The following is a 56,380-nucleotide window of genomic DNA, read 5'->3' on the forward strand; positions in this document are numbered from 1 at the left end:
CGCGCCAAGGTCGAAGCCGGCGAGCAACTGGTGTTCAAGTCCTTCTGGTTCCCGCTGACCAATTGGATCTGCCTGGCTTTCATGGCGATGATTCTGTTGATCTTGCTGCTGACCCCGGGCGCCGCGGTATCGGTCTATGTGTTGCCGATATGGCTGGGGCTGCTGTGGGTGGGCTATCGCGCCAAAGCCAAGGGCGCGCCGGCGGCGGAGCCCGTGCGCCAGACCTCCTGAGTGTTTTCACGACGCTCGCGCAGCGAGCGTATCGGCAGGGCCGCCTTATCCGGGCGGCCCTGCTTTTTGCCCCGCGCGGTCCGCCGCCTCGATTCGCATTTAATTAGACTTATTGTCTAATTTGCTTGGTGTTGATGATGGTCTTATGAATCATCACCAGATGTTTTGAAAAAGGTTTTTGACCTTTTGTCGTATTTTGTTTAGTCTGAACGTGGTTTGTTTGAAGTTGATGTATGTAATAAGGATGTCTTGCTTGCTTTTTGGACTTTTTGTCTGATTGACGGGTGGTGAGGGCCTTGCTGCATTGATGAAGCAATACCGTCCCATTCACAAGAGAGCCTGCTTACGATGGCGCGAGCTGGGGCGAGACAAGGTTTTGCGGCTGAGAAAGCGGAATGCGCCAATGGCGCACGAGCAATGCCAAGCCGGATTCAAAGCCGTATCGCCGCACGCCGCTGATCGTAAACAGCTTTCCATCAGCAGGAGGCGCCAAGGTGAGCGTTACCCCCACTTCCACCGGTTTGAAGCGCGAGCTGAAAAACCGCCATATCCAATTGATCGCGCTGGGCGGCGCGATCGGCACCGGTCTGTTCCTGGGTTCGGCCAGCGTGTTGAAAGCGGCCGGACCGGCGATGATTCTCGGCTACGCCGTCGCCGGCTTCATCATTTTCCTGATCATGCGCCAATTGGGCGAGATGCTGGCCGAAGAGCCGGTGGCCGGCTCGCTCAGCCATTTCGCCGGCCGTTACTGGGGCAAGTTTCCGGCCTTCCTGTCCGGTTGGAATTACTGGGCGCTGTATGTGCTGGCCGGCATGGCCGAACTGACGGCCGCAGGCGAGTACGTGCGCTATTGGTGGCCGGATGTGCCCACCTGGGTCACCGCGCTGGTCTTCTTCACGGCGATCACCGGCGTCAATCTGAGCAGCGTCAAATACTATGGCGAGACGGAGTTCTGGTTCGCGCTGATCAAGGTGGGCGCGGTGATCGCGATGATCGTGTTCGGCGGCTATCTGCTCTTGTCCGGCAAGGGCGGCCCGCAGGCTTCGGTGAGCAATCTGTGGAGCGACGGCGGCTTCTTTCCGCATGGCGTAGGCGGCCTGTTCATGACGATGGCGGTGATCATGTTCTCCTTCGGCGGCTTGGAGCTGATCGGCATGGCGGCGGCGGAGACCCAGGACCCGCAGAAAACCATTCCCAGAGCGGTGAATCAGGTGATCTACCGCGTGCTGATTTTCTACATCGGCTCGCTGCTGGTGCTGCTGTCTCTGTATCCGTGGAGCAAGGTGGCCGCCGGCGGCAGCCCCTTCGTGATGATTTTCGAGCAGATCGGCGCCGGCTTCGCCGCTCACGGGCTTAATTTCGTGGTGTTGACCGCGGCCTTGTCGGTGTACAACGGCGGCGTCTATGCCACCAGCCGCATGCTGTTCAGTCTGGCTCAGCAGGGCAATGCGCCCAAGAGCATGGCCAGGCTGGACAAGCGCGGGGTGCCGGTCAACGCCACCTTGCTGTCGGCGTTGGCGACCTTCGCCGGCGTGGTGCTCAATTACCTGCTGCCCAGCGGCGCGCTGGCCTTATTGATGTCGCTGGTGGTCACCGCCCTGGTGATCAATTGGGCGCTGATCAGCCTGACTCACCTGAAGTTCCGCCGCGCCCAGGGCGGTCGCAAGCTGGTGTTCGCCTCGCTGTGGCATCCGTTCTCCAATTGGCTGTGCCTGGCCTTCATGTTGATGATCCTGGGAGTGATGCTATTCACGCCGGGGGTGGCAGTGTCGGTGTACGTATTGCCGGCCTGGCTGCTGGTCCTGTGGCTGGGTTTCCGGCTGAAGCGGCCGGGGGCGGACGCGGCCGGTCTGGCCGTCGACAAGGCGTGAATCCGCATGCCGGGCTTGACGTACTAGGGCGTAAACCGGCATGCTTCCACGCTTATGAAGCAAACGATCCCATTCCAGACCAAAACGTGGTGGTGGCGCAGCTAATCGGCGCGCCAGGGATGTTCGCATCTATTTTCCGGGCCGCCGTCATGGGCGGCCTTGTTGTATCCAGCGTTACCCCGTGCGGCGGCAAATTGTTCTGACTCAGGAGTTGTCATGTCTCGCACACAATGGGGTTCCCGTCTCGGTTTCATTCTGGCTTCGGCCGGCGCCACGGTCGGCCTGGGCTCCATCTGGAAGTTTCCCTACGTCACCGCGATGAACGGCGGCGGCGCGTTTCTGCTGATCTATCTATTGCTGACCTTCACGCTGGGCATCGCCTTGCTGCTGGCCGAGATCGCCATCGGCCGCGCGGCGGCCTGCGGCGCGGTGAGCGCCTTCGCGCGGCTGGGTTCGCGCCGCTGGAAGCTGGTGGGCTACGCCGGCGTGCTGTGCGGTTTCCTGGTGTTTTCCTTCTACAGCGTGGTGGGTGGCTGGACGCTGGGCTATCTGCTGCGCGCGGTGGACGGCCGGGTGATGAGCAACGACCCGGCGGCGCTGGCGCGCTTGTTCGGCGATTACGTGTCCGATCCCTTCGAATCCCTGCTGACTCACGCCCTGTTCACCGGCCTGACGTTGCTGGTGGTGATGTGCGGGGTGCAGAAGGGGATTGAGCGCGCCGGCAAGGTGTTGATGCCGCTGCTGTTCCTGCTGATGCTGGGCCTGATCGCCCGCTCGCTGACCTTGCCGGGCGCAGGGGCCGGCGTGGCGGCCTTGCTGACGCCGGATTTCACCAAGGTGACGCCGGGCATGCTGGTGGAAGCGCTGGGCCTGGCCTTCTTTTCCTTGTCGGTGGGCGCCGGTTGCATGATCGCCTACGGTTCCTATCTGGGCCGGGACGCGAAACTGGCGGGCGCCGCGCTGTGGGTGACCGGCCTGACCACGCTGACCTCGGTCTTGGCCGGCCTGATGATCTTTCCTGCGATCTACGCCTTTGGGCTGGACCCTCAGGCCGGACCGGGCCTGACCTATATGACCATGCCGGTGGTGTTCAACCACCTGCCTTTCGGCCAAGCCCTGGCGGCGGCCTTCTTTCTGCTGCTGCTGATGGCGGCGTTGACCTCCTCGGTGTCCCTGCTGGAACTGGTGGCGGTGTTTCCCATCGACGAGTGGGGCGTAGGCCGGCGCAAGGCGACGCTGCTGATCTGCCTGCTGGTGTTTTGCGCCGGCATTCCGGCGGCGTTGTCCTTCGGGCCCTTGGCGGACTGGAAGCTGTTCGGCCGCAATGTGTTCGAGCTGATGGACTACACCGCGTCCAACATCCTGCTGCCGCTGGGCGGCATCGGCACCGCCTGCTTTGCCGGCTGGGTGATCTGGCCGACCATGCGCGCCGAGCTGCAATTGCCCGCGGCGCTGAGCGCCGGCGTGCGCTTCATCTATTGCTGGGCGGCGCCCATTCTGATCAGCCTGGTGCTGGTATACAATGTCTGATTCGCTTTGCCGTTGGCATGGGCAAGAAAGGGGGCGGCCATGATTAAAACCGAGTCCGACATCCAGGGCATGATCTTGGCCGGCGCCCTGACCGCGCAAGTGCTGCAGGCGGTGGAGGAGAAGATCCGGCCCGGGGTCAGCACGCTGGAGATCGACGCCTTTTGCGAGCGTTATATCGTCGAGCGATTGGGCGCGCGGCCGGGCAGCAAGGGGCAGTACGGCTTCCCGTTCAGCGTCAACACCTCGGTCAATCAGGTGGTGTGCCACGGCTGGCCGTCCGAGCGGCAGCGCCTGAAGCGCGGCGACATCGTCAACGTCGACGTCACGGTGCTGAAGGACGGCTATTACGGCGACAGCAGCAAGACCTTCGCCGTCGGCGAGATCAGCCCGTACGCGCAGCGCCTGGTGGACGTCACCCAGCGTTGCCTGTATCTGGCCATCGCCAAGGTCCGCCCGGGCGCGACGCTGGGCGACATCGGCCACGCAATCCAGCAGCACGCCGAGGCGCAGGGCTATAGCGTGGTGCGCGAGTATTGCGGCCACGGCATCGGCGCAGCCATGCACGAGGAGCCGCAAGTGCTGCATTACGGCCGGCCCGGCCAAGGGCTCAAGCTGGAGGCCGGCATGACCTTCACCATCGAGCCGATGATCAATCAGGGCGGCAAGGACGTGAAGGTGTTGCCGGACGGCTGGACGGTGGTGACGCGGGACCGCAGCCTGTCGGCTCAGTTCGAGCACACCCTCCTGGTCACCGCCGACGGCTGCCGCATCCTGACCTTGCGCGAAGAGGAAAAAGCGGGCTTGGCGGCGCTGGGTCTGCTGGCGGCTTAGACCCGCCAAGCAAACTCCTGATCCTGCTTGCGCCTCCTGGCCGCACTCTTTGTACGGCCTGCGCCGGCGCGCCTTGGCTCGGCTTCTCCGCGAGGCGTTGCGAGCGGCTCTTAAGCCCGTTCCGTCCATCTCGCCGACGCGCAGCAGATCGTAAACAGATTCTTAGAGCCAGCGCAGCAAGCCGTAGACGATAAAGCTGACCACAATGGCGAGCAGGGTCTTGCCGTTCTTCCACGCCACCGCGATGGCGACCAGGGTGCCGATCAGATAGGCGTTGCCCAGCGACAGATCAATGCGCCCGGCCGGGGCCAGCGCCATCGGCACCACCAGCGCCGACAGCACCGCCGCCGGCACATAGTGCAGCGCGCGGTTCAGCCAGTCCGGGAAGGCCAGCCGCTGGCCGAACACCAGAAAGCTGGCGCGGATCAGCAAAGTGGCCGCCAGCATGCCGAAAATCATCGACCAATGGTTCATGCCGCCTCCTTGCGCTTGCCTTCCAGCAAGAGTCCGGCGCCGACGCCGAGCAGCGCCGCCAGCATCAGGTCCAGTTTGTAGGGCAGGCCGCGCGCCAGCAGCGCGGTCAGGCCGGCCACCGCCGCAGCCGCCAGCGTGGGCCGTTTTTTCAATTGCGGCGCGACGATGGCGGCGAAAGTGGCCACCATGGCGAAGTCCAGGCCCAGCTGCGCCAGCCCCGGCACCGAGCGCCCCAGCAGCACGCCGGCCAGCGTCCACGCCTGCCAATTGCCGTACATCGCCAGCGAGGAGCCCAGCCAATACCACTGGCCGCCGGCAGCGGCCTGGGTGCGGAAACGGTGTTCGACCACGGCGAAGGTTTCGTCGGTGAGCCAGAACGCCAGCGGCCAGCGCCAGGCCAGCGGCCATTGCCGCGCATAGGGCAGCAGGGTGGCGCTGTACAGCGCGTGGCGCAGATTGACCACGAAAGTGGTCAGCCAGATCACCGGCAGCGCGGCGCCGGCGGCCACCAGGCTGACGGCGATGAATTGCGAGGAGCCGGCGAACACCAGCAAGGACATGGCTTGGGTGCTCAGCGGGCTGAGCCCGGCGGCGATGGCCAAGGTGCCGAAAATCACGCCGAAGGGCGCGGCGCCTATCAGCATGGGCAGGCTGTCGCGCGCGCCTTGTAAGGCCCAGGCGGCGGGGGTGGGGCGGGTCATCGGGGCGTATCCTTGCGGCAATGAGATGGATTCATCATGCCGCCGAAACCGGCCGCCGTCTTGAACGATTTTGCGGGGGATGGCCGCGTGGCTTTGAGCTGCTTCTCAGGGCCTGTTCAAAGTCTCGCGAGCAAGGGCGAGACAAGGCGAAAACGAGCGAAAAAGCGGAATGTACAGCTGGTACATGAGCATTTTGAGCTTGTTTTTAACGCCGTATCGCTGAAGCGCAGCAGACTTTGAACAGGTTCTCAGCGGCGCAGGCCCAGCGCGCGTTGATAGGCGGCCGGCGCCAGACCCACGGTGTGGCGGAAGGCGCGGGTCAGATGGGCCTGGTCGGCGAAGCCCAGGCTGAGCGCCACCGCGCCGGGCGTTTGTCCCTGCGCCAGCAATTGGCGCGCGCGATTGACGCGCAGCTGATTGCGCCAAGCCACAGGCGGCAGGCCGAAGTGCTGGCGAAACTGGCGGCACAGCTGCCAGGGCGAGAGCTGGGCCGCTTCCGCCAGCGTCTGCAGCGACAGATTGTCGCTGACGGCGTCGGCCAGCATCTGCCGCGCCAGCTCCACCGCGCGCGGGGCGGCCGCCTGCGTCTGGCCGCGCACCTGCATATGGCGTTGCAGCACCGCGCCGAACATGCGCTGCAACGCAGATTCGCGCAGCAGCCGGTCCCGGCTGTCGCGCAGCAGGCGATGCAGTTGGTCCATGCCGGCGGCCAGCGGCGCGTCCAGCACCACGGTGTCGCGAAAGTAAGGCCGGGCGTGGGCGTCGCCGCTGATGTCGGCGGCCAGCTTTTGGAGGAAGTCTGCGGATGGATAGAAGCCGCGATAGGCCCAGCCGCGCGCGTCGGCAGTTTCGCCGGTATGCACTTCGCCGGGATTGATCAGCACCAGCGCGCCGACGCCGGCGCGGTGGGTGCCGCCGCGGTGGCGGTAGGACTGTGCGCCCAGGGTCAGCGCGTTGACCACGTATTCTTCATGAAAATGCGGCGGAAACACCCTTTGGGCGTAGCTGGCGTCCAGGCATTCCAAGGCGCCGATGTCGTCGGCGCGGAAGAAATCGGAACGATCGGACGCCGGGCGGGACATGGCGGGGCGTCGCGGCCGGCCTTAGGAGCCGGCCATGAAGGTGCGGATGCCGGAACCGACGAACTGCACGCCGATGCAGATCAGCAAAAAGCCCATCAGCCGCGTCATCACTTCGCGGCCGCCGCGGCCCAGACGCTGGGCGATCAGCTGCGAGGATTTCAGCGTCAGCCACATGCCGAAGCAGGTGCCGCCGATGGCGGCGAAGGTCATCGCGAAGGCCAGCGCCTTGGCCGGCAGCGTGGTCAGTTCGGCGATCTCGGTGGAAATGCCGATGACCACGGCGATGGTGCCGGGACCGCTGATGCCGGGCATGGCCAGCGGGAAGAAGGCGTAGTCCTCGCGTTCGCCGGTCTTGGGCGCGTTGCCCGGGTCCTGAGACAGGAACAGCATGCGGTAGCCGAGCACGGCGACGACGAAGCCGCCGGAAATGCGCAGCGCGCCGTAGGAAATGCCGAAGGCGGACATGATCACGTTGCCGGCCAGCAGGCTGACCACCATGATGGCGGCTGCGAACACGCAGGCGCGGCGCGCCTGATTGTCGCGCGCAGAGTCGCTCATCTCGCGGGTCAGGGTGATGAACAGCGGAATCTTGGATAGCGGGTTGGTGATGGTGATCAGGCTGAGCAGCCCGCCGAACAGGAATTGGAGCGACAACGTCTTGAGCATGGCACTACGCTGATGAAGCGAACATTACATGGAATGGACGCAGTCTGCCTGAGGCCGCGGGCAAGTGACAAGGGAAATTCTGCGGCCGGCGGCGCGAAGCGCGCGCGGCATGACATTGGCTGTGGCATTATGCCGCACAGCTGCCTGCGGCGGCTGTGCTAGAGTGCGGAAAACCCGAGGAATCCATTATGCAAAAGACATTGAGCGCCCTGTTGGGCCTGTGCCTGCTGAGCGCTGGCGCGATGGCGCACGAATTCAAGCTGGGCGATATGAAGATCGGCCATCCATGGAGCCGGGCAATGCCGGAAAGCAGCCCCACCGGCGGCGTTTACCTGTCGCTGAGCAATCGCGGCAAGGCCGCGGACAAACTGTTGTCCGCCAGCACGCCGCGCGCGGACAAGGCCGAACTGCACACCCACATCAACGACAAGGGCGTGATGCGCATGCGCGAAGTGGCCGGCGGCGTGGCCGTGGCCGCAGGCCAGGAAGTCAAGTTCGCGCCCGGCAGCTATCACGTGATGCTGATGGGCCTGAAGCAGCCGCTGCGCGTGGGCGACCGCTTTCCGCTGACATTGCGATTCGAGAAAGCGGGCAGCGTGACCGTGGAAGTGGTGGTGGAAGACGGCGTGGCCGCCGCCGCGCCGGCCGAGCACGCGCATTGAACGGCAAGGCGCGATGCTACCGGTAACGTTGCGCCGAAGTTACATCGTGCAGTGCAGCAATCGGCGCGGGCTGGAGTAAATGCTTTACCCCGCGCCGGCGACTGGGCAGACTTGGCTTCGGGAATGTGTTGAGAACAAGACGTCATTGCCACTGCCGGCGCCCTGAACAAGGTCAAAACGCCAAGTCTGCACAAAGAGAGAAACGATGGAGGAGCGAGCGCTTGCGCCCGCACACAACAAAATCCAGGGACGCCGGCAGTTCCTTTCCCCTCCCATGATGTATGCTGTCAGCCATCTTCTTGCCGACCGCGTTTTCCCGCATGACACCCTCTATCCCCCCCGCCAAATCTCCGCGCCTGAGCATTGAATACTGCACCGGCTGCCGCTGGCTGCTGCGCGCCGCCTGGATGGCGCAGGAGCTGCTGACCACCTTCGAGAAGGAATTGGCGGAAGTGGCCTTGCAGCCCGGCAGCGGCGGCGTGTTCCGCGTCGAACTGGACGGCGAGCTGCTGTGGGACCGCAAGGCCGACGGCGGTTTCCCCGACATCAAGCTGCTGAAGCAGCGGGTGCGAGACCGGGTGGCGCCGCAGCGTTCGCTGGGCCATAGCGACGGCGCCGTTTCCTAATCCAGCCGTCGCCATGAGCGAGCCGCTGCGCAAAATCATCCACGTCGATTGCGATTGTTTCTACGCCGCCATCGAGATGCGCGACGATCCCGCCTTGCGGCCCTTGCCGCTGGCGGTGGGCGGGCGGCCGGAAAGCCGCGGCGTGATCGCCACCTGCAATTACATCGCGCGCCGCTACGGCGTGCGCTCGGCGATGTCGTCGGCGCGCGCGCTGCGCCTGTGCCCCGATTTGTTGATCCTGCCGCCGGACATGGCGCGCTACCGCGAAGCCAGCCAGAAGATCATGCGCATCTACGAGCGCTACACGCCCTTGATCGAGCCCTTGTCGCTGGACGAGGCCTATCTGGATGTGACGGGTCAGCCGCATGAGCAGGGCAGCGCCACACGGATGGCGGAGGCGATACGCCGCCAGATCCGCGAGGAGGTGGGCATCACCGCCTCGGCCGGCATCGCGCCCAACAAATTTCTGGCCAAGGTGGCCAGCGACTGGAACAAGCCGGACGGGCAATTCCTGATCCGGCCTCAAGACGTGGCCGGCTTCGTCGCCGCGCTGCCGGTGGAGAAGATACACGGCGTGGGCCGGGTCACCGCGCAGCGGCTGAACGAGCTGGGAATACGGCGCTGCGGCGATATGCTGGCCTGGGAGCTGGCCGATCTGCTGCGCCATTTCGGCCGTTTCGGCGAGCGTCTCCACGAGCTGGCGCGCGGCGTGGATCCGCGGCCGGTGTCCACCGACCGCAGCCGCAAATCGATCAGCGTCGAGGAGACTTATGCGGTGGACCTGCCCGACGTCGCCGCCTGTCTGTCCAAGCTGCCGGAGCTGATAGACCGCTTGAGCGCGCGCATCGCGCGCAGCGGCAATCCCGCGTTCAAGGGCTTGTCGGTCAAGCTCAAGTTCGACGATTTCAACCAGACCACGGTGGAACACGCCGGCGGACAACTGTCGTCGGCGCGTTTCGGGGAACTGCTGCGAGTGGGATTCGAGCGCGGACGGCGGCCGGTGCGTCTGGTCGGCGTCGGCGTCAAGCTGGCGGACGAGCACGACCTGCCGCGTCAGTTGCGTCTGTTCGGCCGGGACGGCCGGCCCTTGCCGGACCTGCCGGCGGCGGACGCCGCCGCGGGCGAGGCGGAGCCGCCAGCGCGAGACGCCGACCCGCCCCCGAACGGCTGAGGCGGGTCGGCGCAAGGCCGGATCAGGGGGTTTTGAAGTCGCCGGCGTAGACCTGGAACAATTGGGCCGGGTCTATATGCTTGCGCAGCGCGGCGTTGACCTGCTCCACCGTCAGCGCGGCGATGGCGGCGTCCACCTTGGCGTTGAAGTCCATGCCGCGGCCGATCTGCAATTGGCCGTCCAGAGCGTCGCTCAGCGCGCCGTCCTGAGCGCGGGCGATTTCCCTTTCCTGCTGCAGCGCTTTCTTGGCGTCGGCCAGTTCGGTGGCGTTGACGCCGTCGCGGATGAAGTGGGCCAATTCCTCGGCCACCCCCTGTTTCAGCTTGTCCAGATTCTGCGGCGCGTAAATGGCCACCAGGCTCAGGCTGGCCACCGGCTCGAAGCTGCCGGCCTTGAACTGGCTGCCGGCGTAGTAGCTGATGCCGTCTTTCTGGCGCAGGCGGTCCAACAGCCGCGATTTGACGCCGCCGCCCAGAATCTTGTTGGCGACCAGCATCGCCGGGTAGTCCGCGTCGCTGTCACGCATCGCCAGCGGCGCGGTGGCCAGGTAGAAGGCGTTGGCCTTGTCCTTGGCCAGCAGTTGCCGCTGGCCCGGTTTGGCCGGCGGCAGCTGGCTGGGCGCGCGGCTGTACGCCACGGGGCTGTTCCAGCCGCCGAACAGTTTTTGCAGCTGGCTTTGCGCCGCCTTGGCGTCGAAGTCGCCGACCAGGGCGAAGCGGGCGTGGTTGGCGCCGTAGAACTGGCGGTGGAAGCGCTTCAGATCGTCCAGCTTGGCGGCTTTCAATTCGGCGGCGGCCTCGTCCAGCGTCGGACGGTAGCGCAGATCGCCCTTGCGATAGATATTGAGCGCCTGGCCCACGGCCTGGGTGGCCATGGCCTGAGGCTCGTTGCGCTGGGCGTCGATGGCGGTCAGCTCCTCCTTGCGCAGCAGTTCGAACTCCCGTTCCGGGAAGCTGGGCTGCTTGAGCAGGCCGGCGATCAGGTCCAGCAAGGCCGGCAGATGCGTGCGGATGGTTTCAAAGTCCACGCTGACTTCTTGGCCGGAGCCGGAGATGCTGAGCTTGGCTTTCAATTGGTCCAGGCGATTGCTGATTTCGGCGCGGCTGAGTTTGCCGCTGCCGCGCTCCAGCATGTCGGCGGCGAGGCCGGGAACGGCGCCGCGGCCGAACAGGCTTTTCTCGTCGCCGAAGGCGAGGCTGAAGCTGCCGTTGACGGTTTCGCCGCGGGTCTTCTTGGCCAGCAAGGCCAGCTTGGCGCCGTTGGCGAGCGTGGTTTTCTCGGTGCGGGCGTCGATATTGGCCGGGCTGGGGTCGAAGGCTTCGCCCTGGCTGATCGCGGCGCGGCCCTTGTAGCCGTCCACCAGCTTGGCCACGTCCGGCGTGGCCGGGATCACGCTGCGTTCCGGTTTGGCGGTGGGCACGAACTGGCCGTAGGTGCGGTTGGACGGCTTGAAGTAGTTCTCGGCCGCCCGTTCCACGTCCTTGACGCTCAGCGCCTCGATGCGGTCGCGGGTCAGGAAGAACAATCGCCAGTCGCCCTTGGCGATGGCTTCGGACATTTCCACCGCCAACTGCTGCGGATCGTTCAAGGTCTTGTCGATCTCATTGAGCAGGCTGGCCTTGGCGCGCTTGAGTTCGGCCTCGGTCACCGGCTTGCTCTTGAAGCCTTCGATGGCGGCGAGCAGGGCCTGGCGCGCGTCGGCCAGCTTCTGTCCCTTGTTCAATTCCGCCCAGAAAATGATGTAGCCGGGTTCGGCCAGCGCAAAGGGCCAGGCCTCGACGCCTACGGCTTTCTTGCCGCCCACCAGCGCCTGGTACAGCCGGCCGTTGGGCGTGCTGGCCAGGATGTCGGCCAGCGCGAGGACGGCGGCCGCGTCCGGGTGGCTGCCGGCGGAGATCGGATAGAGCACCGCAGCCAGCTGGGTGTCGCCGACGCGCTCCACGGTCAGCTCGCGCGCGCCGTCGCGCTGCGGTTCTTCGGTCCAGGTCGGCGTCAGCTGGCGCTGCGGCTTGGCGATCTTGCCGAAGGCCTGCCGGACGATGTCCAGCGTCGCCGCCGGGTCGAACTTGCCGCTGATCATCAGCACCGCGTTGTCCGGCTGGTAGTACTTGCGGTAGAAGGCCTGCAGATTGTCGATGCGGACCTTTTCCACGTCCGAGCGCGCGCCTATGGTGTTGTGGCCGTAGTTGTGCCAGTCGTAACTGACCGCGGTCATCTGCTTCCACAGCACGCGGCGGGGATTGTTCTCCCCCATCTCCATTTCATTGCGCACCACCGAGAACTCGGTGTCCAGATCGCTCCTGGCGATCTTGCTGTTGACCATGCGGTCCGCTTCCATCTCCAGCGCCCAGCGCAGATTGGCGTCGCTGGCGGGGAAGGTTTCGTAGTAGTTGGTGCGGTCCAGGAAGGTGGTGCCGTTGAACTGCATGCCGCGCTTGCCCAGCTCCTGCATCAGATTGCCGCTGCTGGGCGTGCCCTTGAACAGCATGTGCTCCAGCAAGTGGGCCATGCCGGTTTCGCCATAGCTTTCGTGGCGGCTGCCCACCAGATAGGTGATGTTGACGGTGGTGGTGGGCTTGGAGGCGTCCGGCGCCAGCAGGACGCGCAGGCCGTTGGGCAGCCGGTATTCGGTGACGCCTTCCACGCTGGTGTAGGCTTGCAGCTGGCTTTGGCTGGCGGCGGCGGGTTCGGCGGCGATGGCCGGCAGGGCGTGGCCCAGGGACAGGGCGAGCAGCAGGCTCAGGGTCTTGATGCGCATGCGGTGGCGTTTCCTCTGGCATGAATGCGGGATGGCGGCGTGCGATGGAGCCGGAATGCTATAGGCTTGCGATTTTGCTTGCCTTCGTCAAGTCGGAAGCATTTCTGGCATGACGTCCGTCGTGTGCAGACAGAATAGGCCGGCGCGGCGGGGAATTGGTTCCCGCCGCGGAATCTGGAAGGTGAAGGTGCTCAGCGTTTCAGATTGCTGATGCTCATCAGCATGCCCATGCCGACGAACAGGGTGACGGTGGCGGTGCCGCCGTAGGACATGAAGGGCAGCGGCACGCCCACCACCGGCAGGATGCCGGACACCATGCCCATATTGACGAAGGCGTAGACGAAGAAGGACAGGGTGATGGAGCCGGCCATCAGCCGGCCGTACAGCGTTTGCGCGCTGGCGGTGATCATCATCGCGCGGCTGAGCACCAGCAGGTAGAGCGTCAGCAGCAGCACATTGCCGGCCAGGCCGAATTCCTCTGAATACACGGCGAAGATGAAGTCGGTGGTGCGTTCCGGGATGTAATCGAGGTGGGTCTGGGTGCCGTTGAGCCAGCCCTTGCCCCAGGGGCCGCCGGAGCCGATGGCGATCATGGACTGGATGATGTGGTAGCCGTCGCCCAGCGGGTCGGTGGTGGGGTCTATCATGGTCAGCACCCGGCGGCGCTGGTAGTCGTGCAGCAGGTTCCAGACGATGGGCAGGCTGGCCGCGCCCAGGCCGATGCCGGCGAAGATCACTTTCCACGGCAGGCCGGCGAAGAACAGCACGAAGAGGCCGGCGGCGGCGATCAGCAGGGTGGTGCCCAGGTCCGGCTGCTTCAGCACCAGCGCGCTGGGCACGGCCATCAGCAAGGCGGCCACCAGATAGTGCCACCAGCGCATCGACAGCTCGTATTTCTGGAAGAACCAGGCCAGCATCATCGGCAGCGCGATCTTCATGATCTCGGACGGCTGGATGCGGGTAATGCCCAGTTCCAGCCAGCGGGTGGAGCCGTTGACGGTGACGCCCTTGAAGTGGACGGCCAGCAGCAGGAGCACGCCCAGGCCGTAGATGGGCGGCGCGAAGTTCATGATGCTTTGCGGCCGCATGCGGGCGATGATCCACATGATGATCAGCGACAGGCTGGTGTAGATCAGCTTATTGTCTATCTTGTCGAAGGACTGGTTGTTGGCCGAGTACAGCAGCACCATGCTGACTACGAAGATCATGCCCAGAAATAGCATCAGCCAGCCGTCCAGCGGCTCTTTGACCTGTTCCCAGACGCGTTTAATTAGAGAGGTCTGCATTGTCGTTGGCGGTGTCGGTGGGCATGGTCTTCAGCGTGCCTTCGATGTCTTTCGGCACTTTGCCCAGCAAGTAGTAATCGAACAGCGCGCGCACGATGGGCGCGGCGGCGGCGGCGCCGAAGCCGGCGTTCTCCACGATCACCGCCACGGCGATGCGAGGCTTGTCCACCGGGGCGAAGGCGATGAACCAACTGTGGTCGCGGTATTGCTCGGCCAGCGCGGAGGCGTTGTACTTGGCGCCCTGTTTGATCTGCACCACTTGGGCGGTGCCGGTTTTGCCCGCCATCGAGTACTGCAGGCCCACGCCCAGCCGCGCGCCGGTGCCGCGCGTCATCACGCCTTCCATGCCGCGCTTCACGTATTCGAAGTTTTCCGGTTTGAACGGGATCTGGCGGGTGGGCATCGGTTCAATGATGCGCGCCTTGCCGCTGCGGGTGTCCACCACTTGCTGGACCAGGTGCGGTTTGAACACTTGGCCGTCGTTGGCCATGATGGCGGTGGCGTTGGCCATTTGCAGCGGGGTGTAGGCGTTGAAGCCCTGTCCGATGCCGATGCTGACCACGTCGGCCGGATACCAGCGGCGGAACTCTTCCTTGTAGCGGGAAAAGCGGCGGGCCTTCCACTCCTTGGACGGCAGCACGCCGATGGATTCGCCGTCCAGGTCGATGCCGCTCTTGCTGCCCAGGCCGAACTGCGCCAGCGCCGGGTGGATCTTGTCTATGCCCATGTCCCAGGCCAGCTTGTAGAAGAAAGTGTCGCTGGAGACTTCGATCGCGCGCTGCAGATTGATCATGCCGTTGCCGGCCTTCTTGCTGTCGCGGAACTGGTGGCTGGAGCCGGGCAGGGTGAAGTAGCCGGGCGCCGGGCGGATGTCGCGCATGCCGATGGCGTGGTTTTCCAAAGCGGCCATCGCCATGAAGGGCTTGAAGGTGGAGCCGGGCGGGTAGGTGCCGCGCAGCGCGCGGTTGATCATCGGCTTCTGCCAGTCGCTGTTCAGATTGGTCCAGGTCTGGGTGTCGATGCCGTCGATGAAGAGATTGGGGTCGAAGCCCGGCTTGGACAGGAAGGCGAGCACGCCGCCGGTGGACGGTTCTATCGCCACCAGCGCGCCGCGGCGGCTGCCGAACAGTTTGTCCGCCATTTCCTGCAGCCGGATGTCCAGCGCCAGCTTCAAGGTGTTGCCGTTGACCGGCGGCGTGCGTCGCAGCGAGCGCACCGCGCGGCCGCCGGAGTCGGTTTCCACTTCCTCGAAGCCGACCTTGCCGTGCAGATCGTCCTCGTACACCGCCTCCAGGCCGGTCTTGCCTATGTAGTTGGAGCCCTTGTAATTGGCGGTTTTCTCTTCTTCTTCCAGCCTTTCCTTGTCGCGCTGGTTGATGCGGCCGATATAGCCGAGCACATGGCTGGTCATTTCCTTGAACGGATAGTCGCGGAACAGCCGCGCCTTGACCTCTACGCCGGGAAAGCGCCAGGACTGGGCGGCGACGCGCGCGGCCTCTTCCTCGCTGAGCTTGGTTTTCAGCGGGATGGATTCGAAGTTCTTGCTCTCGATCAGCAGGCGCTTGAACTGGCGCTCGTCGCGCGGGGTGATGTCCACCAGCTTGCGCAGTTCGGCCTCGGTGGCGGCCAGGTCCGCGATCTTGCTGGGCGTCAGCTCCAGCGTGTAGGCGGAGTAGTTTTGCGCCAGCACCACGCCGTTGCGGTCCAGGATCAGGCCGCGGTTGGGCAGGATGGGCACCAGCGAGATGCGGTTGTTCTGGGCCAGCGTGGAAAAGTGTTCGTGCTGCAGCACTTGCAGCCAGATGAAGCGCGTGAGCAGCACCAGGAACATCAGCACGATCAGCGCGTAAGCGACGATCAGGCGCAGCTGGAACTGGCTGTCTTCGGCCTGCGGGTTCTTGAAGCGGGTGGGTTGAGGCATGGACGGTCCGCGGCGCTAGACCGCGTTATGGCGGTAGGGCATCAGCATCAGCTTGGTCAGCAGCGGCCATAGCAGGGCGCCGATCAAGGGCGGCAGGAAATAGCCCCAGCCGACGAAGGCGGAGCCGGTGAGCATGCGCACCACCACCATGATCAGCTGGTTGGTCAGCAGCAGGCCCAGCACCACCAGCGTCTGCTGGCCCAGGTTGAACATCACCACCTGGCGCTGGCGTGCCAAGGCCAGATAGGCGGTGATCGAATAGGCCAGCGCGTGCTGGCCGAACAATCCCGCGGTGGAGATGTCGGCCACCAGGCCCAGCAAGAAGGCGGTGCCGATATTGACCCGGCGCGGCTGGTTGATCACCCAGTACAGGATCAGCATGCCGATGAAATCCGGCAGCCAGCGCGTGCTGCCGTGCGGCAGCGGGATCAGTTCGATCAGGACGGCGAAGATGAAGGTGAACAGGATGAAGCGGCGCTTCACCGGTTTGAGCAGTTCCTTGGGGCGCTCGAACGTCATCGGGGCTTACTCCTCGGCGGCGGCTTTCTTGCCGCCCCTGCTCTTTTTGACGATGGGGGCCGGTTCCGGCGGACGCGGCGGCGCCTGCTTGTCGCCCAGCACCAGCATGTAGCGGGTTTGCTGCACGCCGGCCAAGGGCGCGGTGGCGATGCGGGCGAAGGTGGCGCCCTGGTTGCGCTCCACCCGGGTTACGCGGGCCACGGGGATGCCGGCCGGATAAACGCCGTCCACGCCGGAGGTGACGATGTGGTCGCCGTCCTTGATGTCCGCGCTTTGCGGCAAGTAGCGGATTTCCACGCCGCCGCCGTAGCCGTACAGGATGGCGCGTTGGCCGGTGCGGGCCACCATCACCGGCACCATCTGGTTCTTGTCTATGACCAGGGTCACTTCCGCGGTCAGCGGCTGCACCCGGGTGACCTGGCCCAAGAGGCCGCTGGCGTCCACCACCGGCTGGCCGGCTTTCAGATTGGCGTCGCTGCCCTTGTCGATGATGATTTTGTAGGAAAACGGATCGCGGCCGGTGTACAGGGTTTCCGCCATCTGCGCCTGCTGGTGGTAGCTGGACTTGATGCCGTTGAGCTTGCGCACTTCGTCCAGCTCGCGCTGCAGGGTTTGCAGCCGCGACAGCTGCGCCGACATTTCCAACTGGCGCACGCGCAAGGCGGTGTTTTCCTGCTTCAGTTCGGTTTGGGAGCTGAGAAAATCGCTGACGTGGCGCATCGCCTGCGCCGGCATGTTCACCGCGCGCTGCACCGGGTACAGCGCCAGCGAGGTGGCTTCGCGCGCCTGTTCCATCAGGCCGAAATAGCTGTCGCCGACCAGGAGCGCCACCGAGGCGGCCACGGCCATGGCCAAGCGCGCGCCGGGCGGCGGCCCGGAGCGGAAAAAGCTGGGGGTGTTGGCAAAGTCCATCGGCTCAGACCTCGCCCCTTGACGCGGGGCGCTGTGCTTCAAAAACGGGCGCGCTTGTCGCGCGCCCGCCATCATCGCTTGCTTTACGAGCGGCCGCCGCCGCCGGAGCCGGGCTCAGGCGGTCGTCGGTCGTTCCGGTTTAGGGGACGTTGGTGAAAATGGTGCCAATCTTGTCCATCTTCTCCAGCGCCTTGCCGGAGCCGCGCACCACGCAGGTCAGCGGTTCTTCGGCCACGAACACCGGCAGGCCGGTTTCTTCGGCCAGCAGGCGGTCGATGTCTTTCAGCAGCGCGCCGCCGCCGGTCAGCACCATGCCCTTGTCGGCGATGTCGGCGCCCAGTTCCGGCGGGGTCTGTTCCAGCGCGATCTTCACCGCGGACACGATTTGGTTCAAGGGCTCGGTCAGTGCTTCCAGGATTTCGTTGGAGGACACGGTGAAGGCGCGCGGAATGCCTTCGGCCAAATTGCGGCCCTTGACTTCCATTTCACGCACTTCGGCGCCCGGGAAGGCGGAGCCTATGGTCTTCTTGATTTCCTCGGCGGTGGTTTCGCCGATCAGCATGCCGTAGTTGCGGCGGATGTAGTTGATGATGGCTTCGTCGAACTTGTCGCCGCCGACGCGGACGGAGTTGGAGTATACCACGCCGCCCAGCGAGATCACGCCGACTTCGGTGGTGCCGCCGCCGATGTCCACCACCATGGAGCCGGTGGGCTCCTCAACCGGCAGGCCGGCGCCGATGGCGGCCGCCATCGGCTCTTCGATCAGTTCCACGCGGCGCGCGCCGGCGGCCAGCGCCGAATCGCGGATCGCCTTGCGTTCCACCTGGGTGGAGCCGCAGGGCACGCAGATCACGATGCGCGGGCTGGCGGCGAAGAAGCGGTTGGGGTTCACCTTCTTGATGAACTGCTTGAGCATCTGTTCGGTGACGGTGAAGTCGGCGATCACGCCGTCCTTCATCGGGCGGATCGCCTGGATGCTGCCCGGGGTGCGGCCCAGCATGCGCTTGGCTTCCAGGCCCACGGCCAGGATGGATTTCTTGTTGGTGGGCGCGTCGCTGTGAATGGCGACGACCGAGGGCTCGTCCAGCACGATGCCTTTGGCGCGCATGTAGATGAGGGTGTTGGCTGTGCCAAGGTCAATGGCGAGGTCGTTGGAGAAGTATCCGGTCAGCGAACGAAACATTGGGCGATCCTGGTCAGTTTTCGTCATGTGGCGGACGCGCCGTCGCGTCCGCGCTTAATCTGTTGTTTGTTGTCTACTCGTACGACCCGAGTCTAACCGCCGCGTGGCAAAACGACGCTTGGCGCCCACTGGGCGACGCCGGCTAAGCGGCTTCGCCCGCTGGCCTTGCGCATCATTTTCCGACGCCGTGTCGGTTCGATAAGGCCTGCACGATCCGGCCCCGGCGCGGCGGCTTGCCGCCTGTCGGCCGCGCGGTGAAAGCGTTGCCGAAATTACGCCGTGGCGTGATGTCGATCTTGGGAGAATCAAGCGGGCTATGATACCCTATAACGCTTGAAATATTAAAGGTTTTGAACGAGGACACCATGTCGCTGACGCATCAGGATGTCGCACGAATTGCCAAGCTTGCCCGCATCAATGTCAATGAAGCGGAAATTGCCGCGACAAGCAAGCAACTCAATAATATTTTCGGCCTGATCGAACAGATGCAGGCGGTGAACACCGACGGCATCGAGCCGATGGCCCATCCGCAGGATGTCTCTTTGCGTTTGCGCGAAGATATCGTTACCGAAACCAATCAGCGCGAAGCTTTCCAGGCCGTGGCCCCGCAAGTGGAAAAGGGCTTGTTCCTGGTCCCCAAGGTCATCGAGTGATGCTCTGATTGCCTGCGCCGGTTTAGGTTCCCGCCCGAGCGGGAGGCCGGCGCCGGTCGCTGTCTGAAAGGACGGCGACGCCATTCCCGGATAGCTAAAGATTCCATTTGAAATGACACAGTCTACTTTAAAGCAACTGTCGCGGCAGCTGGCGGCCAAGGAAGTCTCCAGCCTTGAGCTGGCCACCCAATATCTGGACCGCATCGAGGCGCTGAACCCGGCGCTCAACGCGCTGGTCACCGTCGACCGCGCCAAGACCCTGGCCGAAGCAGCGGCCGCCGACGCGCGCATCGCCGCCGGCAACGCCCATGCGCTGACCGGCGTGCCCATCATCCACAAGGATCTGTTCTGCCAGCAGGGCTGGAAAACCAGCTGCGGCTCCAAAATGCTGGACAACTTCGTGTCGCCGTACAGCGCCCACGTGGTGGAGCAGTGCCAGGCCGCCGGCATGGTGACGCTGGGCCGCGCCAATATGGACGAGTTCGCGATGGGTTCGTCCAATGAGAACTCCTTCTACGGCGCGGTGAAAAATCCCTGGGATCAGAACGCGGTGCCGGGCGGCAGCTCCGGCGGCTCCGCCGCCGCCGTGGCCGCGCGGCTGACGCCGGTGGCCACCGCCACCGACACCGGCGGTTCCATCCGCCAGCCTGCGTCCCACTGCGGCGTTACCGGCATCAAGCCGACCTACGGCGTGGTGTCGCGCTACGGCATGGTGGCCTTTGCCTCCTCGCTGGATCAGGGCGGCCCGATCGCGCAGACCGCCGAGGACTGCGCGCTGATGCTGAACGTGATGGCCGGCTTCGATCAGCGCGACTCCACCTGCTTGGAGCGCGCCCGCGAAGATTACGCCCGCGACCTGAATCAGCCGTTGGCCGGCCTCAAGGTGGGCCTGCCGCGCGAATACTTCGCCGCCGGCCTGAGCGCCGACGTGGCGCGCGCGGTGGACGAGGCGGTGGCGGTGCTGAAACAGCAGGGCGCGCAGGTGGTGGACATCAGCCTGCCCAATACCGAGTTGTCCATCCCGGCCTACTACGTGATTGCGCCGGCCGAGGCCTCCACCAATCTGTCGCGTTACGACGGCGTGCGCTACGGCCATCGCGCCGCCGAGTACAAGGATTTGGTGGACATGTACGAGAAGACCCGCGCCGAAGGCTTCGGCAGCGAGGTCAAGCGCCGCATCCTGGTGGGCAGCTATGTGCTGTCGCACGGCTATTACGACGCCTATTACCTGAAGGCCCAGAAAATCCGCCGCCTGATCGCCAACGATTTCAAAGCCGCTTTCGAGCAGTGCGACGTGATCCTGGGGCCGGTGGCGCCGACCGCGGCTTTCGACATCGGCGCGATGAACGACGATCCGGTGCAGATGTATCTGTCCGACATCTACACGTTGTCGGTGAACCTGGCCGGCTTGCCGGGCATGAGCGTGCCGGCCGGCTTTAGCGCGAATGGCCGCCCTATCGGCTTGCAGATCATCGGCAACTACTTCGGCGAAGCCAAGATGCTGAACGTCGCGCATCAGTTCCAACTTGCGACTGATTGGCACAGCCGCGCGCCGGTGCTGTAAAGCCAGCCGCTGCGCGACGCGAATACGGCGTTGGGCGCGCTTGCCGTACTGAATGTACTGTCTGCGCGCGCCCGCCTTGTCTTCAAGCGCCGCTCGCAGGCCGGCTAAGTTTACGTTTACGAGGGCGGCGTTTTAGCTCCGTCCTGGCATGAAAAAGGATTTTCCGACCATGAAATGGGAAGTCGTCATCGGTATCGAGGTGCATGTGCAGCTCAATACCGTCTCCAAGATTTTCTCCGGCGCCAGCACCGCCTTCGGCGCCGAGCCGAACACCCAGGCCTCCGCGGTGGAGCTGGCCTTTCCCGGCGTGCTGCCGGTATTGAACAAGGCGGTGGTGGACAAGGCCATCCGCCTGGGACTGGCGCTGGACGCCAAGATCAACCAGAAGAATGTGTTCGCGCGCAAGAACTACTTCTATCCCGATCTCCCCAAGGGCTACCAGATCAGTCAGATGGATCTGCCCATCGTCGAAGGCGGTCAGCTGAAGATCCTGGTGGGCGAGCAGGATAAGGTCATCGGCGTGACCCGCGCCCATATGGAAGAGGACGCCGGCAAGAGCCTGCATGAAGACTTCCACGGCCTGTCCGGCATCGACCTCAACCGCGCCGGCACGCCCTTGCTGGAAGTGGTGTCCGAACCGGACATGCGCTCGGTGGACGAGGCGCTGGCCTATGTGAAGGCCTTGTACGCGCTGGTGACCTGGCTGGGCATCTGCGACGGCAATATGCAGGAAGGCAGCTTCCGCATGGACGTCAACGTGTCGGTGCGCCCGGAAGGTCAGCAGGCCTTCGGCACCCGCCGCGAGATCAAGAACCTCAACTCCTTCCGCTTCCTGGAGCAGGCCGCCAAGTACGAAATCCAGTGGCAGATCGACACCCTGGAGGATGGCGGCAAGGTGCAGCAGGCCACCGTGTTGTTCGACCCGGACACCGGTGAGACAGAGGTGATGCGCAGCAAGGAAGACGCGCACGACTATCGCTATTTCCCGGATCCGGACCTGCTGCCGGTGCGCATTTCCGATGAGCAGATCGCCCGCATCCGCGGCGAGATGCCGGAGCTGCCGGCGGCGATGCAAGTCCGTCTGGTGGAGGCTTACGGCGTGTCCGCCTACGACGCGGCGTTGCTGACCTCCAGCCTGGCGCAGGCGCAGTACTTCGAGGCCGCGGCCAAGGCCTCCGGCCAGGGCAAATTGGCCGCCAACTGGATCAACGGCGAGATCGCCGCGCGACTGAATCGCGACGGCAAGGAGATCGCCGATTGCCCGATCTCGGCCGAGCGCCTGTCTGGCCTGATCGCGCGCATCGCCGACGGCACGCTGTCCAGCAAGCTGGCCAAGCAGGTGTTCGACGCCTTGTGGGACAGCGAACTGTCCGCCGACGACATCATCGAGCGCGACGGCCTGAAGCAAGTGTCCGACGTCGGCGCCATCGAGAAAATGGTGGAGGAAGCGATCGCCGCCAATCCCAAGGCGGTGGAAGAATTCCGCGCCGGCAAGGAGAAGGCGCTCAACGCCTTGGCCGGCCAGGTGATGAAAGCCTCCAAAGGCAAGGCGAATCCGGCTCAGGTGCAGGATATTCTGCGTCAAAAGCTGGCCTAATCCGGCGGAACTTCAGGGCGGCGGCGCCGGTCGTGGCGCCGCCGCCCTGTTTTTGTGTTGCGGCGCGACAAGTGGTCTTGCTCTGGACTGTCCTTGGAAATATTCCCAGGCCCGGGGTGTGGTGTTTCGGAAATGGTTCGAGTGTTAACAGCTCACTTTGACTGATGTTTTTAAGCCTCTGATTTGACAAGGAATCCGCTTTTTGCCTGGTCCGCTAAGTCATTGTCTCAAAAGGTGAATTAGAACTTCTCGATGTTGACCGTGGGGAAGTTCTTTCTTATAGTGGCGGAAAGTGGGGCGAAGTGGGTGAAAGTGGGGCATTTGTCCCAGGGGGCGACGGCCCCTTAGGTTTATTCGGTCAGCGGGCTCGAAATCATGATTGGTGGCGTCAGCATCTTGTCTCTCGATAGCAAGGGGCGTTTGGCTATTCCGGCTAAACACCGCGAGACACTGCTGTCCGCTTTCGGGCACAAACTGATCGTCACCCTCGAGTCCCAAGACCACTTGCTGATCTACCCCGAACCCAACTGGCGTCCGGTCGAAGCCCGCCTGCTAGCCCTTCCCACCGGCAATCCCACTCTGAAACGTTATCAGCGCCTCGTGCTCGGCCACGCGGAAACGCTGGAAATGGACAGCGCCGGACGCATTCTGCTGCCCGCGCGCCTGCGCGATCTCACCGGACTCGACAAAGACGTCGCGCTGGTGGGCATGGGCAACCGCTTCGAGCTGTGGAATGCCGAGGAATGGGACAACCAGACCGCTGACGCCCTGGCCATCGATCAAACCGATCTGGCCCAACACCTTGGAGACTTTACGCTGTGAGCACCACCCCTTTCGTGCACCTGACGGTGCTCTTGACCGAAGCGGTCGACGCGCTCGCCATCCGGCCGGATGGCGTCTACGTCGATTGCACTTTCGGTCGAGGTGGCCACAGCCGCTTGATCCTGTCGCGACTGGGGCCGCAAGGCCGCCTGATCGCTTTCGACAAGGATCCCGAAGCCATCGCCGTGGCCACGCGGCTGGCGGAGGAAGACCCGCGCTTTCAGATCGTGCACAACGGTTTTGAAACGCTGGGGCAGGAATTGGACCGCCTGGGCGTGCCCCAGGTGGACGGCGTGTTGATGGATCTGGGCGTGTCCTCGCCGCAGATCGACGACGGACGGCGCGGTTTCAGCTTCCGTTTCGACGCGCCCTTGGACATGCGTATGGATACCACCCGCGGCATCACCGCGGCCGAATGGTTGGCGACGGCAGACGAGGCCGATATCAGAGAGGTCATCAAGACTTATGGTGAAGAGCGGTTTGCTCGCAAGATCGCAGCAGCCATTGTTGCGCAAAGGGCTGACGCCCCCCTCCAGACCACGCGTGAGCTCGCCGTGCTCGTTGGGCAAAACGTCCGTACTCGGGAACCGGGTCAGGACCCCGCAACGCGTACCTTCCAAGCGATACGGATCTTTGTGAACCGCGAGCTGGACGAACTCAAGGCGGTGCTGCCGCAGGCGGCGCGCCGCCTGGCGGAAAACGGCCGCCTGGCGGTGATCAGCTTTCATTCGCTGGAAGACCGCATCGTCAAGCAATACCTGCGCGACGCCAGCAGCGAGGAAAAGCTGCCGGCGTGGGCGATGGTGCGCGCGTCCGATATGGCCCAGCCGCCGCTGTCCACCGTGGGCAAGCCGGTGCGCGCCGGCGATGAGGAGGTGCGCGCCAACGCGCGCTCCCGCAGCGCCATCATGCGCGTGGCCGAGCGCACCGCCGCGCCGTGGCGGGAGATCGACGCATGAACAAGCTCAACGCGATACTGCTGGTCATCGTGGTGCTGTCCGCCTGGTCGGTGGTCACCTCGACCCATGTGTCGCGCAAGCTCTACAGCGATTTGCAGAAGGAACGCAAATCCGCCCAGCAGCTGGAGATCGAGTTTGGCCAGCTGCAGCTGGAGCAGAGCACCTGGGGCGCGCACGCGGTGATTGAGAAAGCCGCGTCCAGCCGCCTCGACATGCATATCCCGGACCCGCGCCAGACCCAGGTGATCTCGCCTGGGAAGGGGATGTGATGCGCACTTACTCCCCTCGCCACCAGCAACGCATCCCGGACGCCAGCCCCGCGCTGCGCATGAAGCCGGGCCGCGTGCGCTTTGTGCTGCTGATGCTGGCGCTGCTGTTCCTGGCCTTGATCGGCCGCGCAGTCTATCTGCAAGTGGTGCAGCAGGACTTCCTGCAAAACCAGGGCGAGGCGCGTTTCCGCCGCGCGCTGACGCTGGAGGCCAACCGCGGCGTGATCACGGACCGCAATGGGGAACCGCTGGCGATCAGCTCGCCGGTGCAGACCATCTGGGCCAGCCCGGCGGACATGGAGCCGGTGCCGCCGGCCAAGCTGCGCGAACTGGCGGCGATGCTGGATCTGTCGCCGGAGGAGCTGTCGGCCAAACTGTCCGACCGCAAGAAGGAATTCGTCTACGTCAAACGCCAGATCAGCCCTGAGCTGGCCGACAAGGTGATGGCGCTGGGCGTGCCCGGCATCGCCAAACAGCAGGAATTCCGCCGCTTCTACCCGGCCGGGGAAATCGTGTCCCACATCATCGGTTTCACCGGCGTGGACGGCAAGGGCCAGGAAGGCGTGGAGCTGGCGCGCGAGAAAATGCTGGCAGGCAAGGACGGCCGTCGCGTGGTGCTGAAGGACCGCCGCGGCCACATCATCGAAGACGTCGCCGCCATCGAGCCGCCGCGCGACGGCCAAAAACTGGCGCTGGCGGTGGATCACCGCATCCAATACCTGGCTTACCGCGAGCTCAAGGCCGCAGTGGAGCTGAACAAGGCCAAGGCCGGCAGCGTGGTGGTGGTGGACGCCCACACCGGCGAGTTGCTGGCGCTGGCCAATTACCCCTCGTTCAACCCCAACAACCGCAGCGGCGTGACGCCGGAAATGATGCGCAACCGCGGGGTGATCGATCTGTTCGAGCCGGGCTCGACGATGAAGCCGTTGTCCATCTCGCTGGCGTTGGAAAACGGCAAGGCCGGACTCAACACGGTGCTGGACACCCACACTTACATGATAGGCCCGGCCACCATCCGCGACGTGGCGCCGCGCCCCAGCCTGGACATCCTCGGCATCATCCAGAAATCGTCCAACGTCGGCACCAGCAAGCTGGCGCTGATGAGCTCGCCGGAGCAATCGTGGAAGCATTACGACGCGCTGGGCTTTGGCCGCGCGCCGGAAACCGGCTTCCCCGGCGAAGCCGGCGGCCGGCTGCGCGACTGGCACAACTGGCGGCCCATCGAGCAGGCGACGATGTCCTTCGGCTACGGCATCTCGGTCAGCCTGATTCAGATGGCGCGCGCCTACACCGTGTTCGCCAACGACGGCGTGATGCTGCCGATCTCGCTGTACAAGACCGCCACCCCGATGCCGGGCAAGCGGGTGCTGAGCGAAAAGACCGCGCACGAGATGCGCGATCTGCTGATCGCCAACAGCCAGCCGGGAGGCGGCGCCGTCGGCGGCCGCATCATCGGCTACAGCGTGGGCGGCAAGAGCGGCACCGCGCGCAAGCTGGAAGGCCGCGCCTATGTGGCCAACAAGCACCGCGCGCTGTTCATGGGCTTCGCGCCGGGCAAAGCGCCGCGCGTGATCGTGTCGGTGATGATAGACGAGCCCTCCGCGGGCAAATATTACGGCGGCGCGGTGGCTGCGCCGGTGTTCTCGCAGATCGCCGGCGGCGCGCTGCGGGTGCTGAACGTGCAGCCGGACGAGCCCTCCAACAACACTTTATTGCCGGAATCCACCCCGGTGCCGGTGGATTTTTGATCAGATCATGAAAAGCCGTTTGACCCCCATGCCGGACTGGAATCCGGCCGACATCAAACAATTGGGACTGCCCGTCAAACGGGTGGAGACCGACAGCCGCCGCGTGCTGCCCGGCGACGTGTTCCTGGCGTGCCCTGGCCTGCATTCCGACGGCCGCGACTACATCCAGGCCGCGCTGGCGAAAGGCGCGGCCGCGGTGTTGTGGGACGACGCCGGCGGCTTCGCCTGGAACCCGCTGTGGCAGGCGCCCAATCTGCCGGTGCCGCATCTGCGCGACCGCATCGGCATGCTGGCGGCCGAGGTCTACGGCTATCCCAGCCGCGCGCTGCGCGTGATCGGCATCACCGGGACCAACGGCAAGACCTCGATTTCCCACTGGCTGGCGCAGGCTTTCTCGCTGCTGGGCCAGAAGGCGGCGCTGATCGGCACCGTCGGCAACGGCTTTTACGGCGAACTGACCGAAACCACCCACACCACGCCGGACCCGGTGACCATCCAGCAAAAGCTGGCCGAATACCGCCGCCAGGGCGCGCATGTGGTGACCATGGAGGTGTCCAGCCACAGCCTGGATCAAAGCCGCGTCAACGGCGTGGACTTCGCCACCGCGGTGCTGACCAACCTGACTCGCGACCACCTGGACTACCACGGTTCGATGGAAGCCTACGGCGAATCCAAGAAGAAACTGTTCTTCTGGGAAGGCCTGAAGCACGCGGTGATCAACGCCGACGATGAATTCGGCCGCCAGCTGGCCGCCGAAATCGAACCGTCTGAGACCCAGGTGGTGACTTACGGCCTGGAGCAGGGCGATGTGCGTCCGCTGGCGCTGGCCGCCACGCTGGACGGCCTGCAACTGACGGTGACCACGCCCTGGGGCGTCGCCGATGTGCGCACCGGCCTGGTGGGCCGCTTCAACGCCGCCAATCTGCTGGCCTGTCTGGCCACGCTGTGCGTCAACGGCGTCAGCCTGCGCGACGCCGCCGCGGTGATGGCGCGCATCCAGCCGGCGCGCGGCCGCATGCAGAGCGTGGGCGGCGCGCACGAGCCGCTAGTGGTGATCGACTACGCCCACACGCCGGACGCGCTGGAAAAAGCCTTGTCCACGCTGGCCGAGATCCGCCCGGAAGGCGGCCGCCTGTTCTGCGTGTTCGGCTGCGGCGGCGACCGCGATCCGGGCAAGCGCCCGATGATGGGCGCCATCGCCGAGAACATCGCCGACGTGGCGGTGCTGACCAGCGACAATCCGCGCACCGAAGACCCGCAAGCCATTCTGCGCGACGTGCTCGCCGGCATGGACGCCGCGCGCACCCACGTCGAGGCGGACCGCGAAGCCGCCATCCACTGGGCGGTGAGCCAGGCGCGCGCCGGCGACGTGGTGCTGGTGGCCGGCAAGGGGCATGAGGAATACCAGGACATCGCCGGCGTCAAGCGGCCGTTCTCCGACTTCCGCGTGGCGGAAGAAGCGCTGACCGCCTGGGGAGAGCGCGCATGATGACGCTGCTGCAGGCCGCCGAACTGGCCCGGGGCGCTTTGAGCGGCCCGGACGGCGACATCCTGCGCGTGGTGACCGACAGCCGCGAGGCCGGCCCCGGCGATCTATTCGTCGCGCTGAAGGGCGAACGCTTCGACGCCCACGATTTCGTCGCCGAGGTGACGGCCAAGGGCGCGGCCGCGCTGGTGCGCGCGGATTTCGAGCTGTCCGGCGCCAGCCTGATCCGTGTGGACGACACCCTCCTGGCCCTCGGTCGGCTGGCCTCCGGCTGGGCGCAACGCCAGCCGGCGCTGCGCATCGGCGTCACCGGCTCCAACGGCAAGACCACGGTCAAGGAAATGCTGGCCGCCATTCTGCGCCAATATGCAGGCGCGGACGCGGTGCTGGCCACCGCCGGCAACTTCAACAACGATATCGGTCTGCCGCTGACCCTGCTGCGGCTGACGCCGGCGCATCGCTACGCGGTGCTGGAGATGGGCATGAACCATCACGGCGAGCTCCGCTACCTGACCGGCCTGGCCCGGCCGTGCATCGCGCTGGTCAATAACGCGATGCGTGCCCACTTCGGTTATTTCGGCTCCACCGAGGAAGTGGCGCGCGCCAAGGCGGAAATCTTCGAAGGCCTGGACGCCGACGGCGCGGCGGTGCTGAACGCCGACGACGCCAATCTGGCCTTGTTCCGCCGCGCGGCGGACGGCCGTCGCCAGATCGCCTTCGGCCTGGGCGCCGAAGCCGACGTCCGCGCCGTCGACATCGAACTGAGCGCCTTGAGCAGCCGCTTCACGCTGCGTTGCGCCGACGGCGAACGGCGGATCGAATTGCCGGCGCCGGGCGAACACAATGTGCGCAACGCGCTGGCCGCGGCCAGCCTGGCCTTGGCCGCCGGCGTGTCGCTGGACGACATTGCCGCCGGCCTGGCGGCCTTCGGCGGTGCCAAGGGCCGTTTGCAGCTCAAGCAAAGCCCGCGCGGTCTGAGCGTGATCGACGACAGCTACAACGCCAACCCGGATTCGATGAAGGCCGGGATCGACGTGCTGGTTCGCCTGCCGGCGCCGCGCTGCTTCGTGATGGGCGACATCGGCGAACTGGGCGAAGCCGCCGACGCGCTGCACGCGGAAGTGGGCGAGTACGCGCGGACGCGCGACGTGGACCTGCTGCTGACCTTGGGCGAGGTTTCGCGCCACGCCGCCGCCGCCTGCGGCGCGCGCGGCAAACATTTTGATTCGATTGACGAGTTGTACGAGTTTCTCGACCGGCAGTTGCCGTCGGGTGCCTCCGTTCTGGTCAAGGGGTCGCGCTTCATGCGCATGGAACGGGTGGTGGAACACCTGATGCAACAATTTAGAGAGGAACAATAACGTGCTGCTCTGGCTGGCTGAACTGCTGGGCTCCCACATCCGGGCCTTCAACGTCTTCAACTACATCACGCTGCGCGCGGTGATGGCGGCGCTGACCGCGCTGGCGATCTCCCTGCTGCTGGGGCCGTGGGTGATCCGCAAGCTGACCGAGCTCAAAGTGGGCCAGGCGGTGCGCAACGACGGCCCGCAAACCCATCTGGTCAAGGCCGGCACGCCGACCATGGGCGGCTCGCTGATCCTGCTGGCCATCGGCCTGACCACGCTGCTGTGGGCGGACTTGTCCAATAAATACGTGTGGCTGCTGCTGGCGGTGATGTTCGGCACCGGCGCGCTGGGCTTTTACGACGACTGGCGCAAGGTGGTGTACAAGGACCCGAAAGGCGTGTCCGCCAAGTTCAAGATGGCCTGGCAGTCCGCCATCGCCATCGGCGCCGGCGTGTTCCTGATCGCCACCGCCAAGCTGCCGGCGTCCACCGAGCTGATCGTGCCCTTCGTCAAGACCATCTCCTATCCGCTGGGCGCGATCGGTTTTTGCATCCTGACCTATTTCGTCATCGTCGGCACCTCCAACGCGGTGAACCTGACCGACGGCCTGGACGGCCTGGCGGCCCTGCCCACCGTGATGGTGGCGGCCGGCCTGTCCATCTTCGCCTATGTCGCCGGCCACGCGGTGTTTTCCAAATATCTGGGCTTGCCCTTCATTCCCGGCGCGCACGAGGTGGTGGTGTTCTGCGCGGCGATGTGCGGCGCTTGCTTGGGATTTTTATGGTTCAACGCCTATCCGGCCCAGGTGTTCATGGGCGACGTCGGCGCGCTGGCGCTGGGCGCGGCGCTGGGCACCGTGGCGGTGATCGTGCGTCAGGAAATCGTGCTCTTGATCATGGGCGGCCTGTTCGTGGTGGAAGCGCTGTCGGTGATGATTCAGGTGGCTTCGTTCAAGCTCACCGGCAAGCGGGTGTTCCGCATGGCGCCGCTGCATCACCACTATGAGTTGAAGGGCTGGAAGGAAACGCAAGTGGTGGTGCGTTTCTGGATCATCACCATGATGCTGGTGTTGGCCGGCCTGTCCACCATCAAGCTGCGTTGAGGAAGACTATGGACTACGCGAATCGTCACGTCGTGGTGGTGGGCTTGGGAGGCTCGGGCCTGGCGGCCGCGCGCTACCTGGCCGCGCACGGCGCGCGCGTGAGCGTGGCCGACGCCAAGCCGTCGGCCGAGCGCGTGGCCGAGCTGCGCGCCTTCCTGCCGCAGGCGGAAGTGCGCGCCGGCGATTTCAGCGCCCAGACCTTCGCCGACGCCGACTTGCTGGTGCTGAGCCCGGGCGTGCCGCTGAAACACCCGGCCGTCGCCGCCTACCGCCAAGCCGGCGGCGAGGTGATCGGCGATATCGAAGTGCTGGCGCGCGCGATCCGCGGCGACGGCAGCAAGGTGATCGCCATTACCGGTTCCAACGGCAAGAGCACGGTCACCAGCCTGGCGGGCCATCTGTGCGCCGCCGCCGGCCTGGACGCAGTGGTGGCCGGCAATATCGGCCTGGCGGTGCTGGAAGCGCAGCTGGAACGCGAGCAAAGCGGCAAGCGCCCGGACGTGTGGGTGCTGGAGCTGTCCAGTTTTCAACTGGAATCCACATTTACGCTGGAGGCCGACGCCGCCACGGTGCTGAATATTTCCGAGGACCACCTGGACCGTTACGACGATCTGCTGGACTACGCCCACACCAAGACCCGGGTGTTCCACGGCGCCGGCGTCCAGGTGCTGAACCGCGACGACGCGCTGGTGCGCGCGATGGTTCGCCCCGGCCGCGCGGTCAAATGGTTCTCGCTGACAGAGGATGCCGGATACGCGTTGCGGCAGGATGACGGCCGCTACTGGCTGAGCCTGGACGGCGAGCGGGCCTTCGATTGCGCCGAGATGCGTTTGCAAGGCCTGCACAACGCCGCCAACGCGCTGGCCGCGCTGGCCTTGTGCGAAGCCGTGGGCGCGCCGCGCGCCGCGCTGCTGCAAGGACTGAAAACCTTCCACGGTTTGGAACATCGCGTCGAGCTGGTAGACGAAATCGCCTCGGTTGCGTTTATCGATGATTCCAAGGGCACCAATGTCGGCGCCACCGAGGCGGCGCTGAACGGCATGACCCGTCCGGTGGTGTTGATCGCCGGCGGCGACGGCAAGGGCCAGGACTTCGCGCCGCTGGCGCCGGCCTGCCGCCGCATCGCCCGCGCCGTGCTGTTGATCGGCCGCGACGCCGGCAAGATCCGCGCCGCGCTGTCCGCCACCGGCTTGCCCTTGCACGACTGCGAGACGCTGGAAGAAGCCACCCGCCGCGCGGCGGAACTGGCGCAGCCGGGCGACGTGGTGTTGCTGTCGCCGGCCTGCGCCAGTCTGGACATGTTCCGCAACTACGCGCATCGCGCCCAGGTGTTCATCGACGCCGTGCGCGCGTGGAAGGCGCGGCAAGCGGAGGCGACGCGGCCATGATCGTGCACGGAGCCCGGCGTTACGCCGCCATCAAGCCGTTCGACGAGGCGCTGTCCTGGGCGCTGGCCCTGCTGTTGTCGATCAGCCTGGTGATGGTGTACTCGGCGTCCATCGCCTACGCCGAGGCCGACGCGGCCACGCATAACCGCTACTTCTACCTGATCCGTCACATGATCTTCATGACGATAGGGCTGAGCGCGGCCTATATCGCCTTCCAGATTCCAACGGCGTTCTGGCAGAAGTACTCCGGCAAGATTTTCCTGATCGGACTGGTCTTGCTGGTGCTGGTGCTGATTCCCGGCATCGGCAAGATGGTCAACGGCTCGCGGCGCTGGATCAATCTGATCGTGCTGAACCTGCAGCCGTCGGAGGTGATGAAGTTCGCCACCGTGCTGTACGCGGCGGATTACACCGTGCGCAAGAGCCATTTGCTGCACAGCTTGAAGGAAGGCTTCGCGCCGATGTTCGCCGCCATGGTGGTGGTGGCCTTCCTGCTGCTGCGCGAGCCGGACTTCGGCGCGCTGATGGTGGTGATGAGCATCGCGATGGGCGTGCTCTTCCTCGGCGGCATCAATATGCGCATCTTCAGCGGGCTGGCGGTGATGGCGGTGGGCGCCATCGTGGTGTTGATCATTTCCTCGCCGTACCGGCTGAAGCGGGTGCTGGGCTTCATGGACCCGTGGGACGACCCGTACGGCAAGGGCTACCAGCTGTCGCACTCCTTGATCGCCATCGGTCGCGGCGAGTGGTTCGGCGTCGGTCTGGGCGGCAGCATAGAGAAATTGTTTTACCTGCCGGAGGCGCACACCGACTTCATCATGGCGGTGATTTCGGAAGAGTTCGGCTTTGCCGGCATCTGCGTGGTGGTCGGTCTGTACGCCTGGATCGTGCGCCGCGCCTTCCACATCGGCGTGGAATCGAAAAAGCTGGAGCGTTACTACCAGTCGCTGGTGGCGCAGGGTCTGGGTATCTGGCTCGGCATCCAGGTGTTTTTCAACATCGGGGTGAATATGGGCCTGCTGCCGACCAAGGGTTTGACCTTGCCGCTGATGTCTTTCGGCGGCTCGGCGATGTTGATGAATTTGATCGCGGTGGCGGTGCTGCTGCGAGTTGATTATGAAAACCGCCGCATCATGCGCGGCTACAAAGTGTAGCCGCGTATGAGCAGCGCTGTCAGGCGCCTTAGGGCGTAAGCCCGTAGGCGGCGGTTTCTGCGAGCCCGAAGGGCGAAGCAAAAACCGGCGCATGATGCGCGGCAACGAGAGTTAACGGAACGGATAGAGATGGCGAATCGCACGGTCATGGTGATGGCGGCTGGCACGGGTGGACACATCGTCCCCGGCCTCGCCGTGGCCAAGGAATTGCAAAGCCGGGGCTGGAAGGTGGTGTGGCTGGGCACCCGGCGCGGCATGGAGAACAAGCTGGTGCCACCGACCGGCATTCCGCTGGAGCGGCTGAATTTCCATGGCGTGCGCGGCAAGGGCCTGCTGGGCTCGCTCAAGGGCGCGCTGCAGCTGGCTGGCGCTTTCTTCAGCAGCGCGGCGCAGATTTTCCGCCACCGCCCGGACGTGGTGCTGGGCATGGGCGGCTACGTCTGCCTGCCCGGCGGCGTGATGGCGGGCCTGCTGTGGAAACCGCTGGTCCTGGTCAACGCCGATGCCGGCCTGTTGTTGAGCAATAAGGCCTTGCTGCCCTTCGCCAAGAAACTGGCTTGCGGTTTCGACGGCGACGCGGCGCGCAACGGCAAGGCGCTGGTCACCGGCAATCCGGTGCGTGGCGAGATCGAGGGCATCGCCGCGCCGGCGGAGCGCTTCGCTGGCCGCAGCGGTCCGCTGAAGGTGCTGGTGGTGGGCGGCAGCCTGGGCGCCAAGGTATTGAACGAAACGCTGCCGCAGGCGATGGCGAAGCTGCCGGCCGACAAGCGGCCGCGACTGACGCATCAGACCGGCGAGGCGAACTTCGCCGCGGTCGAGGCCGCGTATCAGGCCGCGGGCCTGCGGGAGCAAGTGGAACTGCTGCCCTTCGTCGACGATATGCCGCAGCGTCTGGCCGAATGCGATCTGGTGATCTGCCGCGCCGGCGCGATCACGGTCAGCGAATTGTGCGCGGCCGGCGTGCCCAGCGTGCTGGTGCCGCTGGTGGTGTCCACCACCGGCCATCAGCGCGACAACGCCGAGTGGATGGCGCAGGCCGGCGCGGCCTGGCATCTGCCGCAGAAAGAATTGAACGCCGACGGGCTTGCGGGCCTGCTGGCGGGTTTGGATAGAGAGCAGTTGCTGGACAAGGCCGAACGCGCGCGCGCGCTGGCGCGTTCCGGCGCAGCCGGCCGGGTGGCCGACCTGTGCCAGCAGCTGGCCCGGGAATGACAGAGCGTCATACGAGCGCTCAAGCAGAGACACAGACATGAAACACAGGGTCAAACACATACATTTCGTCGGCATCGGCGGCGTGGGCATGTGCGGCATCGCCGAGGTGCTGCACGGCCTGGGCTTTACCGTGTCCGGCTCCGACATGGCGGAAAGCGCCACCAGCAAGCGGCTGATCGATCAGGGCATCCGCGTGTTTTACGGCCACGACGCCACCTATATGCACGGCGCCGACGTGGTGGTGACCTCCACCGCGGTCAAGGCCGACAATCCGGAAGTGCTGGAAGCGCGCGCCAACAAGATCCCGGTGATCCCGCGCGCGCTGATGCTGGCGGAACTGATGCGCTTCAAGCAGGGCATCGCCATCGCCGGCACCCACGGCAAGACCACCACCACCAGCCTGACCGCTTCGGTGCTGGGCGCGGCCGGCCTGGACCCCACCTTCGTTATCGGCGGCAAGCTGACCGCGGCCGGCACCAACGCGCGCCTGGGCTCCGGCGAGTTCCTGGTGGCCGAGGCCGACGAATCGGACGCCTCCTTCCTGCATCTGACTCCGGTGATGGCGGTGGTGACCAATATCGACGCCGACCACATGGACACCTACGACCACAGCTTCGACAAGCTCAAGCAGGCTTTCGTCGACTTCCTGCAGCGGCTGCCGTTCTACGGCCGCGCGGTGCTGTGCGTGGACGATCCCCATGTGCGCGAGATCCGCGGCCGCATCACCAAGCCGGTGACCACCTACGGCCTGGACGATTCCGCCGACATCTACGCCGAGAACGTCCGCGCCGCGGCCGGGCAGATGCATTTCGACGTGGTGGTGAAGAACGGCAAGGAAGTGCGTTTCCCGGTGGTGCTGAACATGCCGGGCCGCCACAACGTGCTCAACGCGCTGTCCGCCATCGCCATCGGCCTGGAGTGCGGCGCCAGCGTGGAAGCGATCCAGCAAGGCCTGGCCGAGTTCGCCGGCGTCGGCCGCCGCTTCCAGCGTTACGGCGAAGTGCCGGCCAAGGACGGCGGCAGCTTCACCCTGGTGGACGATTACGGCCATCACCCGGTGGAAATGGCCGCCACGCTGGCCGCGGTGCGCGGCGCCTTCCCGGACAAGCGTCTGGTGCTGGCCTTCCAGCCGCACCGCTACACCCGCACTCGGGACCTGTTTGAAGACTTCGTCAAAGTGCTGTCCAGCGTGGACGCCTTGCTGCTGTCCGAAGTCTACGCCGCTGGCGAAGCGCCCATCGTGGCCGCCGACGGCCGCGCCTTGGCGCGCGCGGTGCGCGTGCAGGGCAAGGTGGAGCCGGTGTTCGTCGAGGACATCGCCGAGATGCAGCAGACCATTTTCGATCAGGCCCGTGACGGCGACGTGGTGGTGACCATGGGCGCGGGCTCCATCGGCGCGGTGCCGGCCAAAGTGGCGGCGGGCGCGTGATGATGAATGACAAGGACAAGGCAATGAAGCAGTACGGCAAGGTGGCGGTGATGATGGGCGGCAGTTCCTCCGAGCGCGAAGTGTCGCTGATGAGCGGCGCCGGCGTGCTCAAAGCCCTGCAATCCCGTGGCGTGGACGCTCACAAGTTCGATCCGTCGGAACAGCCGCTGAGCGCGCTGAAGGACGAGGGTTTCGACCGCGTGTTCAACATCCTGCATGGGCCCTTCGGCGAAGATGGCACCCTGCAGGGCGTGCTGGAAAGCATGGGCCTGCCGTATACCGGTTGCGGCGTGATGGCGTCGGCGATCTGCATGGACAAATGGCGCACCAAGCTGCTGTGGCAGGGCGCCGGCCTGCCGATCCCGGCCTTCGAACTGCTGGACGAGAACAGCGACTTCGCCGCGGTGGAAGCCAAGCTGGGCCTGCCCATCTTCGTCAAGCCGGCCACCGAGGGCTCCAGCATCGGCGTGACCAAGGTCAAGCAGCCGGGCGAACTGAAGGCGGCGTTTGAAGAGGCGCGAAAATACGACAGCATCGTGATCGCCGAGCGTTTCATCGGCGGCGGCGAATACACCTGCGCGGTGATCGGCGACACGGCGTATCCGACCATCAAGATCGAACCGGCGACCGAGTTTTACGACTACGACGCCAAGTATTTCCGCGACGACACCGTCTACCGCTGCCCGTCCGGCCTGAGCGAAGACGTGGAGACGCGCGCGCGCGAACTGTCGCTGGCGGCTTTCCGCGTGTTGGGCGGCCGCGGCTGGGGCCGGGTGGATTTCCTGATGGACGAAGTCGGCGGCATTTACCTGCTGGAAGCCAACACCAATCCGGGCATGACCAGCCACAGCCTGGTGCCGATGGCGGCGCGGGCGATGGGCATCAGTTACGAGGATTTGTGCCTCAAGGTGCTGGATATGGTGCATGTGGGATAACCATCGGCTGCTTAGAGGCCTGGCCAATCTGATGCTGGCCGCCGCAGCGCTGATGTTGCTGTATGCAGGAGGGTTCTGGTTGACGCACGCTCCGGTGTTTCCGGTGAAGAAGATCCAGATTCGCGGCGACATGAAACGCGTGACGCCGGAACAGCTGAAGTTCATTGCCGAGCATGAGCTGTCCGGCACCTTCTTCACGCTGGACATCGACAAGACGCGGGCGGCCTTCGGCAAATTGCCGTGGGTGCGGGATGCCCAGGTGCGGCGGCGCTGGCCGGACGCGCTGGACATTTCGGTGGAAGAGCATGTGGCGCTTGCGCGCTGGGGAGAGAACGGCCTGGTCAATACCCGAGGAGAGCGGTTCGACGCCGCCAGCGACCAGGACCTGCCGGTGTTTTACGGGCCGGCGGGGGCAGAGAAGGACATGAGCGAAATGCTGGGAGGGCTGCGGCAGGATCTGGCCCCGGCGGGCGTCAAGCCGGCGGCGCTGTGGCTGTCCAGCCGCCGCGCCTGGAAAGTGGGGCTGGACAACCAGGTGCAGCTGGAGCTGGGACGCAACGACGTGAGTCCGCGCGCCCGCCGCTTCGCCCAGTACTGGAAGAGCAAATTGGCGGCGTTGCCGTATCACGTGGAATACGTGGATATGCGCTACCCGAATGGATTCGCCGTGCGGATGCCCGATTACAAGGCGCCGCCGGCCAAGGGAAACAAGTAATTAGCAGTTGGAGCGACAGGTGAGCAAACCAAAGGAAAGCAAGAACATGCTGGTTGGCCTCGACATCGGCACATCCAAGATCGTGGCGATCGTCGCAGAAGTCCTGGAGGACGGCCAACTTAATATCGTCGGCATGGGCCACACCCCGTCGCGCGGTTTGAAGCGCGGCATGGTGGTGAACATCGAATCCACGGTGCAGGCCATCCAGCGCGCGCTGGAAGAGGCGGAACTGATGGCCGACTGCAAGATTCACGAAGTGTTCGCCGGCATCGCCGGCAGCCACATCAAGAGCGTGAACTCGCACGGCATGGTGGCGATCAAGGATCGCGAAGTCACCAAGATGGACATCGACCGCGTGATTGAAACCGCGCGCGCGGTGACCATCCCGCCGGACCATCAGGTGCTGCACATCCTGACCCAGGAATACAGCATCGACGGTCAGGAAGGCGTGCGCGAACCGCTGGGCATGAGCGGCGTGCGGCTGGAAGCCAAGGTGCACATCGTCACCGGCGCGGTGTCCGCCGCCCAGAACGTGACCAAGTGCGTGCGCCGCTGCGGTCTGGAAGTGTCCGACCTGGTGCTGCAGCCGATGGCCTCCGCCATCGCGGTGCTGTCGGAAGACGAAAAAGATCTGGGCGTGTGCCTGATCGACATCGGCGGCGGCACCACCGATATCGCGGTCTACGCCAACGGCGCGATCCGCCACACCGCGGTGATTCCGATCGCAGGCGATCAGATCACGAACGACATCGCCATGGCCTTGCGCACCCCGACCAAGGAAGCCGAGGACATCAAGATCCAGCACGCGGTGGCGCTGGTGGCGATGGCGGACCCGAGCCAGATGATAGAAGTGCCGGGCGTGGGCGAGCGCGGGCCGCGGCAGATGTCGCGCGCCACGCTGGCCGAAGTGGTGGAGCCGCGGGTGGAAGAGTTGTTCCAACTGGTGCAGCAGGAACTGCGCCGCAGCGGCTTCGAGGATTTGCTGTCCTCCGGCATCGTGCTGACCGGCGGCGCCAGCCTGATGCCGGGCATGGTGGAGCTGGCGGAGGAAGTGTTCCACATGCCGGTGCGCGTCGGCGTGCCTAAGTATGTGGGCGGCCTGGCGGAAGTGGTGAAGACCCCGCGCTTCTCCACCGGCGTCGGCCTGCTGTTGTACGGCAAGGATCAGATTCAAACGCATGCCGGCCCCAAGGTGGAGACGGCGGGTGTGGGCCAGATGTTCACGCGCATGAAGGCGTGGTTCGCTGGCAATTTCTAAGCGCTACGCGGCCGGCGCACTCGCTGGCCACGATAGCGATCGGGCAGATGTATATGAAGTCGGTAGCTCATCTTTATTGAGGAGAGGAAAATGAGCGGAATGGTCTTTGAAGTTATGCAAGAAACCGCCAATGTGGCGATCATCAAAGTCATCGGCGTCGGCGGCGGCGGTTGCAACGCCATCGACAATATGATCGACGGCAATGTGCACGGCGTGGAGTTCATCTGCGCCAACACCGACGCTCAGTCGCTGCTGCGCAACAAGTCGCCGCAGAAGCTGCAGTTGGGCAACAATCTGACCCGCGGCCTGGGCGCGGGCGCCAATCCGGAAGTGGGCCGCAGCGCGGCGCTGGAAGACCGCGAACGCATCGCCGAGATGCTGCGCGGCTCCAATATGGTGTTCGTCACCGCCGGCATGGGCGGCGGCACCGGCACCGGCGCGGCGCCCGTGGTGGCCGAAGTGGCCAAGGAAATGGGCATCCTGACCGTGGGCGTGGTCACCCGGCCGTTCGAGCACGAAGGCAAGCGCATGAAAGTGGCGCAGAACGGCATCGAGGATCTGAAAAAGCACGTCGATTCGCTGATCGTGATCCCCAATGAAAAACTGATGGAAGTGCTGGGCGACGACGTGACCATGCGCGAAGCCTTCCGCGCCGCCGACGACGTGCTCAAGGGCGCGGTGGCCGGCATCGCGGAAGTGATCACTTGCCCGGGCCTGATCAACGTCGACTTCGCCGACGTGCGCACCGTGATGAGCGAAATGGGCCTGGCGATGATGGGCTCCGCCTACGCCTCCGGCATCGACCGCGCTCGCGTGGCCGCCGAACAGGCCGTGGCCAGCCCGTTGCTGGACAACATCACGCTGGAAGGCGCGCGCGGCGTGCTGGTCAACATCTCCACCGCGCCTGGCTGCCTGAAGATGAGCGAATACCGCGAAATCATGGGCATCGTGCGCCAGTACGCGGACGAAGACGCGCAGATCAAGTTCGGCACCGCCGAAGTGGAAGACATGCCGGAAGACACCATCCGCGTGACCTTGATCGCCACCGGCCTGGGTCAGAAGAAGACCGCGCGCAATACCGAGGAGCGTCCGGAATACATCAAGATCGTCAAGACCGGCACCGACGACCGCGCGGTGGAAGTGGTCAGCTACGACGACTTCGACACCCCGGCCATCATGCGCCAGGGCCGTCGCCGCGCCGCGCCGTCCATGGACTTCTCCAACCCGGAAGTGAGCGAAAGCTACGACATCCCGGCCTTCCTGCGCAAGCAGGCGGACTGAGGCGGAGCCGCTATAGAAGAAAGCTATTTAATACTGCAAATCAATCAATAAAGTGCGGTTTTTGACTGTGCTAGAATCGGGCATTCCCATTCGTTCGAGAAGCCCGACATGATATTGCAGCGCACGCTGAAACAAGCGATAAGCGCCACGGGTGTGGGTTTGCACTCCGGCGAGCGGGTGAAGCTCACCCTGCTGCCGGCCGCGCCCGACACCGGGATCGTCTTTCGCCGCACCGACTTGCCCGAGCCGGTGACGGTGAAAGTGGATCCATCGCTCGTCAACGACACGCGACTCTCCTCCACGCTGGTGACAGACACCGGCGTGCGTGTCGGCACGATCGAGCATTTGATGTCGGCCCTGGCGGGCTTTGGCATCGACAACCTCGTGATTGAGGTCACGGCGGCGGAGATCCCCATCATGGACGGATCCGCCGCCCCTTTCATTTACCTGTTGCAGACCGCGGGCGTGGTCGAGCAGCACGCCAAGAAGCGCTTCATCCGCGTCACCCAGACGGTGGCCGTGGAAGAGCGCGGCGTGTGGGTGAAGCTGGAGCCGCACGAGGGCTTCAAGGTCACGCTGTCCATCGACTTCAACCATCCGGCCTTCAATCTGGCGCCGCAGACGGTGGCGGTGGATTTCGCGCGTCATTCCTATACCGACGAGATCAGCCGCGCGCGCACCTTCGGCTTCATGCACGAGGTGGAGTACATGCGCAACCACGGCCTGGGCCGCGGCGGCAGCCTGGACAACGCCATCGTCATTGACGACGAATACGTGCTGAATCCGGAAGGCCTGCGTTTCCCGGACGAATTCGTCCGCCACAAAATCCTGGACGCCATCGGCGACCTCTACATCATCGGCCACCCGTTGATCGCCGCCTTCTCCGGCCACAAATCCGGCCACGCGATGAACAACAAGCTGTTGCGCAAGCTGCTGGAGACGCCGGAAGCCTGGGAGTACGTCAGCTACGACGACCCGCTGGACGCGCCGTCCAGCTTCCACCGGCTGCCGGAGGTGGCCTAGCGGTGTTTGGTTTCTGGCGCCTGTGGCTGCTCGTCACCATCCTGCTGCTGGGCTGGGCAGGCGTCTGTTACCTATTGACCCGTAATCCGCTCTACCTGCGCTACCTCGGCCGCATCGCCCGCTGGAGCGGCGGCCTGGTAGTGCTGGTCAGCGCCTTCTGGCTGATTTACCGGCTGCTGTCCTAAGAGCCTGTTCAAGGTCTTGCGAGCAAGGGCGAGACAAGGCGAAAACGAGCGAAAAAGCGGAATGTACGAGTGGTACATGAGCATTTTGAGCTGGTTTTTAACGCCGTATCGCTGAAGCGCAGCAGATTTCGAACAGGTTCTAAGCGGGCCGGAGGAGTAATGAACCCATGTCAAAATTGACTCATTTCGACGCCGGCGGCCAGGCCCATATGGTCGACGTCGGCGCCAAGGCGCACAGCCGCCGCCGCGCGGTGGCCGAAGGCCGCATCCGCATGCTGCCCGCCACCTTCGCGCTGGTGAAGGACGGCGGCCATAAAAAAGGCGATGTGCTCGGCATCGCCCGCATCGCCGCCATCATGGCGTCCAAGAAGGCCGCGGACCTGATTCCGCTCTGCCACCCGATCGCGCTGACCCGGGTGGCAGTGGACTTCGAACTGCTGGAGGCCGACAACGCCGTGCGCATCGAGGTCACCGCCGAATGCAGCGGCCAGACCGGGGTGGAGATGGAGGCGCTGACCGCGGCCAACGTCGGCCTGCTGACCATTTACGATATGTGCAAGGCGGTGGACCGCGGCATGGTCATCGACGGCGTGCGGCTGCTGGAGAAAGAGGGTGGCAAGAGCGGGCATTGGCGGGTGGAAGGCTGATCCTGCTCGGTTTTGCAAGCCGCGTCATGCGTCGTTACAAGCTTTGCTGCGCGCCGGCCCGCGACGCTTGACGCCCCCGCTCGGCGGGCTTGTCCCGCCAATAGCCGGCCAAGAGCGAGCCGGAAATATTGTGCCAGACCGAGAACAGCGCGCCGGGCAAGGCCGCGAGCGGGCTGAAGTAGGCCTTGCCCAGCTGGGCGGCCAGGCCGGAGTTCTGCATGCCCACCTCGATCGCCAGCGTGCGGCATACTGATTCATTGAAGCCCAGCAAGCGTCCTCCCCAATACCCGCCCAACAGGCCGATGGCGTTGTGCAGCATCACCGCCAGAATGGTCAGCCCGCCCACCGCGGCGATATGGTTCTTGCTGCCGGCGACGATGGCGGCGATCAGCGCGACGATGGCCAGCATCGACAACAGCGGCAGCAAGGGCTCCAGCCGGCGGACCTGGGGCGCGAAGAAGCGATGGGCCAGCAGGCCCAGGCCTATCGGCAGGATGACGATCTGCAGAATGCTCAGCAGCATCGCCGCCACTTCCACCTTGATCGCCGCGTCCACGTACAGCCGGGTCAGCAGCGGCGTGGCTATCACCCCAACCAGCGTCGACAGCGAGGAAATGGTGACCGACAGCGCCACGTCGCCGCGCGATAGATAGATGATCACATTGGACGCGGTGCCGCTGGCGACGCTGCCCACCAGAATCATGCCGATGGCCAGCTGCGGCGGCATCTGGAACAGCCGCGCCAGCGCCCAGGCCGCCAGCGGCATTACCAGATAGTGCAGGCCCAGGCCGGCCAGCACCGGCGCCGGCCGGCTCAGCACCCGTTTGAAATCGTCCAGCGTCAGCGTCAGCCCCATCGCGAACATGATCACCGCCAGCATCAGACCGGTATGCGGCAGCAGCGGGGTGAACGCCGCCGGCCGCTGGTAAGCGACGGCGGACAGCAGCAAGGCCCATAGCGGGAACAGACGGGTGATTGTGGCGAGCACGGCGACTCCTGGCGGCGGACGATGCGCCCATCATAGGCGATGCGCCCCGGTGTCTGGCAAGTCCGCGCGCGCATGGCTGATCCAGCGTCAGCCGTCGGCTGCGCAATCGTCTTTTGCCAGCGGCGGCGCGGCGCGGTTTAATCGGGTCTTCGATTCCATGGAGCGCGCGATGCAAGCGACGATTGCCGGCAAGACCGTGGCCGACTGGCAGGCCAGCCACCCCTTATTGACGCCCTTGATGGCCTTGCAGCCTTTGAGCTGGTTCAACCCCGCGCTGGCGCCGGCGGCGGAAGCGCTGGCCGACGTGGGCCTGAGCCGGGCCGACGTCGCGGACGCCGATGCGCGCTTGCGCCGTTTCGCGCCCTATCTGGCGCGGGTGTTTCCGGACGCGGCCGCCAGCGGCGGCATCATCGAATCGCCGCTGCTGCCGCTGCCGGCGATGCGCGCGGCCTTATGGGCCGAGGCCGGGTTGGCGGACGGCGGCGGCCTGTGGCTGAAGGCGGACAATCTGTTGCCGATTTCCGGCTCCATCAAGGCGCGCGGCGGCATCTACGAGGTATTGAAGCACGCGGAAAGCTTGGCGCTGAGTCATGGCTTGCTGCGGGAGGGGGACGACTACGCCGGACTGGACAGCGCCGAGGCGCGGGCCTTCTTCGGCGGCTACCGGGTGGCGGTGGGCTCCACCGGCAACCTGGGCCTGTCCATCGGCATCATCAGCGCCAAGCTGGGCTTCCAGGCCAGCGTGCATATGTCGGCGGATGCGCGGCAGTGGAAGAAGGACTTGCTGCGCAGCCATGGGGTCGAGGTGGTCGAGTATCCGTCCGATTACAGCGTGGCGGTGGCCGAAGGCCGCAAACAGGCGGCGTCCGATCCGCGCTGTCATTTCGTCGACGACGAGAATTCAGTCAATCTATTCCTTGGTTACGCGGTGGCGGCGCAGCGTCTGCGCGGCCAATTGGCGGAGCAGGGCGTCCGGGTGGACGCCGAACACCCGCTGCTGGTGTATCTGCCTTGCGGCGTTGGCGGCGGGCCGGGCGGGGTCGCCTTCGGTCTCAAGCTGGCTTTCGGCGACGCGGTGCATTGCCTGTTCGCCGAACCTACCCACGCGCCTTGCATGCTGCTGGGCGTTTACACCGGGCTGCATGATGAGGTGGCGGTGCAGGATTTCGGCATCGACAATCTGACCGCCGCCGACGGCCTGGCGGTGGGCCGTCCGTCCGGCTTTGTCGGGCGCGCGATGCAGCGGCTGATAGACGGCTATTACACGGTGGACGATGGCGAGCTCTACCGCTTGCTGGCCATGCTGGAGCGCGAGCAGGGCTTGCGGCTGGAGCCGTCGGCGTTGGCCGGCATGCCGGGGCCGCTGCGGGTGTTGAGCGAGACCCAGGGTTACCGCCAGCGGACGGGTTTGAGCGCGGAGCGGCTGTCGCGCGCCAGCCATCTGGTGTGGGGCACCGGCGGCGGCATGGTGCCGCCGGCGGAAATGGACGCCTATCTGGCGGAAGGCCGGCGGCGGCTGTCGGCGTGAACGATGCTGGCGATATGCTGAATCTTCCCCCGCGCGCCGGCGTCCGGCTGGACGGCGCGCAATGGTCCAATCTGCACACCTTCGCGGCGGCGGCTCGGCATCTGAGCTTCGCCCGCGCCGCCGAGGAACTGTGCCTGAGCGCCAGCGCGGTCAGCCATCGCATCGCCCGGCTGGAACGGGCGCTGGGCACCCGCCTGTTCCTGCGGCTGACCCGCAGCCTGAGGCTGAGCGAGGATGGCGAACGCATCTATCAGGCCTGGCTGGCCGGCCAGACGCGGCTGGAGGCGGCCCTGAATCCGCAGGAAGACGCCGAGCCGGCCGGCGCGGTGGCCCTGTATGCGCGGCCCTCGCTGGCGCAATGCTGGCTGGCGCCGCGGCTGGCGGATTTCGCCGCGCGCTATCCGCGCATTGCGCTGGACATCCGCAGCGGCAACGAGATGGTGGACTTCCGCGCCTGGAACATAGACCTGGCGCTGTATTACTCGGCCGGCGAGTTTCCCGGCCTGGACGCGCAGCGTCTGATGGACGAGCAGGTGGCGCCGGTGTGCAGCCCGGAGTACGCGGAGCGGCACGGTCTGCGCGACAATCCGGCGGCCTTGGCCGCATGCCTGCTGCTGCACGACGCCCAGGCCTGGGAACGGGCGGCTCACGACGCCGAATGGCGGGAGTGGGCGCGGCGGCAGAACGTGGCCTTGCCGCCGCGGGGCATCAGCTTCGACCGTTCCGACCTATGTGCGCAGGCGGCCGCGCATCACGCCGGCGTGGCGCTGGGTCGGCGTCGCTTGGTGCAGCGGCAGCTGGAACGCGGCGAACTGATGCTGCCGCTGGGGCCGTTTCAACCGCTGGGGCCGCAGGCTTATTACCTGGTGCGCGCGCCGCAATCGCCGTCGCCGCGGGTGCGGGCGGTGATGGACTGGCTGCGGGTTTGCGCGGCAGATTAGGCGTCCTTCCCCTTTTCGCGCCCGCCCCCTCGCGCGCCTTCCCGGCGGCGTGCTAGTCTGCTTCAGTTCAATGTCATGTCTGCCGCGGGAGGCGCTTGATGATCACTCTGTATCAGTTCGGCCCGGCCATGGGCTTGGTGGACCCCAGTCCCTTCGTGATGAAGGCGGACCTGCTGCTGAAGCTGTCGGGCCTGTCCTACCGCCGCGTGCGCGGCGATATGCGCAAGGCGCCCAAGGGCAAGCTGCCTTATATCGACGACGACGGCCAGATCGTGGCGGACTCCACGCTGATCCGCCTGCATCTGGCGGACAAGCACGGCCTCACGCTGGACGCCGGTCTCAGCGAGGCGCAGAAGGCGCTGGCCTGGAGCGTGGATTGCATGCTGGGCGATCATTTCTACTGGGGCATCGTGCATGAACGCTGGATGGTGGACGAACACTTCGCGCGCGGGCCCAGCGTGTTTTTCAAAGGCGTGCCGGCCTTGCTGCGCGGCTTGGTGACGACGCTGGTGCGGCGCAAGGTGCGCGCCAATCTATGGGGGCAGGGCATGGGCCGTTTCAGCGCGGCGGAGCGCCTGCGGCTGCTGGAGGCGGACGTGGCGGCGCTGTCGGCTCTGCTGGGCGACAAACCCTATTTCATGGGCGAGACCGCCACCTGGATAGACGCCAGCGTTTACGCCTTCGTCAGCGGCGCCTTGACCGATGCGATGGGGGAAACCCCGTCGCGGGCGCTGGTGGCGGCGCGGCCGAATCTGGCGGCCTACGCGGAAAGACTGAGGGCCGAGTTTTACAGTGGATAGGCCGGCTGGGTCCGCCGCGCCGCGGTACGACAAAAACAAAGGGGAAAACATGAAGATGAGCAGACTGCTGCCCTTGGCGGCCTTGCTGTGCGCGGCCGGCGCCTGGGCGGACGGCGGCCTGGATTACGGCCGTTACGGCATTGATTTGAACGGCATCGATCCGGCGGTGAGAGTACAGGACAATCTGTCGCTGCACGCCAATGGCCGTTGGATCCAGCGCACGGTGATTCCGGCCGAGCGTTCCTCGGCGGGCGTGGCGGAGGCCTTGGCGGACCGCAATCTGGAACGGCTGCGCCAGTTGATCGAACAGGCCGGGCAGGGGACGGATACCGAGGCGGGGCAGATCGCCGCGCTGTATCGCAGCTTCATGGACGAGGATGCCATTGCCCGGCGCGGGCTGGAGCCGCTGCGCGAATCGCTGCGGGCCGTGGCCGGCCTGGGCTCGGCGGCGGAGGCGGTCCGCTATATGGGCCGCCTGCAGGATCAGCCGGTGGATACGCCGTTCCGCTTCTATGTGAGCCAGGACCCAAAGGATTCCGCCGCCTACCTGGCCGGCGTCGGCCAATCCGGTCTGGCGATGGACCAGGACTACTATCTGGGCAAGTCAGCCGACTTCGCCGCCGCGCGTAAGGCCTATTTGAGTTATCTGGAGCGGCTGTTCGCGCTGGCGGAACTGGACCAGCCGCAAAGCCGCGCCCGCGACGTGCTGGCTTTCGAGACCCGGCTGGCGAAAATTCAGTGGACCAATGTCGAGAACCGCGACATCCAGAAAACCTATAACAAGCTGAATCGGGCCGAACTGGCGCGCCGGCAGCCTGGCTACGATTGGCCGGCCTTGCTGAGCGATGCCGGCCTGGGCGCGGCCGAGCACCTGAACCTGGACCAGCCCAGCTATCTGGCCAAGCTGGCGCCGCTCTTGCGGGACACGCCGGCGGCCACGCTGCGCAACTACCTGCTGGCGCGCACGCTGGACGCTTACGCGCCCAGCCTGACGCCGGCCTTCGTCGACGCCCACTTCGACTTCTACGGCAAGACCCTGGAAGGTCGCAAGCAGAACCGCCCGCGCTGGAAACGCGGCGTGGGCATGGTGGAAAGCGGCCTGGGCGAAGCGCTGGGCAAACTCTATGTGGCGCGCTACTTCACGCCGGAGGCCAAGCGCCAGGCTGACGAACTGGTGCGCAATCTGCTGCAGGCCTACGACCAGTCCATCGACACCCTGGACTGGATGAGCGCCGCCACCAAGCGCCAGGCCCATATCAAGCTGTCCAAGTACACGCTGAAGATAGGCTATCCGGACAAGTGGCGCGATTACGGCGGCCTGCAGCTGGCGCCGGACGATCTGGCCGGCAATGTGCGGCGCATCGCGGTGTTCAACTACCGCTATATGAGCGGCAAGCTGGGCCAGCCGGTGGATCGCAAGGAATGGAGCATGACGCCGCAGACGGTGAACGCCTATTACAATCCGGCCAATAACGAGATCGTGTTCCCGGCAGCCATCCTGCAGGCGCCGTATTTCGATCCCGGCTTCGATCCGGCGGTCAACTACGGCAGCATAGGCGCCACCATAGGCCACGAAATCAGCCATGGTTTCGACGACCAGGGCAGCCAGTTCGACGGCGACGGCAATATGCGCAACTGGTGGACCGCCAGCGACAAGGCGCGCTTCAAGGCGGCCACGCGCAAGCTGGTCAAGCAGTACGACCGCTACCAGCCGGTGCCCGGCCACCATGTCAACGGCGAACTGACCCTGGGCGAGAACATCGCCGACAACGCCGGCCTGGAAGTGGCCTACAAGGCCTATCATCTGGCGCTCGCCGGCAAGGACGCGCCGGTGCTGGACGGCATGAGCGGCGACCAGCGTTTCTTCATCGCCTTCGCCCAATCCTGGCGCAGCAAGAGCCGCGACGAAGCCACGCTCAAACAGCTGGTGTCGGACCCGCACACGCCGGACCTGTGGCGGCCCATCGGCACCGCCAGCAATATGGAGCCGTTCTACCAGGCCTTCGGCGTCAAGCCGGGCGACAAGATGTATCTGTCGCCCAAGCAGCGCTTCCATTTGTGGTGGTGAGTCATTCCCAGATCGTAAACCGGTTCTCAGACTGAGCGTTTGAGCTGGCCGGGCGTAAGCCCGGCATGGCGGCGGAACATGGCGATGAAGGCGCTGTCCTGCGCATAGCCCAGTTCCGCCGCCACCCGGCTTACGCTTTCCCCCTCGGCCAACAGCCGGCTGGCCTCCATCATTTTCAATTGCCGCCGCCAGGCGCTGAAGCTGAGCCCGGTCTGTTGCTGGAACAACCGGTTGACGGTGCGGGCGCTGGCGCCGGCCTGGGCGGCCAATTGCTCCAGCGTGGCCTCGTCGCCGGGCTGCTGCAATAGCTGCTCGGCAATGCGCAGCAGCCGCCGGTCTTGCGGCAGCGGCAGGCTCAGCGCCTGCTCCGGCGCGCGGCCGGCCTCGTCCAGCAACACCTCCACCAGCCGCTGCTGCGCCGGCTCCAACGGCGACAGCGGCCATTCCGCCACCCGTACGATCAATTCCCGCAACAGCGGGCTGACGGCGATGATCTGCGGCCGCCGCGGCAGCGCGGGATAGACGACCGGATCGAAGTACAGGCTGCGATAGGCGAAAGGCTTGCCGGTTTCGGCCTGATGCCACAGCCCCGAGGGAATCCAGGCGGCCATTGTCGGCGGCAGCACGCAGCGGGTGTGGCCGATGCGGATTTGCAGCACGCCGCTGACCGCGTACATCAGCTGCGCGCGCCAGTGGCGGTGCAGGCCGGAGTCATGCGGCGCCGGCGCGTCTATGGCCATGCCGACGATGGGATCGGCGAGCTGGTCCGGGTCCGGCGCCGTGGCGGGCAGGTAGCGCGGCATCTTGTCCGATTCTCAATGTTTTGTGGCTATCCATCGATAATAGGCGTGTCTTCATCCTCCTACAATCCCTGTTCGTTGTTTTTAGGAGGACAAAATGAAAACCGCGATCCGGGCGGCGCCGCTGGCGCTGCTGATTGTATTGCTGGGTTTCCCGCAATTGAGTGAAACCATTTACGCGCCGGCCTTGACCGAGATCGCCCAGGCTTACCATGTCAGCGCCGGTCAGGCGCAGTTGACGATGAGCGTCTACTTTCTGGCTTTCGCCTTCGGCGTGGTGTGCTGGGGCCGGCTGGCCGATCTATACGGACGGCGGCCGGCCTTGCTGGCCGCCCTGGCCTGTTACGGCGCGGGCGCGGTGCTGGCGGTGATGAGCCGCGATTTCACCGCGCTGCTGCTGGCCAGGCTATTGCTGGCCTTCGGCGCCAGCGCGGGTTCGGTTGTGGTGCAGACCATGTTGCGCGACCGCTATCAAGGCCCGGCCTTGCTGACGGTGTTCGCCACCGTCAGCGCGGTGTTGTCGCTGTCGCCGGCCTTGGGCCCGCCGCTGGGCGCCGTGCTGGTGGCCGGTTTCGGTCATCAGGGCGTGTTCGCCGCCTTGTGTGGCTTGGCGGCGCTGTTGCTGCTGTTGTCCTGGAAGCTGGCCGGCGAGACCCGGCCGGCGGACCTGCCGCCGCCGGCGGCCTTGGGCGCGGTGGCGGCCAGGATGGCGCGAGATCCGCGGGTGCTGGCCACGGTATGGCTGGTGGCCGGTTTCAATCTGCTGTTGTTCGGCTTTTACACGCTGGCCCCGTTCACGCTGCAATTGCTGGGCATGCCGGCCTGGTTGTTCGGCCTCAGCGGTTTGCTGGTGGCCGCCGGCGGCCTGTTCGGCGGCGCGGTCAATCGCCGGCTGGCGGCGCGAGGCGGCGCGGAACGCTTGCCGCGCCTGGCCTTGATGGCCGCCGGCGCGGCGGCCCTGGTTCAGTTGCTCAGCGGCTGGCCGGGTCTGCTGCCGACCGCGGCCGTCGGCGTGCTGTTGCTCAGCCAACTGGCGATTTCCGCGGCCTTCGGCTGCGCGATTCCGCCGCTGCTGGCGGGGGCCCTCCGGGATTACCGCCAGGTGCAGGGCACGGCCGGCGCCTTATTGGGCCTGATGTACTACCTGCTGATCGCTGGTGGTCTGGGTTTGCTTGGCGCGGTTTATCAGCCGTATGTCTTGTACCAGCCCATGGCCATGGCGCTGCTGTGCGCGGCGATGTGGCCGGCGGCGCGGCGATTGAATCGGTAGGCCTGTACCAAAAAAACAGCCCGCGGCGATATGCCGACGGGCTGTTTGTCTGTCTGACGCGCAGTGGAGTCTATGACGATCAGGGACTTACCACTTATCCTTGTCACCGGCGAACAGGTTTTCCTCCGCCTTGCGCTTTTTGCCCGCTGTCGCTTTCTTGCTGACGGCGCCGGCGGAAGCCGTGGTCTTGTCCGAGGCCGGAGAGGCGGCGAGTTCGCGCAGTTGCAAGCCGCCTGGGGGCACTTGCTCCAGAGGGATGCGAACGTTCTCCAGATGGCCCTGAGACATGGTGGGCGTGACTTTGTCCACGATCACTTCGCAGCAATCGTACTCGGTGCGGCCCAAGGATTGTCCGGTTTGCGGGTCCTTGATTTCCTCGCCCAGCGAAACCAGCTTGTAGCGCGCGCCTTCGCGCACCGACTGTCCGCCCTGACTCAGCACCACATTGTTGCCGGTGCGGGAGGCGACGGTGATCGGGAAGGTGCGTACCAGAATGGCGTTGACGATGCGATCGACGATCTGTCCTTCCATGCCCTGACGCACCTGCTCCGGGTTGCCGTTGCCCAGCTTGCCCACATTGCCCTTGAGCATGCTGGAGAGCTGAACCTGGCGGTTGGCGACGTTGATCACCCGCTGCGACAGCATCCAGTTGCCGGCGGACTTGTCGTAGTTGAACGCGCTGATGTGGCCGGTCCAGATCAGGTCGGCGCTGATGGCCTGGCTCATCTTGGAACGTTCCGCCGACGGCGCCTGGCCTGAACCGATCATATCCAGTTCCTGGCGGACATCGTCGCCCAGTTCGCGGTCCAACACGGTAAAGCGGCCGGTATTGGTCAATGCGTCCAGGGTTTGCTGATGGATTTCGCGGGCGACTTGTTCCGACGGCACGGCGATGCCGGCTATCTTGAACGAGTCCCGATCAATCATGATCGGTCCCACGACGATCCGCAGCTTGCCGCCGCCGGCCGGCTGGCTGAACTTGGCGATCTTGGCTTCGATCGTGGCCTTGTAGGTCTTGCTCAGCAGGCCGGGCTCTTCCAGTTTGACCAGCTTGAAACCAGTGACCACGCCGCCGGATTCCTGCTGGACATACTCGGTGAAAGCGTGGGCGCTGAGTTGCCCTGCATCCTTGCCGGCCGCAACGCTGAGCGTGGCCTTGAGCTGTTCCGACGCCATGTCGAAGGACACGCCGTTGACTTGCTTGATCGCCAGTTTCAACGCGTCTTCCACCGCCTCGGCGGCACTGGCCCCGGCGCCGGTGGCGCTGGCCGCCACCGACTCTACCTTGCCCACGTCAGGTAGGGCTTGCGCCAGGCTCTTGTTGGCGGCTTTGGCCGGCTGGGGCTGAGCGGCCTCTTCCTTGTGGGAGCAAGCCGCCAGCGCCAGAGCCAAGCCTGCCGCGCCAATAGCGAGAGTTAACTTCATAGGCTCTCCAGAGCAAAATCCCTTGACTTACAGCGCTTGGGTCGCGTCTTTGGGCACGGGGATGTCATTGCTTTTGGCGAAGCTGACGGCCTGTTTCAGCGTTTCATACAGGTTTTTGCTGTTGCTGGGCAGGCTGGTCAGGATGTAGGAGCCGGTGGACAGCTTGGGCAGATCCATCGGGGATGCGCTGCTCAGCGCCGATTTGAAACCGTCGAACTGCTTGGTCATGCCGGCGTATTTCAACAGGCCTTTGCCCAGAGAGGCCAGACCTTCGGTGTAAGTTTTCTTGGCTTCCGCGTCCATGGCGCTACCGGAGGCTTTCTGGCGCTCGCTGATGACTTTGGAGACATTGCTTTGCACCGAGTCGGCCTTGCTCAGATTGTCCTTGGTGGCGCCGGAAGCCAGGGCGTCGGCTTCCGCCTTGGCCAGCGCGGCGGCGTCTTTGGCGCCCAGCGCGTTGGCCATCTTGTACTGGGACAGCAGGATTTCCTTGTTGGCGGCCACGTAGGAGTTCACCAATTGTTCTTGTTGGGACACCAGATTGGCGCCGGCGGCGCTGTTATTGTTGCCGCCGGCCAGGCTGGTGACGGCGTCGAACATGCCGGCGTGGGCGGGAACGGCTGCCAGGGAGGCGGCGGCCACGGCGAGGGCGATCAGGGTTTTGCGCATTATCATCTCCGGTTGATTTCAGGTGTTGTTGTGGTTGAGGGGCTTATTTGAGGCCGACGTTGGTCATCTGGCTCAGCAGTTCGCGGGCGACGTCCTGTGCGGCTTTCTTCAGTGCGTTGACCTGGGCTTCTTCTTCGGTCGGCCCCAGGCCGGCGGCCTGGATCGGGCCGACTTCCGCCTTGGTCTCGGGAATGGATTCGCTGGCGTCCAGCAGCTTGCCGGTGGCGGCGACGGATACGCGGTACATGCCGGTGGCCGGGTCGGTGTCCGCCAGGCGCACGTCCAGGGTGCCGTAGGCGATGTAGGGCACTTTGGCGTTTTGCAAGCCGTTGGCGACGTCGCGCTCGGTTTGCGGCTGCAAGTCGTTGCCGGACTTGAAGTCGCCCTCCACGTTCTTGATCTTCAGCAGGCCTTTGCTGTACGGCTCCAGATAGGCGGCGTCGACCACTTTGAAGCCGGCGGAGGCGAACACGCCGTTGAACACGCTTTTCAGATAGTTGCTGGGGAAGATGGTGTAAGTCTTCTTGGTGGCTTTGCGAGTGGTGCTGCCGCCGGTCTCCGCCGACGCGCGATAGCGGGCGGCGTTCTTGCTGGCCTTGCCTTGTTCCTTGACTTCGATGCTCTGGTATTCGCGGTCATCGAAGCGCTGCGAGCTGTCGGTCTGGCGAGAAACAAAGATGAAGGTCAGCTTGGACTTCTGGCCGTTGCCGGCCTGGGCCACAGCGGAAGTGGACTTGACCGCGTTGTTCAGCTGGGACACGTTCAGCGTGGCGCGGACGGTGACGGTGTACTGCCCCATATCCGGGCGGTCGTCCTCATTGAGGATGGCGGTTTCCAGAATGTAGCGCTCGGGATCGGCTTTGACCTTGTCGCGTATCGCGTCCAGGTTCTGAGTCTGGGCGTCGCCGGCTTCGGCGTAGTGTTTTTCCACCGCGCGCAGCTGGGCTTGCAGCAGAGCCTGGGCCCTGACTTCCGGCGTGACTTTCTTGCCGAACAGCGAGGTTTCGTATTTGACGGTGGCTTGGCCCTTGGCGGTGGCCGTGGCGGCGCTGGCCTGGTGGCCCATCACCAGCAGCAGCGATAGCAATAGTGCGCGAATCATTTGCATGACTTGAGTAGCTCTTGTGTGGACGAAATTTGTTTGTCTATATCCGAGGCCGAAGTAGCTGATTTCAGCCAGGCGCTGCGGTTGCCGGCTAGGTTGTCGGACAACTTGTTGTACAGGCCCTTGATGGCGTCGTAGTAGGCGGGGAAGTCGTCTATCGTGTCTTGGGACGCCGGAACGAGCTTGACTTCGCCGTTCTTGAAGTCCGAGTCCAGATAGCGTTTGCCGGAAACCGGCTCCTGGATTTCGACATGAGAGTAGGCGCCGTAAATGTAGCTGGCGCCGGCGGCGGCTTCGCCGCTTTTGATGCGCTTGAAGCGCGGCAGGTCCAGCGTGATGGCGTAGTCCGCCTCCGGCAACTTCAGCATGAAGACTTCGCCGTCGGAGATGCGCATGGACATCACATTGCCGATGGCGTAGCCCTTGGAATAGGGCAGCAGCGGCACATCGGTTTTGCTGGACAGACTCTCGGCGAACATATCGGCCACCCAGGTTTCCGCGGTGCCGGGAGTCTGGGTCAGCTTGGAGGGCAGAGCCTGGCGGGCTTCAGGCCCCAGGCTCACCTTGGCGACTTGCAGGTAACGCGGCACATGATTGGGCAGGGCCGCCTTGTTCACGATGTCGGCAAAGCGGGCGATGATGCCCGGCTTGTCCTGATCGCCGAAGTACACCGTCTGGAAGCGTCTTTGCATTTCCTTGGGGCTGGGCTCACGGTCGATCAGATCCAGGTGCGCGAAACTGAACGGGTAGGAGCCCAGCACCGTCATGGTTTTGAAGTCGAAGAACATGGCTTGAGCGTTGACCTGAGTCATCAGCTTGGCCACGCCGCCGAATTGTTCCGCCGATACGGTTTCGCCGGTGATGAGCAGCGCCAGCACAATCGCCTGGTCCTGACCTTTCAAGGAGGAAAGGCCGGCCTGATTCAGCTCGAAGTGGCGCGGCGGGTTTTGACTCAGCGCGGCGTTGAGTTGTTTGTTGAGCGGAGCGCCGGAGGCTTGCAGCGCTTTTTCCAGACGCAGGCTGTAGGGAAAGCGGGCGGCGACGGATTTGCTGTCTCCGGAGTAGGCCAGTCCGGCGAAAGTGACGCTGGCGGCTTGAGCGGCGTTGACGACGAGCAAGGCGAGCATGCCGGCCAGACAAGACAATAGGAGTTTGTTACGCACTGCAGAATCCATCCTCATTCTTTTTGGTGAATCTGGCTGCCGTCATACACAGCCTTGATAGTTCACTTGTGAATAGTCTACAAATCAAAAGCCAGCATGATACACCCATGACATTCGATATTCCATTTGTTTAAAAACTTACTTTATTAATAGTTTGTATGTATATGAATTAAATGGAATGATTTGGAGTCGCTGATGCGCGAATGAAGGAGGATGGGCGTTTTGGAGGAGGCGACGAAGTGAGCATGGAGGCTTGAATCTTATGGATTCTTGAGTATTTTGATCAACTCATGGCATTGTGTTGAAAATTTCAAACAGCCATGGAGAGCAGAGCGATGAAACAGGCCAGCGATATCATTGTGTTCCAGCGTCACGACGTGGCGCTGGAATCGTTTGTGGTAGCCGAGGATCGCCGCGTCGCCGGCGAATGCCGGCAAAGCGTGGCCAACCATTATTCCGATCCCAGCGGGCAGTTCCACGCCGGCATCTGGAGCGGTGGGCTGGGCTGCTGGAAAGTGCGCTACAGCGAACACGAGTTCTGCACGCTGTTGCAAGGACGAGTGAAGGTCAGCGACGAGGCCGGGAACAGCGTGGAGTTGAAGCAGGGCGATCACTTCGTGATCCCCGCGGGCTTCGTCGGCACCTGGCAGGTGCTGGAGCCGGCGTGCAAGACTTACGCGGTGTTCGAAGCGCGACACGCCGAGTGAGCCGCGACAAGCAACAGCCCCGCATTGCGGGGCTGTTTTTCGTGGCGGCGGGCCGAGCTTAAAAGGTGAAGCCGGCGCCGATATACATGCCGTCGGCAAGACGACGATTGCGGTTGTTGTCCTTGCGCTCGATGTCGAAGTAGCGATAGCCGGCTTCCACGGTGAACGGTCCAATGGGGTTCCAGCGCACGCCGGCGGTCAGGTCGCTGACGTTCTTGACGCTGCCGCTGGCCATGCTATCGCCGGCGTAATAGGCCTGGCCGTAGAGGCTGAGCTTGGGCGCCAGCTGGATGTTGGCGCGGCCGCCGAGCAAGGCGGCGGTGCCGGAACCGCTGTCCGGGTTCAGGCCCATCAGCTTGCCGCCGCCGGCCAGGGTGACCGGGCCCAGCGGAATCGCGAACTCCAGGCCGGCGCCGCCGGCGTTGCCCTTGTGGTCGCTGTTCAGGTAGTCGATGGAAAGCCCCAGGCCCAGGCCCTGCGGGGTGCGGCTGAATTGCTGGAAGTCCTTGCCGGCGATAAAGCTGTAATCGGCGGCGTGCGCGGCCGCGGTCAGGGCGAGCAGCGCGGCGGCGGCGCTCAGATGCAGAGTTTTCATGGGTCACTTCTCTTGGGTGAGTTAGACAACAAGGGAAGTGACCGCTTTTTAAGTAACAAGTTCGGCGAACCGCCAAATATTCGAGTGTGAATTATTCACTGGCCAGCAAATTCTCCAGCTCCAGCAGCCGGGTTTTGAGGGCGGCTACTTCCGCTTCCAAGGCGGCGACGCGGCCGGCGATGCCCACCTCGATCACGCCGCAGCCGTTGTCGCCGGCGGCCGGCAGCGATTGCGGCTCGCCGCTGAGCAGATGGGCCCAGCGCGCCTCGCGCTCGCCGGGCTGGCGCTCCAGCTTCAGCACCAGCGGCGGGTATTTGTCGGCGAGCGCGTTGAGAGCGGTTTCCACTTCCTCCACGCCGCTGAAGCCGTAGATGCGGCCGGAACGGGTGCGGATTTCCGCCGAGGTTTGCGGTCCGCGCAACATCAGCAGGGCCAGCGCCGCCAGCCGCGCGCCTTCGATATTCCATTCGTAATTGAGCCTGTGCTCGTATTTGGCCACCCGGCTGCCGGCCGGCAGCCGCTCGCTCGCCAGCTTCTTGGCGATCAGGCTGTCCAGCGCCGCGCTGATGTCCGCTTCGGACAGCTGCATCACCGGTTCGCGGCTGGTCAGCTGGTTGCAGGCCGAGGCCAGGCCGTTCAAGGTCATCGGGTAGGCGTCCGGGGTCAGCGCCTGTTTTTCCACCAGGGCGCCCAGCACGCGCACTTCATGCGCTTCCAGTTGATGTGTATCCATCCATGTCTCCGCTTGAGGCTGCCGACGCCGGGGGCGACGGCTGGCCGGATTGGCATTTAGCGATTCTAGCGCGGTTGGCGGGCCCTACGCACGGTGAGATCATGGTCTTGGCTTGACAGCGGCCGGCGCGCTTGCCACGCTGTGCGGTTTTTGTCGATGGTGGGGAGGGTGCGATGACGCGAGTGGACGTGTTGCTGGTGGAACTGGGCCTGGCGGCTTCGCGCACGGCGGCGCAGAATCTGATCGCCGCGGGGCGGGTCCGTTGCGACGGCGCGCCGGTGAGCAAGCCCAGCCAGAAATGCGCGCCGGGCAGCCGCTTCGAGATCGCCGCCGATCCATCCGATCGTTTCGTGTCGCGCGGCGGCTTGAAAATGCTGGGCGCGCTGGAGTC

General features: G+C 64.9%; 53 protein-coding genes (2 of these 53 cut by a window edge). 35 read left to right on the forward strand and 18 right to left on the reverse strand.

The genetic code is table 11. The features are described 5' to 3' along the window. The 4 genes from QUG03_RS14790 to map all read left to right on the forward strand — a co-directional run. Window positions 1-231, forward strand: the 3' portion of a protein-coding gene (locus QUG03_RS14790) for an amino acid permease (RefSeq protein ID WP_235084993.1). It extends 1,152 nt beyond the left edge of the window; 231 of the gene's 1,383 nt are visible here — the last part of the coding sequence; the start codon falls outside the window, past its left edge; its stop codon occupies window positions 229-231. Between the two features lie 494 nt (window positions 232-725). Next, the gene (locus tag QUG03_RS14795) at window positions 726-2,102 is read left to right on the forward strand and encodes an amino acid permease (RefSeq protein ID WP_227106458.1); all 1,377 of its coding nucleotides are present in this window, start codon (window positions 726-728) and stop codon (window positions 2,100-2,102) included. Window positions 2,103-2,318: 216 nt separating this feature from the next. Continuing rightward, the gene (locus tag QUG03_RS14800; protein WP_500820321.1) at window positions 2,319-3,632 is read left to right on the forward strand and encodes a sodium-dependent transporter; all 1,314 of its coding nucleotides are present in this window, start codon (window positions 2,319-2,321) and stop codon (window positions 3,630-3,632) included. A gap of 39 nt (window positions 3,633-3,671) precedes the next feature. Continuing rightward, window positions 3,672-4,463, forward strand: a complete 792-nt coding sequence (gene map, locus QUG03_RS14805; RefSeq protein ID WP_107797799.1) for a type I methionyl aminopeptidase — start codon at window positions 3,672-3,674, stop codon at window positions 4,461-4,463. Window positions 4,464-4,625: 162 nt separating this feature from the next. On the opposite strand, the gene QUG03_RS14810 is transcribed toward map, so the two are convergent. The 4 genes from QUG03_RS14810 to QUG03_RS14825 all read right to left on the reverse strand — a co-directional run bounded on the left by QUG03_RS14810 (window position 4,626) and on the right by QUG03_RS14825 (window position 7,386). Further along, the gene (locus QUG03_RS14810) at window positions 4,626-4,937 is read right to left on the reverse strand and encodes an AzlD domain-containing protein (RefSeq protein WP_500820322.1); all 312 of its coding nucleotides are present in this window, start codon (window positions 4,935-4,937) and stop codon (window positions 4,626-4,628) included. Next, a complete protein-coding gene (locus QUG03_RS14815; RefSeq protein ID WP_107797801.1) occupies window positions 4,934-5,638 on the reverse strand; it encodes an AzlC family ABC transporter permease in 705 nt (234 codons plus the stop codon). The genes QUG03_RS14810 and QUG03_RS14815 overlap by 4 nt, the downstream gene beginning before the upstream one ends. Window positions 5,639-5,886: 248 nt before the next feature. Beyond that, window positions 5,887-6,720, reverse strand: coding sequence for an AraC family transcriptional regulator (locus QUG03_RS14820; protein WP_107797802.1), 834 nt, complete (start codon window positions 6,718-6,720; stop codon window positions 5,887-5,889). A gap of 21 nt (window positions 6,721-6,741) precedes the next feature. Beyond that, window positions 6,742-7,386: a MarC family NAAT transporter gene (locus QUG03_RS14825; RefSeq protein WP_048408368.1), complete on the reverse strand. Its 645-nt coding sequence runs from the start codon at window positions 7,384-7,386 to the stop codon at window positions 6,742-6,744. A 188-nt stretch (window positions 7,387-7,574) separates the two neighbouring features. Here QUG03_RS14825 and QUG03_RS14830 point away from each other — a divergent pair, with 188 nt between their 5' ends. From QUG03_RS14830 to dinB, 3 genes are all read left to right on the forward strand, one after another. Continuing rightward, entirely contained in the window at window positions 7,575-8,048 is a 474-nt protein-coding gene (locus tag QUG03_RS14830; RefSeq protein WP_107797803.1) for a copper chaperone PCu(A)C, read from the forward strand. Between the two features lie 320 nt (window positions 8,049-8,368). Further along, the gene (locus tag QUG03_RS14835) at window positions 8,369-8,674 is read left to right on the forward strand and encodes an Rdx family protein (RefSeq protein ID WP_107801578.1); all 306 of its coding nucleotides are present in this window, start codon (window positions 8,369-8,371) and stop codon (window positions 8,672-8,674) included. A gap of 13 nt (window positions 8,675-8,687) precedes the next feature. Further along, complete coding sequence (gene dinB, locus QUG03_RS14840; RefSeq protein WP_107797804.1) at window positions 8,688-9,845, forward strand: DNA polymerase IV; 1,158 nt, start codon at window positions 8,688-8,690, stop codon at window positions 9,843-9,845. A gap of 22 nt (window positions 9,846-9,867) precedes the next feature. Here the strand turns inward: dinB and QUG03_RS14845 are convergent, their stop codons facing one another. The 6 genes from QUG03_RS14845 to QUG03_RS14870 form a co-directional block, all read right to left on the reverse strand. Continuing rightward, window positions 9,868-12,603, reverse strand: a complete 2,736-nt coding sequence (locus QUG03_RS14845; protein WP_500820323.1) for a M16 family metallopeptidase — start codon at window positions 12,601-12,603, stop codon at window positions 9,868-9,870. A gap of 191 nt (window positions 12,604-12,794) precedes the next feature. Continuing rightward, entirely contained in the window at window positions 12,795-13,889 is a 1,095-nt protein-coding gene (gene rodA / locus QUG03_RS14850; protein WP_107797806.1) for a rod shape-determining protein RodA, read from the reverse strand. Then, window positions 13,870-15,810, reverse strand: coding sequence for a penicillin-binding protein 2 (mrdA, locus tag QUG03_RS14855; RefSeq protein WP_107797807.1), 1,941 nt, complete (start codon window positions 15,808-15,810; stop codon window positions 13,870-13,872). Before mrdA ends, rodA begins: the two co-directional genes overlap by 20 nt. A gap of 15 nt (window positions 15,811-15,825) precedes the next feature. Beyond that, window positions 15,826-16,329: a rod shape-determining protein MreD gene (gene mreD, locus QUG03_RS14860; protein WP_107797808.1), complete on the reverse strand. Its 504-nt coding sequence runs from the start codon at window positions 16,327-16,329 to the stop codon at window positions 15,826-15,828. 6 nt (window positions 16,330-16,335) lie between these two features. Next, window positions 16,336-17,241 (reverse strand): rod shape-determining protein MreC, encoded by a 906-nt coding sequence (gene mreC, locus QUG03_RS14865; protein WP_107797809.1) that lies wholly within the window; start codon window positions 17,239-17,241, stop codon window positions 16,336-16,338. A 139-nt stretch (window positions 17,242-17,380) separates the two neighbouring features. Continuing rightward, window positions 17,381-18,424, reverse strand: coding sequence for a rod shape-determining protein (locus tag QUG03_RS14870; protein WP_043592385.1), 1,044 nt, complete (start codon window positions 18,422-18,424; stop codon window positions 17,381-17,383). A 365-nt stretch (window positions 18,425-18,789) separates the two neighbouring features. Here QUG03_RS14870 and gatC point away from each other — a divergent pair, with 365 nt between their 5' ends. From gatC to moaC, 21 genes are all read left to right on the forward strand, one after another. Next, the gene (gatC, locus tag QUG03_RS14875; protein WP_043592439.1) at window positions 18,790-19,077 is read left to right on the forward strand and encodes an Asp-tRNA(Asn)/Glu-tRNA(Gln) amidotransferase subunit GatC; all 288 of its coding nucleotides are present in this window, start codon (window positions 18,790-18,792) and stop codon (window positions 19,075-19,077) included. Between the two features lie 112 nt (window positions 19,078-19,189). Next, on the forward strand, window positions 19,190-20,641 hold the full coding sequence (gene gatA / locus QUG03_RS14880; RefSeq protein WP_253313526.1) for an Asp-tRNA(Asn)/Glu-tRNA(Gln) amidotransferase subunit GatA: 1,452 nt from the start codon (window positions 19,190-19,192) through the stop codon (window positions 20,639-20,641). 169 nt (window positions 20,642-20,810) lie between these two features. After that, a complete protein-coding gene (gene gatB, locus QUG03_RS14885; protein ID WP_500820324.1) occupies window positions 20,811-22,238 on the forward strand; it encodes an Asp-tRNA(Asn)/Glu-tRNA(Gln) amidotransferase subunit GatB in 1,428 nt (475 codons plus the stop codon). 375 nt (window positions 22,239-22,613) lie between these two features. Next, window positions 22,614-23,060, forward strand: coding sequence for a division/cell wall cluster transcriptional repressor MraZ (mraZ, locus tag QUG03_RS14890; protein WP_107797812.1), 447 nt, complete (start codon window positions 22,614-22,616; stop codon window positions 23,058-23,060). Next, window positions 23,057-24,019 carry a 16S rRNA (cytosine(1402)-N(4))-methyltransferase RsmH gene (rsmH, locus tag QUG03_RS14895; protein ID WP_107797813.1) on the forward strand — a complete coding sequence of 321 codons (963 nt, stop codon included), beginning with the start codon at window positions 23,057-23,059 and terminating at the stop codon, window positions 24,017-24,019. The genes mraZ and rsmH overlap by 4 nt, the downstream gene beginning before the upstream one ends. After that, on the forward strand, window positions 24,016-24,288 hold the full coding sequence (gene ftsL / locus QUG03_RS14900; RefSeq protein ID WP_107797814.1) for a cell division protein FtsL: 273 nt from the start codon (window positions 24,016-24,018) through the stop codon (window positions 24,286-24,288). Before rsmH ends, ftsL begins: the two co-directional genes overlap by 4 nt. Further along, on the forward strand, window positions 24,288-26,036 hold the full coding sequence (locus QUG03_RS14905; RefSeq protein ID WP_107797815.1) for a peptidoglycan D,D-transpeptidase FtsI family protein: 1,749 nt from the start codon (window positions 24,288-24,290) through the stop codon (window positions 26,034-26,036). The genes ftsL and QUG03_RS14905 overlap by 1 nt, the downstream gene beginning before the upstream one ends. Before the next feature lie 7 nt (window positions 26,037-26,043). Continuing rightward, window positions 26,044-27,525: a UDP-N-acetylmuramoyl-L-alanyl-D-glutamate--2,6-diaminopimelate ligase gene (locus QUG03_RS14910; RefSeq protein ID WP_500820325.1), complete on the forward strand. Its 1,482-nt coding sequence runs from the start codon at window positions 26,044-26,046 to the stop codon at window positions 27,523-27,525. Further along, entirely contained in the window at window positions 27,522-28,883 is a 1,362-nt protein-coding gene (locus tag QUG03_RS14915; protein WP_500820326.1) for a UDP-N-acetylmuramoyl-tripeptide--D-alanyl-D-alanine ligase, read from the forward strand. Before QUG03_RS14910 ends, QUG03_RS14915 begins: the two co-directional genes overlap by 4 nt. 1 nt (window position 28,884) lies before the next feature. After that, entirely contained in the window at window positions 28,885-29,970 is a 1,086-nt protein-coding gene (gene mraY, locus QUG03_RS14920; protein WP_107797818.1) for a phospho-N-acetylmuramoyl-pentapeptide-transferase, read from the forward strand. An 8-nt stretch (window positions 29,971-29,978) separates the two neighbouring features. Further along, a complete protein-coding gene (gene murD, locus QUG03_RS14925; RefSeq protein ID WP_500820328.1) occupies window positions 29,979-31,358 on the forward strand; it encodes a UDP-N-acetylmuramoyl-L-alanine--D-glutamate ligase in 1,380 nt (459 codons plus the stop codon). Then, complete coding sequence (ftsW, locus tag QUG03_RS14930) at window positions 31,355-32,512, forward strand: putative lipid II flippase FtsW (RefSeq protein WP_019102074.1); 1,158 nt, start codon at window positions 31,355-31,357, stop codon at window positions 32,510-32,512. Before murD ends, ftsW begins: the two co-directional genes overlap by 4 nt. 129 nt (window positions 32,513-32,641) lie before the next feature. After that, window positions 32,642-33,724 (forward strand): undecaprenyldiphospho-muramoylpentapeptide beta-N-acetylglucosaminyltransferase, encoded by a 1,083-nt coding sequence (gene murG / locus QUG03_RS14935; RefSeq protein WP_227106471.1) that lies wholly within the window; start codon window positions 32,642-32,644, stop codon window positions 33,722-33,724. Between the two features lie 37 nt (window positions 33,725-33,761). After that, complete coding sequence (gene murC / locus QUG03_RS14940) at window positions 33,762-35,153, forward strand: UDP-N-acetylmuramate--L-alanine ligase (protein ID WP_235084966.1); 1,392 nt, start codon at window positions 33,762-33,764, stop codon at window positions 35,151-35,153. Between the two features lie 23 nt (window positions 35,154-35,176). Beyond that, window positions 35,177-36,088: a D-alanine--D-alanine ligase gene (locus QUG03_RS14945; protein WP_500820382.1), complete on the forward strand. Its 912-nt coding sequence runs from the start codon at window positions 35,177-35,179 to the stop codon at window positions 36,086-36,088. Beyond that, window positions 36,078-36,803 (forward strand): cell division protein FtsQ/DivIB, encoded by a 726-nt coding sequence (locus QUG03_RS14950; RefSeq protein WP_019102324.1) that lies wholly within the window; start codon window positions 36,078-36,080, stop codon window positions 36,801-36,803. Before QUG03_RS14945 ends, QUG03_RS14950 begins: the two co-directional genes overlap by 11 nt. 46 nt (window positions 36,804-36,849) lie before the next feature. After that, window positions 36,850-38,061: a cell division protein FtsA gene (ftsA, locus tag QUG03_RS14955; protein WP_197081372.1), complete on the forward strand. Its 1,212-nt coding sequence runs from the start codon at window positions 36,850-36,852 to the stop codon at window positions 38,059-38,061. 90 nt (window positions 38,062-38,151) lie between these two features. Beyond that, window positions 38,152-39,342: a cell division protein FtsZ gene (gene ftsZ, locus QUG03_RS14960; protein ID WP_039755403.1), complete on the forward strand. Its 1,191-nt coding sequence runs from the start codon at window positions 38,152-38,154 to the stop codon at window positions 39,340-39,342. A gap of 111 nt (window positions 39,343-39,453) precedes the next feature. Next, window positions 39,454-40,365 carry a UDP-3-O-acyl-N-acetylglucosamine deacetylase gene (gene lpxC / locus QUG03_RS14965; RefSeq protein WP_199225982.1) on the forward strand — a complete coding sequence of 304 codons (912 nt, stop codon included), beginning with the start codon at window positions 39,454-39,456 and terminating at the stop codon, window positions 40,363-40,365. A gap of 2 nt (window positions 40,366-40,367) precedes the next feature. Then, complete coding sequence (locus QUG03_RS14970; RefSeq protein ID WP_019102328.1) at window positions 40,368-40,550, forward strand: hypothetical protein; 183 nt, start codon at window positions 40,368-40,370, stop codon at window positions 40,548-40,550. Between the two features lie 167 nt (window positions 40,551-40,717). Continuing rightward, complete coding sequence (moaC, locus tag QUG03_RS14975) at window positions 40,718-41,197, forward strand: cyclic pyranopterin monophosphate synthase MoaC (RefSeq protein ID WP_107797824.1); 480 nt, start codon at window positions 40,718-40,720, stop codon at window positions 41,195-41,197. A 34-nt stretch (window positions 41,198-41,231) separates the two neighbouring features. Here the strand turns inward: moaC and panS are convergent, their stop codons facing one another. Further along, a complete protein-coding gene (panS, locus tag QUG03_RS14980; protein WP_500820329.1) occupies window positions 41,232-42,185 on the reverse strand; it encodes a ketopantoate/pantoate/pantothenate transporter PanS in 954 nt (317 codons plus the stop codon). Window positions 42,186-42,354: 169 nt separating this feature from the next. Here panS and dsdA point away from each other — a divergent pair, with 169 nt between their 5' ends. The 4 genes from dsdA (at window position 42,355) to QUG03_RS15000 (ending at window position 47,522) form a co-directional block, all read left to right on the forward strand. After that, a complete protein-coding gene (dsdA, locus tag QUG03_RS14985; RefSeq protein WP_500820330.1) occupies window positions 42,355-43,713 on the forward strand; it encodes a D-serine ammonia-lyase in 1,359 nt (452 codons plus the stop codon). A 14-nt stretch (window positions 43,714-43,727) separates the two neighbouring features. Further along, window positions 43,728-44,654: a DNA-binding transcriptional regulator DsdC gene (gene dsdC, locus QUG03_RS14990; protein WP_500820331.1), complete on the forward strand. Its 927-nt coding sequence runs from the start codon at window positions 43,728-43,730 to the stop codon at window positions 44,652-44,654. A 98-nt stretch (window positions 44,655-44,752) separates the two neighbouring features. Next, entirely contained in the window at window positions 44,753-45,454 is a 702-nt protein-coding gene (locus QUG03_RS14995; protein WP_488877239.1) for a glutathione S-transferase family protein, read from the forward strand. Window positions 45,455-45,503: 49 nt separating this feature from the next. Continuing rightward, complete coding sequence (locus QUG03_RS15000; RefSeq protein WP_500820332.1) at window positions 45,504-47,522, forward strand: M13 family metallopeptidase; 2,019 nt, start codon at window positions 45,504-45,506, stop codon at window positions 47,520-47,522. Window positions 47,523-47,548: 26 nt separating this feature from the next. Here the strand turns inward: QUG03_RS15000 and QUG03_RS15005 are convergent, their stop codons facing one another. Continuing rightward, window positions 47,549-48,325 (reverse strand): AraC family transcriptional regulator, encoded by a 777-nt coding sequence (locus QUG03_RS15005; protein ID WP_500820333.1) that lies wholly within the window; start codon window positions 48,323-48,325, stop codon window positions 47,549-47,551. Between the two features lie 94 nt (window positions 48,326-48,419). Between QUG03_RS15005 and QUG03_RS15010 the strand changes: the two genes are divergently transcribed. Next, window positions 48,420-49,592, forward strand: a complete 1,173-nt coding sequence (locus tag QUG03_RS15010) for an MFS transporter (RefSeq protein WP_500820334.1) — start codon at window positions 48,420-48,422, stop codon at window positions 49,590-49,592. A gap of 87 nt (window positions 49,593-49,679) precedes the next feature. Here the strand turns inward: QUG03_RS15010 and QUG03_RS15015 are convergent, their stop codons facing one another. From QUG03_RS15015 to QUG03_RS15030, 4 genes are read right to left on the reverse strand one after another with little or no spacing between them, the layout of a single operon-like run. Further along, window positions 49,680-51,017, reverse strand: coding sequence for a CsgG/HfaB family protein (locus tag QUG03_RS15015; RefSeq protein WP_500820335.1), 1,338 nt, complete (start codon window positions 51,015-51,017; stop codon window positions 49,680-49,682). Window positions 51,018-51,044: 27 nt separating this feature from the next. Beyond that, on the reverse strand, window positions 51,045-51,686 hold the full coding sequence (locus tag QUG03_RS15020; protein ID WP_043592370.1) for a hypothetical protein: 642 nt from the start codon (window positions 51,684-51,686) through the stop codon (window positions 51,045-51,047). A 43-nt stretch (window positions 51,687-51,729) separates the two neighbouring features. After that, entirely contained in the window at window positions 51,730-52,794 is a 1,065-nt protein-coding gene (locus QUG03_RS15025; protein ID WP_500820336.1) for a hypothetical protein, read from the reverse strand. Continuing rightward, window positions 52,785-53,954, reverse strand: a complete 1,170-nt coding sequence (locus QUG03_RS15030; protein WP_500820338.1) for a hypothetical protein — start codon at window positions 53,952-53,954, stop codon at window positions 52,785-52,787. The genes QUG03_RS15025 and QUG03_RS15030 overlap by 10 nt, the downstream gene beginning before the upstream one ends. 335 nt (window positions 53,955-54,289) lie before the next feature. Between QUG03_RS15030 and QUG03_RS15035 the strand changes: the two genes are divergently transcribed. Then, window positions 54,290-54,661: a cupin domain-containing protein gene (locus tag QUG03_RS15035; RefSeq protein WP_500820339.1), complete on the forward strand. Its 372-nt coding sequence runs from the start codon at window positions 54,290-54,292 to the stop codon at window positions 54,659-54,661. Window positions 54,662-54,719: 58 nt separating this feature from the next. Here the strand turns inward: QUG03_RS15035 and QUG03_RS15040 are convergent, their stop codons facing one another. Beyond that, window positions 54,720-55,256: a YfaZ family outer membrane protein gene (locus tag QUG03_RS15040; RefSeq protein ID WP_474455437.1), complete on the reverse strand. Its 537-nt coding sequence runs from the start codon at window positions 55,254-55,256 to the stop codon at window positions 54,720-54,722. A 91-nt stretch (window positions 55,257-55,347) separates the two neighbouring features. Continuing rightward, on the reverse strand, window positions 55,348-55,989 hold the full coding sequence (locus QUG03_RS15045) for a YceH family protein (RefSeq protein ID WP_107797836.1): 642 nt from the start codon (window positions 55,987-55,989) through the stop codon (window positions 55,348-55,350). A 173-nt stretch (window positions 55,990-56,162) separates the two neighbouring features. On the opposite strand from QUG03_RS15045, the gene QUG03_RS15050 reads away from it, so the two are divergent. Beyond that, on the forward strand, window positions 56,163-56,380 hold the 5' end (the start) of the coding sequence (locus tag QUG03_RS15050; RefSeq protein WP_107797837.1) for a TlyA family RNA methyltransferase. It continues 529 nt past the right edge of the window; 218 of the gene's 747 nt are visible here — the first part of the coding sequence; the start codon lies at window positions 56,163-56,165; the stop codon falls past the right edge of the window.

The sequence above is a fragment of the Chromobacterium sp. CCUG 30098 genome (genome assembly GCF_059916605.1).

Coding starts and splice junctions, on each gene's coding strand:
- QUG03_RS14910 (WP_500820325.1), top strand. CDS start 26,044: ATGAAAAGCCGTTTGACCCCCATGCCGGACTGGAATCCGGCCGACATC.
- dinB (WP_107797804.1), top strand. CDS start 8,688: ATGAGCGAGCCGCTGCGCAAAATCATCCACGTCGATTGCGATTGTTTC.
- mreD (WP_107797808.1), bottom strand. CDS start 16,329: ATGACGTTCGAGCGCCCCAAGGAACTGCTCAAACCGGTGAAGCGCCGC.
- QUG03_RS14825 (WP_048408368.1), bottom strand. CDS start 7,386: ATGCTCAAGACGTTGTCGCTCCAATTCCTGTTCGGCGGGCTGCTCAGC.
- mreC (WP_107797809.1), bottom strand. CDS start 17,241: ATGGACTTTGCCAACACCCCCAGCTTTTTCCGCTCCGGGCCGCCGCCC.
- QUG03_RS15040 (WP_474455437.1), bottom strand. CDS start 55,256: ATGAAAACTCTGCATCTGAGCGCCGCCGCCGCGCTGCTCGCCCTGACC.
- QUG03_RS14815 (WP_107797801.1), bottom strand. CDS start 5,638: ATGACCCGCCCCACCCCCGCCGCCTGGGCCTTACAAGGCGCGCGCGAC.
- ftsW (WP_019102074.1), top strand. CDS start 31,355: ATGATCGTGCACGGAGCCCGGCGTTACGCCGCCATCAAGCCGTTCGAC.
- mraZ (WP_107797812.1), top strand. CDS start 22,614: ATGATTGGTGGCGTCAGCATCTTGTCTCTCGATAGCAAGGGGCGTTTG.
- QUG03_RS14800 (WP_500820321.1), top strand. CDS start 2,319: ATGTCTCGCACACAATGGGGTTCCCGTCTCGGTTTCATTCTGGCTTCG.
- ftsL (WP_107797814.1), top strand. CDS start 24,016: ATGAACAAGCTCAACGCGATACTGCTGGTCATCGTGGTGCTGTCCGCC.
- ftsZ (WP_039755403.1), top strand. CDS start 38,152: ATGAGCGGAATGGTCTTTGAAGTTATGCAAGAAACCGCCAATGTGGCG.
- QUG03_RS15035 (WP_500820339.1), top strand. CDS start 54,290: ATGAAACAGGCCAGCGATATCATTGTGTTCCAGCGTCACGACGTGGCG.
- QUG03_RS14950 (WP_019102324.1), top strand. CDS start 36,078: ATGTGGGATAACCATCGGCTGCTTAGAGGCCTGGCCAATCTGATGCTG.
- mrdA (WP_107797807.1), bottom strand. CDS start 15,810: ATGCCTCAACCCACCCGCTTCAAGAACCCGCAGGCCGAAGACAGCCAG.
- QUG03_RS14820 (WP_107797802.1), bottom strand. CDS start 6,720: ATGTCCCGCCCGGCGTCCGATCGTTCCGATTTCTTCCGCGCCGACGAC.
- QUG03_RS14835 (WP_107801578.1), top strand. CDS start 8,369: ATGACACCCTCTATCCCCCCCGCCAAATCTCCGCGCCTGAGCATTGAA.
- QUG03_RS14915 (WP_500820326.1), top strand. CDS start 27,522: ATGATGACGCTGCTGCAGGCCGCCGAACTGGCCCGGGGCGCTTTGAGC.
- gatB (WP_500820324.1), top strand. CDS start 20,811: ATGAAATGGGAAGTCGTCATCGGTATCGAGGTGCATGTGCAGCTCAAT.
- gatA (WP_253313526.1), top strand. CDS start 19,190: ATGACACAGTCTACTTTAAAGCAACTGTCGCGGCAGCTGGCGGCCAAG.
- QUG03_RS15010 (WP_500820334.1), top strand. CDS start 48,420: ATGAAAACCGCGATCCGGGCGGCGCCGCTGGCGCTGCTGATTGTATTG.
- QUG03_RS14995 (WP_488877239.1), top strand. CDS start 44,753: ATGATCACTCTGTATCAGTTCGGCCCGGCCATGGGCTTGGTGGACCCC.
- moaC (WP_107797824.1), top strand. CDS start 40,718: ATGTCAAAATTGACTCATTTCGACGCCGGCGGCCAGGCCCATATGGTC.
- murD (WP_500820328.1), top strand. CDS start 29,979: ATGGACTACGCGAATCGTCACGTCGTGGTGGTGGGCTTGGGAGGCTCG.
- QUG03_RS14810 (WP_500820322.1), bottom strand. CDS start 4,937: ATGAACCATTGGTCGATGATTTTCGGCATGCTGGCGGCCACTTTGCTG.
- QUG03_RS15020 (WP_043592370.1), bottom strand. CDS start 51,686: ATGCGCAAAACCCTGATCGCCCTCGCCGTGGCCGCCGCCTCCCTGGCA.
- map (WP_107797799.1), top strand. CDS start 3,672: ATGATTAAAACCGAGTCCGACATCCAGGGCATGATCTTGGCCGGCGCC.
- dsdC (WP_500820331.1), top strand. CDS start 43,728: ATGCTGAATCTTCCCCCGCGCGCCGGCGTCCGGCTGGACGGCGCGCAA.
- QUG03_RS14870 (WP_043592385.1), bottom strand. CDS start 18,424: ATGTTTCGTTCGCTGACCGGATACTTCTCCAACGACCTCGCCATTGAC.
- QUG03_RS14945 (WP_500820382.1), top strand. CDS start 35,177: ATGAAGCAGTACGGCAAGGTGGCGGTGATGATGGGCGGCAGTTCCTCC.
- murG (WP_227106471.1), top strand. CDS start 32,642: ATGGCGAATCGCACGGTCATGGTGATGGCGGCTGGCACGGGTGGACAC.
- QUG03_RS15000 (WP_500820332.1), top strand. CDS start 45,504: ATGAAGATGAGCAGACTGCTGCCCTTGGCGGCCTTGCTGTGCGCGGCC.
- rodA (WP_107797806.1), bottom strand. CDS start 13,889: ATGCAGACCTCTCTAATTAAACGCGTCTGGGAACAGGTCAAAGAGCCG.
- QUG03_RS15005 (WP_500820333.1), bottom strand. CDS start 48,325: ATGCCGCGCTACCTGCCCGCCACGGCGCCGGACCCGGACCAGCTCGCC.
- QUG03_RS15015 (WP_500820335.1), bottom strand. CDS start 51,017: ATGAAGTTAACTCTCGCTATTGGCGCGGCAGGCTTGGCTCTGGCGCTG.
- QUG03_RS14845 (WP_500820323.1), bottom strand. CDS start 12,603: ATGCGCATCAAGACCCTGAGCCTGCTGCTCGCCCTGTCCCTGGGCCAC.
- ftsA (WP_197081372.1), top strand. CDS start 36,850: ATGCTGGTTGGCCTCGACATCGGCACATCCAAGATCGTGGCGATCGTC.
- murC (WP_235084966.1), top strand. CDS start 33,762: ATGAAACACAGGGTCAAACACATACATTTCGTCGGCATCGGCGGCGTG.
- QUG03_RS15025 (WP_500820336.1), bottom strand. CDS start 52,794: ATGCAAATGATTCGCGCACTATTGCTATCGCTGCTGCTGGTGATGGGC.
- QUG03_RS15045 (WP_107797836.1), bottom strand. CDS start 55,989: ATGGATACACATCAACTGGAAGCGCATGAAGTGCGCGTGCTGGGCGCC.
- gatC (WP_043592439.1), top strand. CDS start 18,790: ATGTCGCTGACGCATCAGGATGTCGCACGAATTGCCAAGCTTGCCCGC.
- QUG03_RS14905 (WP_107797815.1), top strand. CDS start 24,288: ATGCGCACTTACTCCCCTCGCCACCAGCAACGCATCCCGGACGCCAGC.
- dsdA (WP_500820330.1), top strand. CDS start 42,355: ATGCAAGCGACGATTGCCGGCAAGACCGTGGCCGACTGGCAGGCCAGC.
- QUG03_RS14830 (WP_107797803.1), top strand. CDS start 7,575: ATGCAAAAGACATTGAGCGCCCTGTTGGGCCTGTGCCTGCTGAGCGCT.